General features: G+C 60.5%; 52 protein-coding genes and 1 pseudogene (1 of these 53 running past the window's edge). 21 read left to right on the top strand and 32 right to left on the bottom strand.

All coding sequences use genetic code 11. The features are described 5' to 3' along the window. The 8 genes from E1573_RS16155 to E1573_RS16120 all read right to left on the bottom strand — a co-directional run. Window positions 1-85 carry the beginning of an efflux RND transporter permease subunit gene (locus E1573_RS16155; protein WP_133215452.1) on the bottom strand. The gene continues 3023 nt to the left of window position 1, outside the view, so 85 of the gene's 3108 nt are visible here — the first part of the coding sequence; it begins with the start codon at window positions 83-85; its stop codon lies beyond the left edge, outside the window. A 97-nt stretch (window positions 86-182) separates the two neighbouring features. After that, on the bottom strand, window positions 183-3278 hold the full coding sequence (locus E1573_RS16150; RefSeq protein ID WP_133215450.1) for an MdtB/MuxB family multidrug efflux RND transporter permease subunit: 3096 nt from the start codon (window positions 3276-3278) through the stop codon (window positions 183-185). Then, window positions 3275-4558, bottom strand: coding sequence for an MdtA/MuxA family multidrug efflux RND transporter periplasmic adaptor subunit (locus E1573_RS16145; protein ID WP_133215448.1), 1284 nt, complete (start codon window positions 4556-4558; stop codon window positions 3275-3277). The genes E1573_RS16150 and E1573_RS16145 overlap by 4 nt, the downstream gene beginning before the upstream one ends. Before the next feature lie 242 nt (window positions 4559-4800). Continuing rightward, complete coding sequence (gene tpx / locus E1573_RS16140) at window positions 4801-5301, bottom strand: thiol peroxidase (RefSeq protein ID WP_133215446.1); 501 nt, start codon at window positions 5299-5301, stop codon at window positions 4801-4803. Between the two features lie 168 nt (window positions 5302-5469). Beyond that, complete coding sequence (locus E1573_RS16135) at window positions 5470-6747, bottom strand: serine/threonine transporter (RefSeq protein ID WP_133215444.1); 1278 nt, start codon at window positions 6745-6747, stop codon at window positions 5470-5472. A gap of 233 nt (window positions 6748-6980) precedes the next feature. Further along, entirely contained in the window at window positions 6981-8174 is a 1194-nt protein-coding gene (locus tag E1573_RS16130; protein WP_133215442.1) for an amino acid aminotransferase, read from the bottom strand. 95 nt (window positions 8175-8269) lie between these two features. After that, on the bottom strand, window positions 8270-8485 hold the full coding sequence (locus E1573_RS26745; RefSeq protein ID WP_165957341.1) for a response regulator transcription factor: 216 nt from the start codon (window positions 8483-8485) through the stop codon (window positions 8270-8272). A gap of 7 nt (window positions 8486-8492) precedes the next feature. Continuing rightward, on the bottom strand, window positions 8493-8729 hold the full coding sequence (locus E1573_RS16120; protein ID WP_165957340.1) for a response regulator transcription factor: 237 nt from the start codon (window positions 8727-8729) through the stop codon (window positions 8493-8495). A gap of 256 nt (window positions 8730-8985) precedes the next feature. Here E1573_RS16120 and E1573_RS16115 point away from each other — a divergent pair, with 256 nt between their 5' ends. Both E1573_RS16115 and E1573_RS16110 read left to right on the top strand, forming a co-directional pair. Further along, entirely contained in the window at window positions 8986-10047 is a 1062-nt protein-coding gene (locus tag E1573_RS16115) for a hypothetical protein (RefSeq protein WP_133215436.1), read from the top strand. A gap of 62 nt (window positions 10048-10109) precedes the next feature. Continuing rightward, on the top strand, window positions 10110-10595 hold the full coding sequence (locus E1573_RS16110) for a hypothetical protein (RefSeq protein ID WP_133215434.1): 486 nt from the start codon (window positions 10110-10112) through the stop codon (window positions 10593-10595). 104 nt (window positions 10596-10699) lie between these two features. On the opposite strand, the gene E1573_RS16105 is transcribed toward E1573_RS16110, so the two are convergent. Next, window positions 10700-11728, bottom strand: coding sequence for an Ldh family oxidoreductase (locus E1573_RS16105; RefSeq protein ID WP_133215432.1), 1029 nt, complete (start codon window positions 11726-11728; stop codon window positions 10700-10702). Between the two features lie 149 nt (window positions 11729-11877). Between E1573_RS16105 and E1573_RS16100 the strand changes: the two genes are divergently transcribed. From E1573_RS16100 to E1573_RS16075, 6 genes are all read left to right on the top strand, one after another. Further along, the gene (locus E1573_RS16100; RefSeq protein WP_133215430.1) at window positions 11878-12747 is read left to right on the top strand and encodes a MurR/RpiR family transcriptional regulator; all 870 of its coding nucleotides are present in this window, start codon (window positions 11878-11880) and stop codon (window positions 12745-12747) included. Window positions 12748-12778: 31 nt separating this feature from the next. Then, window positions 12779-13537, top strand: coding sequence for a transporter substrate-binding domain-containing protein (locus E1573_RS16095; RefSeq protein ID WP_133215428.1), 759 nt, complete (start codon window positions 12779-12781; stop codon window positions 13535-13537). Between the two features lie 97 nt (window positions 13538-13634). Then, entirely contained in the window at window positions 13635-14354 is a 720-nt protein-coding gene (locus E1573_RS16090) for an ABC transporter permease (RefSeq protein ID WP_133215426.1), read from the top strand. After that, window positions 14351-15061, top strand: coding sequence for an ABC transporter permease (locus E1573_RS16085; protein WP_133215424.1), 711 nt, complete (start codon window positions 14351-14353; stop codon window positions 15059-15061). The genes E1573_RS16090 and E1573_RS16085 overlap by 4 nt, the downstream gene beginning before the upstream one ends. Window positions 15062-15085: 24 nt before the next feature. Beyond that, window positions 15086-16327 carry an FAD-binding oxidoreductase gene (locus tag E1573_RS16080; RefSeq protein ID WP_133215422.1) on the top strand — a complete coding sequence of 414 codons (1242 nt, stop codon included), beginning with the start codon at window positions 15086-15088 and terminating at the stop codon, window positions 16325-16327. A gap of 18 nt (window positions 16328-16345) precedes the next feature. After that, window positions 16346-17134, top strand: a complete 789-nt coding sequence (locus E1573_RS16075; protein WP_133215420.1) for an amino acid ABC transporter ATP-binding protein — start codon at window positions 16346-16348, stop codon at window positions 17132-17134. Window positions 17135-17205: 71 nt separating this feature from the next. On the opposite strand, the gene E1573_RS16070 is transcribed toward E1573_RS16075, so the two are convergent. Next, the gene (locus tag E1573_RS16070) at window positions 17206-17496 is read right to left on the bottom strand and encodes a hypothetical protein (protein WP_133215418.1); all 291 of its coding nucleotides are present in this window, start codon (window positions 17494-17496) and stop codon (window positions 17206-17208) included. A 374-nt stretch (window positions 17497-17870) separates the two neighbouring features. Here E1573_RS16070 and E1573_RS16065 point away from each other — a divergent pair, with 374 nt between their 5' ends. Together E1573_RS16065 and E1573_RS16060 are read left to right on the top strand one after the other, a co-directional pair. Next, window positions 17871-18686 carry a gamma-glutamyl-gamma-aminobutyrate hydrolase family protein gene (locus tag E1573_RS16065; RefSeq protein WP_133215416.1) on the top strand — a complete coding sequence of 272 codons (816 nt, stop codon included), beginning with the start codon at window positions 17871-17873 and terminating at the stop codon, window positions 18684-18686. 166 nt (window positions 18687-18852) lie between these two features. Then, window positions 18853-19926: an NAD(P)-dependent alcohol dehydrogenase gene (locus E1573_RS16060; protein WP_133215414.1), complete on the top strand. Its 1074-nt coding sequence runs from the start codon at window positions 18853-18855 to the stop codon at window positions 19924-19926. A 76-nt stretch (window positions 19927-20002) separates the two neighbouring features. Here E1573_RS16060 and E1573_RS16055 read toward each other — a convergent pair whose 3' ends face one another. Beyond that, window positions 20003-20683: an MOSC domain-containing protein gene (locus E1573_RS16055; protein WP_371925171.1), complete on the bottom strand. Its 681-nt coding sequence runs from the start codon at window positions 20681-20683 to the stop codon at window positions 20003-20005. 5 nt (window positions 20684-20688) lie between these two features. Next, window positions 20689-21246 (bottom strand): MarR family winged helix-turn-helix transcriptional regulator, encoded by a 558-nt coding sequence (locus E1573_RS16050; RefSeq protein ID WP_133215409.1) that lies wholly within the window; start codon window positions 21244-21246, stop codon window positions 20689-20691. Window positions 21247-21371: 125 nt separating this feature from the next. Between E1573_RS16050 and E1573_RS16045 the strand changes: the two genes are divergently transcribed. The 3 genes from E1573_RS16045 (at window position 21372) to E1573_RS16035 (ending at window position 22923) form a co-directional block, all read left to right on the top strand. Beyond that, a complete protein-coding gene (locus tag E1573_RS16045) occupies window positions 21372-22106 on the top strand; it encodes a hypothetical protein (protein ID WP_133215407.1) in 735 nt (244 codons plus the stop codon). Between the two features lie 84 nt (window positions 22107-22190). Further along, on the top strand, window positions 22191-22577 hold the full coding sequence (locus E1573_RS16040; protein WP_133215405.1) for a hypothetical protein: 387 nt from the start codon (window positions 22191-22193) through the stop codon (window positions 22575-22577). Between the two features lie 49 nt (window positions 22578-22626). Continuing rightward, complete coding sequence (locus tag E1573_RS16035; protein WP_133215403.1) at window positions 22627-22923, top strand: hypothetical protein; 297 nt, start codon at window positions 22627-22629, stop codon at window positions 22921-22923. Window positions 22924-22932: 9 nt separating this feature from the next. Here the strand turns inward: E1573_RS16035 and chrA are convergent, their stop codons facing one another. The 5 genes from chrA to E1573_RS16010 form a co-directional block, all read right to left on the bottom strand. Further along, a complete protein-coding gene (gene chrA / locus E1573_RS16030) occupies window positions 22933-24120 on the bottom strand; it encodes a chromate efflux transporter (RefSeq protein WP_133215401.1) in 1188 nt (395 codons plus the stop codon). A 136-nt stretch (window positions 24121-24256) separates the two neighbouring features. Then, complete coding sequence (locus E1573_RS16025) at window positions 24257-24997, bottom strand: TorF family putative porin (protein ID WP_133215399.1); 741 nt, start codon at window positions 24995-24997, stop codon at window positions 24257-24259. Window positions 24998-25093: 96 nt separating this feature from the next. Continuing rightward, entirely contained in the window at window positions 25094-26836 is a 1743-nt protein-coding gene (locus E1573_RS16020; RefSeq protein ID WP_133215397.1) for an amidohydrolase, read from the bottom strand. A gap of 82 nt (window positions 26837-26918) precedes the next feature. Beyond that, window positions 26919-27917, bottom strand: a complete 999-nt coding sequence (locus E1573_RS16015; protein WP_256659550.1) for a helix-turn-helix transcriptional regulator — start codon at window positions 27915-27917, stop codon at window positions 26919-26921. 83 nt (window positions 27918-28000) lie between these two features. Beyond that, on the bottom strand, window positions 28001-29905 hold the full coding sequence (locus E1573_RS16010; RefSeq protein WP_133215395.1) for a M14 family metallopeptidase: 1905 nt from the start codon (window positions 29903-29905) through the stop codon (window positions 28001-28003). Between the two features lie 72 nt (window positions 29906-29977). Between E1573_RS16010 and E1573_RS16005 the strand changes: the two genes are divergently transcribed. Beyond that, complete coding sequence (locus E1573_RS16005; protein WP_133215393.1) at window positions 29978-30304, top strand: cupin domain-containing protein; 327 nt, start codon at window positions 29978-29980, stop codon at window positions 30302-30304. A 64-nt stretch (window positions 30305-30368) separates the two neighbouring features. Beyond that, window positions 30369-32597, top strand: coding sequence for a C1 family peptidase (locus E1573_RS16000; protein ID WP_133215391.1), 2229 nt, complete (start codon window positions 30369-30371; stop codon window positions 32595-32597). Window positions 32598-32698: 101 nt separating this feature from the next. Here E1573_RS16000 and ureG read toward each other — a convergent pair whose 3' ends face one another. The 11 genes and pseudogenes from ureG to E1573_RS15945 form a co-directional block, all read right to left on the bottom strand. Next, window positions 32699-33325: an urease accessory protein UreG gene (gene ureG / locus E1573_RS15995; RefSeq protein ID WP_133215389.1), complete on the bottom strand. Its 627-nt coding sequence runs from the start codon at window positions 33323-33325 to the stop codon at window positions 32699-32701. Between the two features lie 12 nt (window positions 33326-33337). Then, a complete protein-coding gene (locus E1573_RS15990; RefSeq protein WP_133215387.1) occupies window positions 33338-34012 on the bottom strand; it encodes an urease accessory protein UreF in 675 nt (224 codons plus the stop codon). Continuing rightward, window positions 34012-34557: a HupE/UreJ family protein gene (locus tag E1573_RS15985; protein WP_133215385.1), complete on the bottom strand. Its 546-nt coding sequence runs from the start codon at window positions 34555-34557 to the stop codon at window positions 34012-34014. The genes E1573_RS15990 and E1573_RS15985 overlap by 1 nt, the downstream gene beginning before the upstream one ends. Window positions 34558-34578: 21 nt before the next feature. After that, on the bottom strand, window positions 34579-35058 hold the full coding sequence (gene ureE, locus E1573_RS15980; RefSeq protein WP_133215383.1) for an urease accessory protein UreE: 480 nt from the start codon (window positions 35056-35058) through the stop codon (window positions 34579-34581). A gap of 10 nt (window positions 35059-35068) precedes the next feature. Further along, window positions 35069-36772, bottom strand: a complete 1704-nt coding sequence (gene ureC / locus E1573_RS15975) for an urease subunit alpha (RefSeq protein WP_133215381.1) — start codon at window positions 36770-36772, stop codon at window positions 35069-35071. Beyond that, window positions 36769-37086 carry an urease subunit beta gene (locus E1573_RS15970; RefSeq protein ID WP_133215379.1) on the bottom strand — a complete coding sequence of 106 codons (318 nt, stop codon included), beginning with the start codon at window positions 37084-37086 and terminating at the stop codon, window positions 36769-36771. Before E1573_RS15970 ends, ureC begins: the two co-directional genes overlap by 4 nt. Before the next feature lie 9 nt (window positions 37087-37095). Next, window positions 37096-37398, bottom strand: coding sequence for an urease subunit gamma (locus E1573_RS15965; RefSeq protein WP_133215377.1), 303 nt, complete (start codon window positions 37396-37398; stop codon window positions 37096-37098). 9 nt (window positions 37399-37407) lie between these two features. After that, the gene (locus E1573_RS15960) at window positions 37408-38241 is read right to left on the bottom strand and encodes an urease accessory protein UreD (protein ID WP_133215375.1); all 834 of its coding nucleotides are present in this window, start codon (window positions 38239-38241) and stop codon (window positions 37408-37410) included. Window positions 38242-38416: 175 nt separating this feature from the next. Then, a pseudogene (locus tag E1573_RS15955) lies at window positions 38417-38636 on the bottom strand (hypothetical protein); the annotation flags it as partial. 264 nt (window positions 38637-38900) lie between these two features. Next, window positions 38901-39485, bottom strand: coding sequence for a Fe-S biogenesis protein NfuA (gene nfuA, locus E1573_RS15950; protein WP_028941949.1), 585 nt, complete (start codon window positions 39483-39485; stop codon window positions 38901-38903). A gap of 124 nt (window positions 39486-39609) precedes the next feature. Next, on the bottom strand, window positions 39610-41910 hold the full coding sequence (locus E1573_RS15945; protein ID WP_133215373.1) for a fatty acid cis/trans isomerase: 2301 nt from the start codon (window positions 41908-41910) through the stop codon (window positions 39610-39612). Between the two features lie 155 nt (window positions 41911-42065). Between E1573_RS15945 and metH the strand changes: the two genes are divergently transcribed. Both metH and E1573_RS15935 read left to right on the top strand, forming a co-directional pair. Further along, complete coding sequence (gene metH / locus E1573_RS15940; RefSeq protein WP_133215371.1) at window positions 42066-45773, top strand: methionine synthase; 3708 nt, start codon at window positions 42066-42068, stop codon at window positions 45771-45773. Window positions 45774-45917: 144 nt separating this feature from the next. Continuing rightward, a complete protein-coding gene (locus E1573_RS15935; protein ID WP_133215369.1) occupies window positions 45918-46136 on the top strand; it encodes a DUF2970 domain-containing protein in 219 nt (72 codons plus the stop codon). Between the two features lie 259 nt (window positions 46137-46395). Here the strand turns inward: E1573_RS15935 and E1573_RS15930 are convergent, their stop codons facing one another. After that, entirely contained in the window at window positions 46396-47478 is a 1083-nt protein-coding gene (locus E1573_RS15930) for an ABC transporter substrate-binding protein (RefSeq protein WP_133215367.1), read from the bottom strand. 218 nt (window positions 47479-47696) lie between these two features. On the opposite strand from E1573_RS15930, the gene E1573_RS15925 reads away from it, so the two are divergent. After that, window positions 47697-49349, top strand: coding sequence for a nitrite/sulfite reductase (locus tag E1573_RS15925; protein ID WP_133215365.1), 1653 nt, complete (start codon window positions 47697-47699; stop codon window positions 49347-49349). After that, on the top strand, window positions 49333-49827 hold the full coding sequence (locus E1573_RS15920; RefSeq protein ID WP_133215363.1) for a DUF934 domain-containing protein: 495 nt from the start codon (window positions 49333-49335) through the stop codon (window positions 49825-49827). Before E1573_RS15925 ends, E1573_RS15920 begins: the two co-directional genes overlap by 17 nt. A 118-nt stretch (window positions 49828-49945) precedes the next feature. On the opposite strand, the gene E1573_RS15915 is transcribed toward E1573_RS15920, so the two are convergent. The 3 genes from E1573_RS15915 to sohB all read right to left on the bottom strand — a co-directional run bounded on the left by E1573_RS15915 (window position 49946) and on the right by sohB (window position 56228). Next, on the bottom strand, window positions 49946-52381 hold the full coding sequence (locus E1573_RS15915; RefSeq protein WP_133215361.1) for an NEL-type E3 ubiquitin ligase domain-containing protein: 2436 nt from the start codon (window positions 52379-52381) through the stop codon (window positions 49946-49948). Next, entirely contained in the window at window positions 52381-55140 is a 2760-nt protein-coding gene (locus E1573_RS15910; protein ID WP_133215359.1) for a dermonecrotic toxin domain-containing protein, read from the bottom strand. The genes E1573_RS15915 and E1573_RS15910 overlap by 1 nt, the downstream gene beginning before the upstream one ends. A 71-nt stretch (window positions 55141-55211) precedes the next feature. Continuing rightward, a complete protein-coding gene (sohB, locus tag E1573_RS15905; RefSeq protein ID WP_133215357.1) occupies window positions 55212-56228 on the bottom strand; it encodes a protease SohB in 1017 nt (338 codons plus the stop codon). A 197-nt stretch (window positions 56229-56425) separates the two neighbouring features. On the opposite strand from sohB, the gene E1573_RS15900 reads away from it, so the two are divergent. Continuing rightward, window positions 56426-57136: a histidine phosphatase family protein gene (locus E1573_RS15900; protein ID WP_133215355.1), complete on the top strand. Its 711-nt coding sequence runs from the start codon at window positions 56426-56428 to the stop codon at window positions 57134-57136. 57 nt (window positions 57137-57193) lie between these two features. After that, entirely contained in the window at window positions 57194-57511 is a 318-nt protein-coding gene (locus E1573_RS15895; protein WP_036995189.1) for an SCP2 sterol-binding domain-containing protein, read from the top strand. Window positions 57512-57671 lie beyond the last annotated feature (160 nt).

Raw genomic sequence — 57671 nt, 5'->3', positions numbered from 1 at the left:
AGCTGACGCCGCCCAGCAACATGATCGCCAGGCTCAGCAGCATGGTGGCTACTGGGCGGCGGATAAATGGGGCTGAAAGGTTCATGGGCGGGAGCTCCAAGCTGCAAGCGGCAAGCGGCAAGCCGATCTGCGCTTGAACACATACTTGCCGCTTAAAGCTTGAAGCTTGCTGCTAAGCCCGCTCATACCGAATCTCCGGCCAGGTCTGGCTGGCGAAAGCGCCGCGCGAGCCGATCGAAGTACAGATAGATCACTGGCGTGGTGAACAGCGTCAGCACCTGACTGACCAGCAGCCCGCCGACCATCACCAAACCAAGCGGCTGACGCAGCTCTGCCCCGGAACCGGTGGCCAGCATCAGCGGAATGGCGCCGAAAAGGGCCGCCAGGGTGGTCATCAGGATCGGCCGGAAACGCAGCAACGCGGCCTGATAGATCGCCGCTTCCGGGGTCATGCCCTGGTTACGCTCGGCCTCCAGGGCGAAGTCGATCATCATGATGGCGTTTTTCTTGACGATACCGATCAGCAGAATGATGCCGATAATGGCGATCATGCCCAGATCGTTACCCGACAGAATCAACGCCAACAAAGCGCCCACCGCCGCCGACGGCAGAGTCGAAAGGATGGTCACCGGGTGGATATAGCTCTCGTAGAGCACACCCAGCACGATGTACATGGTCACCACCGCCGCCAGAATCAGCAGCAAGGTGCTCGACAACGAGGCCTGGAACGCTTCGGCCGCGCCCTGGAAGCGGGTCTGTACGCCAACCGGCATGCCGATGTCCTGCTGAACCTGCTCGATGGCCTTGACCGCCTCACCGAGGGACGCGCCTTCGCCGAGGTTGAACGACATCATCACCGCCGGGAACTGGCCGATATGGGCAATCGCCAGTTGTGCCTGGCGCTGCTCGATGCGGGCCAGGCTCGACAGCCGCACCTGGCCGCCATCGGTGGCCTTGACATGGATCTGCTCAAGCACCTGTGGCCCCAGGTTCGATGCGGCCTCGGCCTGCAGCACCACCCGGTATTGGCTGGCTTGGGTGTAGATGGTCGAGATCTGCCGTTGGCCAAAGGCGTCGTAGAGAGCGTTGGTGATGTCGGCAACGTTGATACCCAGGCGGCTGGCGGCATCACGGTCGATCACCAGGAACACCTGCAGGCCCTTGTCTTGCAAGTCGCTGGCGACATCGGTCAGTTCCGGGCGCTGCTGCAGGGCGTCGACCAGCTTGCCGCTCCACTGCGCCAGCAACTCGGCGTCCGGTGACGACAAGCTGAACTGGTACTGGGTGCGGCTGACCCGGTCTTCGATGCTCAAATCCTGTACCGGCTGCATGAACAGGCGAATGCCCACCAGCTTGTCGACCTGCGGCTGCAGGCGGGCAATCACTTGCGCCGCCGTCAGGTCGCGCTCGCCGTGGGGCTTAAGATTGATCAACAGGCGGCCACTGTTGAGGGTGGCATTGTCGCCGTCTACGCCGATATAAGACGACAAGCTCTGCACTGCCGGGTCCTGCAGGATCACCGCGCTGAGCTGTTGCTGACGCTCGCTCATGGCGGCGAACGACACCGACTGTGGCGCTTCGGAGATGCCCTGGATCACCCCGGTGTCCTGCGCCGGAAAGAAGCCCTTGGGCACCACCAGGTACAGCAGCACTGTCAGGCCCAGGGTGGCCACTGCCACCAGCAAGGTCAGTGGCTGATGTTTGAGTACCCACTGCAAACCACGCCCGTACCAGGCGATCATGCCGTCGATCCAGGCACCGCTGGCGCGGTAGAAACGCCCTTGTTCGTGTTCTTTCGGTTCACGCTTGAGCAGACGCGCGCACATCATCGGCGTCAGGGTCAGCGACACCACCAGGGAAATCAGGATGGCCACGGCCAGCGTGATCGCGAATTCGCGGAACAATCGCCCAACGACATCGGCCATGAACAGCAGCGGAATCAACACAGCGATCAGCGAGAAGGTCAGCGAGATCAGGGTGAAACCGATCTGCCGCGCGCCCTTGAGCGCCGCTTGCATCGGGGTTTCGCCTTCTTCGATGTGTCGGGAAATGTTCTCCAGCATGACGATGGCGTCGTCCACCACAAAGCCGGTGGCGATGGTCAGGGCCATCAAGGTCAGGTTATTGATCGAGAACCCGGCCAGGTGCATCACCGCAAAGGTGCCGATCAACGACAGCGGCACAGCCACTGACGGAATGATCGTTGCGCTCAGGCGGCGCAGGAACACGAAGGTCACCATCACCACCAGGGCAATAGCCAGCAGCAGCTCGTGCTGCACATCCTTGACCGAGGCGCGGATGGTTTGCGTGCGGTCAGTGAGCACGCTGACATCAAGGCCGGCCGGCAGGTTGTCGGTAATCGACGGCAGCAGGGTCTTGATACGGTCAACCACTTCGATGACGTTGGCACCGGGCTGACGCTGAATATTCAGTAGCACCGCCTGGTTCTGGTTGGCCCAGGCCGCCAGACGCTCGTTCTCGGCACCATCGACAATCTCGGCCACGTCTTTGAGGCGCAGCGGCGCGCCGTTGTTGTAGGCGAGAATCAGGTTGGCGTATTCCTCCGGAGAGCGCAGCTGGTCGTTGGCATCGAGCATCGACACCCGGATCGGGCCATCGAAGTTGCCTTTGGGCTGGTTGACGTTGGAGGCACCGATCAGGGTACGGACATCGGCCAGGTTAAGCCCGGCGGCGGCCAGCGCATCAGGGTTGACCTTGATCCGCACTGCCTGGCGCTGGCCACCGGCAATGCTGACCATGCCCACGCCACTGATCTGGGCAATCTTTTGCGCCACGCGCGTATCGACCAGGTCGTTGAGCTTGGGCAATGGCATGGCCTTCGAGGAAATCGCCAGGGTCAGCACCGGGGTATCGGCCGGGTTGACCTTGTTGTACACCGGTGGTGCAGGCAAATCGCTGGGCAACAGGTTGCTGGCGGCGTTGATCGCGGCCTGTACCTGCTGCTCGGCAACGTCCATGTTCATGTCCAGGCTGAAACGCAAGGTCAGCACCGAAGCGCCGCCAGAGCTGGTCGAAGCCATTTGGGTCAAACCTGGCATCTGCCCGAACTGGCGCTCCAGCGGTGCGGTGACGGCGCTGGTCATCACCTGCGGGCTGGCGCCCGGATACAGGGTCATGACACGGATGGTCGGGTAATCTACCTGAGGCAACGCCGCCACAGGCAGCAAGGAATAAGCAATCAAACCGGCAAGCACAATGGCCAGCATGCTCAGGGTGGTCGCCACCGGGCGCAGGATGAACAGCCGCGAGAGGTTCATGCGCCGACCTTGTCCTTGCGGTCCGAAGTAGCAGCAGCGTCTTTGTTGTCCTGACCTTGCAGGTGCTGGCCAGGCGTAGCCGGAACTTGCGAGCTGTCGTTGACCACTTCCACGTCACTGCCGTCGCGCAGGCGGTCGGTGCCTTCGAGCACTACACGCTCGCCCTTGGCCAGGCCTGCGGTGACCACCGTGAGGTCGCCATCGCTGGCGCCCAGGGTCAGTTTGCGGATACGGACCTTGTTGTCGCCTTCCATCACATAGACAAACGAACCATCGGTGCCGAACTGGATGGCCGCCGACGGCGCCAGCACCACATTTTTCAAGGTATCGGCCAGCAACCGCACGTTGACGAACTGGTTGGGGAACAGCGCTTCGTCCTGGTTTTCGAAGTACGCCTTGAATTTCAGGGTGCCGGTGGTGGTGTCGATCTGGTTATCGAGGCTGCGCAACACACCAACAGCTTGTTGCTTGAGGTCACCGCGATCCCAGGCTTCGACCGGCAATTTGGCACCGCTGCGGTAGCGCGCCAGCACGGTATTGAGCTCGGACTCGGGCAAGGTAAAGGCCACCGTGATCGGCTGGGTCTGGGTAATCACTACCAGCGCAGTGGTGTCGTTGGCCGCCACCAGGTTGCCAACATCCAGCTGACGCAGGCCTAGACGACCGGTGATCGGCGCGCGGATACGGGTGAAGTCGAGGTTTAGCTTGGCATCGCCGACCGCAGCCTGGTTGGTCTTGATGGTGCCTTGGTACTGGCCGACCAGTGCCACCTGGGTGTCGAGGGTCTGCTTGGCGATACTGTCTTCGGCATACAGGCCTTTATAGCGCTCCAGGTCGATCTGGGCGTTCTTCAGTTGCGCCAGGTTCTGCGCCAGGGTGCCTTCGGCCTGCTGCAGAGCAATCTGGTAACTGCGCGGGTCGATCTCGGCGAGCAGATCACCGGCCTTGACCTTCTGCCCTTCCTGGAAGTTGACCTTGACCAGCTCACCCCCTACCCGGCTGCGGACATTTACGGTGTTGGTCGCCGTCACTGTGCCCAGTGCCTTGAGGTAGACCGGGAAGTCACCAACCGTAGCCGCCTCGACGCGTACCGGCACCGGCCCGGCGAAGGCCCCGAAGCCGGGCCGCCCGCCTTTTCCGCCCGGCGCACCGCCAGCCTTGTGCGCTGCCGGAGACGGCCACAGCCACCAGCACAAACCGGCGACCAGCAGCAGGACCAGCAGGCCGATAAGCCAGCGACGAGGGGAGCGGGGACGAGAAAGCATTGGTTGATCGACCATGAGACTGGAAAGAATTCTTTTGAGGAGGCTGAACGATAAGCACTGCAGCGGGATAAGCAAAGCGCCTTTACCGGCAATTTACCTTGAGCTTACGTTGCTAAGACAATGAACTATAAATAAAAACGGCCTGGACAAAGGCCAGGCCGCAACAATTGCTTACAGTGTGGGAGCGGGCTTGCCCCGCGATTGCGGCGGATCAGACAAACCGCTATCGCGGGGCAAGCCCGCTCCTACCGGGTGTCTTACTTCAGTACAGCCAGCGCTGCATCATAGTTTGGCTCGTCGGCGATTTCGCCAACCAGTTCGGCGTGCAGCACCTTGTCGTTTTCATCCAATACCACCACGGCACGGGCAGTCAGACCGGCCAGTGGGCCATCGGCAATGGCAACGCCGTAGTTTTCGATGAACTCGCGGCCACGCAGGGTCGACAGGTTCTGGACGTTGTCCAGGCCTTCAGCGCCGCAGAAACGTGCTTGCGCGAATGGCAGGTCGGCAGAGATGCACAGCACCACGGTGTTGCTCACTTCGCCGGCCTTCTTGTTGAAGGTACGCACCGAGGTAGCGCAGGTAGGGGTGTCGACGCTCGGGAAGATGTTCAGCACTTTGCGCTTGCCGGCGAGGCTCGCCAGGGTCACGTCAGCCAGGCCTGCACCAACCAGAGAGAACGCTGGCGCCTTAGCACCGACCTTCGGCAGTTCGCCGTTGACCTGAACCGGGTTGCCTTTGAGAGTCACTTGAGCCATGAGCTGAGTCCTTATGCGGGGGTGAGTGAGTTAAGGACCAGAGTTAAGCATGAAAGTGCCCGTCCACCTATGGGGGAAGCACAAATTGTTGTATTGCCAGACATTTTTTGTGGACAATCTCACCACCCGAAAGCAGACAATCCTGCTTTCGGGTGGTGTTTACAGCGATCAGCTCAGCAGCGAATAGACCAGGGCCGAGATAGCCACCAAGCCGACAGCCACCACAAACACGTTGGACATCTGCCCGCTGTATTTACGCATCGCTGGCACTTTGCGAATGGCATACATCGGCATCAGGAACAGGATGGCCGCAATCACCGGACCGCCGAGGGTTTCGATCATGCCCAGGATGCTTGGGTTGAGGGTGGCGACGATCCAGCAGATCACCAGCATGAACGCTGCGGTCATGCGGTCCAGGGCTTTGGCGCCCGGGCGTTTGCCGGTTTTCAGGATCAACCCCTTGAGGCCTTCGCTGGCGCCGATGTAGTGGCCCAGGAACGACTTGGCGATGGCGATGAACGCGATCACCGGAGCAGCAAAAGCGATGGTCGGGTTGCTGAAATGGTTCGCCAGGTACGACAGGATCGACAGGTTCTGCGCCTTGGCTTCGGCCAGCTGCGCCGGGGTCAGGGTCAGTACGCAACTGAACACGAAGAACATCACCATCGCCACCATCAGCAGGTGGGCGCGGCAGAGAATCTGCCCGCTGCGCTCGTCGGCATGCACGCCATAGCGGCGCTTCTGGTCAACGGCAAAGGCGGAAATGATCGGCGAGTGGTTGAACGAGAACACCATCACCGGAATCGCCAACCACAAGGTGTGAAGGAACGCCGAGGCTGGCGGCACTTCAGTGGCGGTGCTGAGGATGCCGCCGCTCCAGTGTGGAATCAGGAACACGGCCAGGAACGCCAGGGCGACGATGAACGGGTACACCAGCAGGCTCATGACCTTGACGGTGGCCTGCTCGCCGCAGCGAACGATGGCCAGCAGGCCGAGAATCAACACGAACGACAGCACGGCGCGCGGTGGCGGCTCGATGTGCAGTTGGTGCTCCATGAAGCTGCCGACCGTGTTGGTCAGAGCCACGCTATAGATCAGCAGAATCGGGAAAATGGCAAAGAAGTACAGCAAAGTGATCAATGAGCCGGCGCTCAGGCCGAAGTGCTCTTCAACCACATCGGTGATGTCGCCGCCGTCGCGCCCGGACAACACGAAACGGGTAAGCCCGCGGTGGGCGTAGTAGGTCATCGGGAAGGCCAGCAAGGCCAGGATCAGCAACGGCCAGAAGCCACCTAAACCGGCATTGATCGGCAGGAACAGGGTTCCGGCGCCGATGGCCGTGCCAAACAGGCCCAGCATCCAGGTAGTGTCCTGACGGGACCAGCTGCCGAGGGCGGCTGGGGTCGATTCAAAGCGTTGTTCAACGCTTGGGGCCTGCTCATTCATCCGGGTGCAACTCCACTCGCAAGACTGCAACAGGGCTGAGAGCAGCGAAACAGACGTATCGCCACCCCTCAACCGTACAAAGAGGGTCGCGATTGTGCGCCGATTGGTTGCACTTGCAAAGCCTTGACCGACGGAGGGGTTGCACCTTTATAAAAGCATCGCGGGGCAAGCCCGCTCCCACAAGGTTGCACCTGTAGGAGCGGGCTTGCCCCGCGAAAGCGCCTTACAGTCAATTACTGGACCGCAGCAATCGCCTCAGCCACTTGCTGCAGGTTGTCCGGACGCAGGCCAGACATGCACACCCGGCCGCTGTCGATCAGGTACACACCAAACTCGTCACGCAGGCGACGCACCTGCTCCACGCTCAGGCCGGTGTAGCTGAACATCCCACGCTGGCTCAGGAAGAACTGGAAGTCTTTGCCTGGCAACAACACGGCCAGGGCATCGACCAGGCCCTGACGCATCTCAAGGATACGCAAGCGCATCTGTTCAACTTCAGCCGCCCACTGGGCGTTCAGCGCCGCATCACCGAGCACTGCCGCGACCAGTTGCGCACCGAAATTGGGTGGGCTGGAGTAGTTACGGCGAACCGTGGCCTTGAGCTGACCCAGCACGCTTTGCGCGGTATCGGCATCGTCGCAGACCACCGACAGCCCGCCAACGCGCTCGCCATACAGCGAGAAGATCTTCGAGAACGAGTTGCTCACCAGGCACGGCACGCCGGCACGGGCCACTTCACGAATGGCGTAGGCGTCTTCAACCAGCCCCTCACCAAAGCCTTGGTAGGCGATGTCCAGGAACGGGATCAGGCTGCGCGCTTTGACCACTTCGATGACTTGTTGCCACTGCGCCTGGCTCAGGTCGACACCGGTGGGGTTATGGCAGCACGGGTGCAACAGCACGATGCTGTTCGCCGGCAAGCCCTGCAGCGCTGCCAGCATGCCGTCGAAGTCCACGCCGCGAGTATGCTGGTCGAAGTACGGGTAGGTATTGACCTTGAACCCTGCGCCTTCAAAGATCGCACGGTGGTTGTCCCAGGTCGGATTGCTGACCCACACCTGCGAGTCTGGGAAGTAGCGCTTGAGGAAGTCAGCGCCGACTTTCAGCGCACCCGAGCCGCCCACTGTCTGCACAGTAGCAACACGACCGCCCTGCACCGCCGGATGGTCAGCGCCGAACAGCAGCGCCTGGATCGCTTGACGGTAGCTGCTCAGGCCTTCCATTGGCAGGTACAGAGACGCCTCATGGGGTTGATCGGCCATGCGTTTTTCCGCTTCACCGACCGCCGCCAGTTGCGGTACCACACCCGCAGCATCGTAATACAGACCAATACTCAGGTTGACCTTGTTGGCACGTGGATCGGCCTTGAAGGTCTCCATCAGGGAGAGAATCGGGTCGCCGGCGTAGGCATCGACATGTTTGAACACAGCGTGCAGCTCCTTGGGTCTGGGCCTTGGGTCTGGGCCTTGGGTAAAAATTCTGTGTCGAGGATACCTGTAGCGGCGCCGAAGCAACATGACCATTAGTGCAACGGGTGTGTGCAGCCATGCATGCCTTGCGCAGGTTCGGGCCACGGCAACCAGCCTTGGACGAACGCCAGATACACCAACGCGCAGATATTGGCACTGGCGGTTTTGCTAAGCATGTTGCGCCGATGGGTGCGTGCGGTCTGGTCGCTGATACCCAGCACACGGGCCGCCTGCTTGTCGCTCAGACCGCGGGCCAGACAGCTCAGCACCTGCTGCTCACGCGCAGAAAACGGCGTTGCCGACCTTGCCTGCCCTGCAGGTCGGGGTGCTGCCCAGGCACAGATAGATCGCCACCAGGGCACTGGCACGCTCGACCTTGAGTTTGTAGAGCAGGTTTTCGCGGTGTTTTCGCGCGGTTGAAAAGGCAATGGCCAGTTGCTGAGCAATTTCCCGGTCAGTCATGCCCCGCACGATCAACGACAGCACCACGGTTTCCCGTTCACTCAATCGCATGTCCATTCCCTGAACTGTTCGCCGTTGCGCCAAGGCCCACCCGCACCTGAAAAGCAAGCCTAGGAGCTGACCTTTGCCTGTCAAGCCAGGGTCGGCGCCAAGCTGCGCATACCGCATTTGACGAATGTTTCTGCCCGCGTGACAGGCACACGATTGCGCTGCCGATGTTGTTCAACCCGGTTGTCGGCGGCAGGGAATGTCGCTGCGAGTCGCTGTTCGGCCTACTCGAACGCTCAATGGAAAAGGAATGCACATCATGAACTGGAACCGCTCGTTTACCGACCTGATCCGCAATGGCCGCGCCGCGTACTGGGGCAACTGGACCCTCGACCAGAAGCTCAAGGTCGGCAGTGTCGGCTTTGTTTCTCCCGACAACGGCGACTTCACCCTGGTGCAAGAGCAAGCGCCTGGGCTGATCGTCAGCACGCGCAATGCCCCCAACCAGTGGAAGCTGTCGTCCAGCAACGTCAAACGCAGCCAGAGCAACGTTGCCCTGGACGGCTCGGCCACCGACCCGGAAACCGGTACAAAAATCACCGCAGGCACCGAAGTAAAGTGGGATTTTGCCTCGACCGGCTCTATCGCTTCGGAGTTCGGTATCTCCTCGGAGACTTACCTGGCCGATTTGACGGTACTGACCCAACCACAAACCTTGCAGTGGCTCAAAGACCAGGCCGGCCGTGTCAGCATGGCCTCAAGCAAAGGCATCGCCCAGGGCTTTGGCGTGGTCACCAGTGTGATCTACGCCACCAGCGGCCTGAACGTCGGCTCGCAGGACAACAGTTCGTCATTCTCCGTCACCGGCTCGGTCAAAGGTGTGCAGGATCTGCTGGCCAGTGCCGAAGCCAAGGGCTCGTATGTGTCGACCAACCAAACCAAAAGCGTCGACCAGCACCTGTGGCCGGACAAGGCCGGCGCCCTGCCCGCTCAGCCGATCCCCATCGCCTACACCTTCGCCTCGTTTGACGGTGAGCTGCTGATTCCCAACTGGATCAACCGCCTGGGCGGGCTGGAAATTCTCTTCAACAACAAGCCCGGCTGCACCTACATCACCAGCGTCACCCTGGAGTACGACACCCCCTCAGGCAAACAGCATCAAGCTTTCAGCCTCAGCGGCGGGCTGTCGAAAACCGTCGGCAACATCCCGCTCAATGCCACCAACATCACCGCCCAAGTGACATTCAAAGGCGTGATGAACAACGACAACTACAGCTTCAGCTGGCCAAGCCCGCTGGGCCAGTGGCTGACCGGGCGGCGTGAAGTCCGCATGGACGGGGTATGGCCAGGCAAGACCTCGGCCCAAGACCTTGCACGTTGAAATTCGCCTGATCACTCAGCCAACACAGCGCAGCCGGCAACGGCTGCCGCGAGGACATCATTATGTGTAAGTGCACATCGGAGTTTCTGGTCAAACACGTACGGATTCTTGGCCCGCGCCAAGCCAACGACCTCTACAACCAGTTGATTCAGCGCGATCTTGAGATACCTGAGGACGCGCTGCTGATCCTCAACCAGACGATCGACAACAGCCGCGAAGCGGTCACCCACCGCGCAGGTATTACCCTGCAGGCACGGGTCGAGGAGTTCGAGCATAAGTACCCCAATACCGTGATGTTCATGGACCTGGCGACGCTGCAAAGCGTCTGCGATACGCTCGAGCAACTGCAAGTCGGCAAGTACGACTTCGATTGCCCGGTGCGTATTCCGTGGATCGTGACCTGGACCGGGGTCAACAAGTATGAAGTGGTGAAAAACGCTTGTGGTTTCGGTGCCTCCACCGACGACGCTGGGCACTGCAATCACTACCGCCAGCCGCTGACCGATGGCCAAAGTGAAACCAGTCAATGGAGGGCCACTGGCTTGTAGCAAACAAGCCCCTTCCGCCTGCTGGTTCCTGGTGGGAGCGGGCTTGCCCCGCGATTGCGGTCTTTCAGTCGCATCGCATCGCGGGGCAAGCCCGCTCCCACCGTTCAGCCCTGCGCCAGTTCCTGCAGTTGCTCAAGCTCCTGCGCCGTCAGGCTCACGCCCTGACGCGCCGACGCCTCACGTTCAAGGAAGCGTCGCTCACCCGGCATCCGGGTCACGCCGACTGCCTGCATCTGCTCCACCAATTGACGGCTACGCTCGGCAAACTGATTGCCTTGTGCCTTGCTTGGGTCAATGACGATGACCAGTTGCCCGGTCCACGGGGTTTTCGCGCCCGGATGCTGTGACCAGTCGAACTCCCAGGAGAAATGCCCGCCGGTCAGCGCTGCCGCCAGCAGCTCAACCATCATCGACAAGGCCGACCCTTTGTGCCCGCCAAACGGCAACAACGCACCGCCCTCGAGTATTTTCTGCGGGTCGCGGGTCGGTTTACCGTCGCCATCGACACCCATACCGTCAGGCAGTTGCTCACCTTTGCGCGCCGCAATCTGCACATCGCCATGGGCCATGGCGCTGGTGGCCATGTCGAACACCACCGGGTCAGTACCGGCGCACGGTGCGGCAAAGGCAATCGGGTTGGTGCCATACAGCGGTTTGCGCGCGCCATGCGGCACCACGCAGGTCATGCTGTTGACCACGCTGAGCGCCACCAGGCCTTCATCGGCAAAAGGCTCGACATCCGGCCACAGCGCGGCGAAATGGTGCGAGTTATGGATCGCCAGCACCGCGATCCCGGCACTGCGGGCCTTTTCCACCAATTGCGCACGTGCCGCGGCCAGCGCTGGCTGGGCAAAACCACCCTTGGCATCCACCCGCAGGTAACCGCTGGCAACATCCTCGACTTCCGGCACGGCTTTGCCGTTGACCCAGCCACTGGCCAGGGTCGAAACATAACCGTGAATACGGAATACACCATGACTGTGAGCGCCATCGCGCTGGGCACTGGCGCAGTTGAAAGCCAACGCACTGGCGACCGCTTCACTGGTGCCATGACGAACAAAAATGCGCTGCAGCAAGGCCTGCAGGTCGGCGAAGGCAATCTGCACGACAGCAGTGTCGGGACGTGCGGACATCTGAAGCTCCCTTATTGGATTTGGACTGGGCGACAGCGATGAGCAATAGCGAAACTGTCCTCTCATGACAGCAAACTGTCAAATCTTGACTTGATGACAGAAAACATTCATTTTCTGTTTCCAAGTGCAACCGCCTTCGAGAATTGCCTGTGAGTCAACCGATCAAACAACGCCTGGAAAACAGCCTGCACAATGCGGCGGCTTCTGGGCGCAAGATCGCTACCTATATGCTCGCCCATCTCACCGACCTGCCCTTCGAAACCTCGGCCAGCCTGGCGGCGAAGATCGGTGTCAGTGAGTCCAGTGTCGGGCGTTTCTGCCGGGCGTTGGGTTACGAGCATCTCAAGGCACTCAAACACGACCTCAAAGACGACCTGGGTGACGGCCCCTGGCTGGTTGGCGATCGGTTGCAAGAATTCCGCCAACAGCACGGCAAAGATGCTGCAGGCTTAGCGCGTAGCCTCGAACAGGAAGTCGGGGCGCTGGTACGGGTGTATGAGTACAGCCGCACGCCGGCCTGGGAAGCAGTCAGCCAGCGCCTGGCGCAACGGCGCAAGGTGTTTATCGCAGGTTTTCAGACCGAGCGCGGCATCGCCCAGTGCATGGCCCACTTGCTGCAATACCTGCGCGACGGCGTGCAGGTGGTCGATGGCAGTGCCGGGCATTTTGGTGACGTGTTACTCAGCAACCCCGCCGACTGTGCCTTGGTGGTGTTCGAAGCACGCCGCTATTCGCGCCATGCCCTGAACCTGTGCCGCAAGGCGCATGAAGCGGGCATCCCGGTCACGCTGGTGACCGACACCTTCTGTGACTGGGCCGACACCAACGCCAACGAGGTGTTTCGCATCCCCACTGAATTCAATCTGTTTTGGGAGTCCACCGCGACGATGCTGTCGTGGGCGCACCTGATGGTCAACGAGGTCTGCAAGAAGCTTGGACCGGATGTTGAAAAACGCTTGGAAGCAACTGCCGCTCTACACAATGAATTCGTTGGCTACACGTCAGCGAGCAAACAATAGCCAGAGTGCAAATAACAAATCGAGGTGCAACATGAAACCCGTTATCCGCTTTGCAGGCGCATGCGCCCTGCTGCTCGCTGGGGCAACCATGGCTCAGGCTGAAACCCTGAGAATTGCAACCGAAGGCGCTTACCCGCCGTTCAACTACGTCGATTCGGATAACCAGTTGCACGGCTTTGACGTGGACATCAGCAAAGCCCTGTGCGAACAGATGAAAGTCGAGTGCACTCTGGTGGCGCAAGACTGGGAAGGCATCATTCCGGCCTTGATGGCGAAAAAATACGACGCGATCGTCGCTTCGATGATCAACACCGAAGAGCGTCGCAAGAAAATCGCCTTCACCAATCACTACTACAAGACCCCGCTGTCGGTCGCCGTGGCCAAAGACAGCGAGATCACCGACGCCCAGACCAATTTCAAAGGCTACACCGTGGGTGCCCAGGCGTCTTCGACCCAGGGAATCTACGCCGAAGACGTGTACGGCAAGGCCGGGGCTGACGTACGCCTCTACCCTACGCTGGATGAAGCCAACGCTGACCTGGCCGCCGGGCGGCTGGACGGCGTGATCGCCGACAAATTCCCGCTGACCGAATGGCTGGGCAAGGCCGGCAAGGACTGCTGCAAGATCCTCGGCGACGTCAACGGCACCAAAGCCAATGCCTCGATTGCTGTACGCAAGGAAGATGAAGCCCTGCGCGAGCGTCTGAACAAAGCCCTGGACGAGATCGTCGCCAACGGTACCTACCAGAAAATCGCCAGTCGTTACTTCGACTTCGATATCTATCAGTGATTGATCGCGGGGCAAGCCCGCTCCTGCCGTAGGAGCGGGCTTGCCCCGCGATTCCCCCCATAAGCACTGCACACTCTTGCACCGAGAGGGCTCGCCCATGCTCGAACAACTGTCCCTGTTATCGTTTGCCAGCGGCGGCTGGGGCCAGGCCCTGTTGGCCGGCGCGCTGGTGACCATTTCGCTGGCCCTGGCCTGCCTGCCGATCGGCTTGCCGCTAGGCTTGGGCGTGGCCTTGATGGCGCGCTCGCCCAAGCGCTTCCCGCGTGCCGTGGCCACCGTGTTTTCCACCGTGTTCCGTGGCCTGCCAGAGCTGCTGACGCTACTGATCATCTACTACGGCTGCCAGATCGCCGCGCAGAAAATCCTTGCCGCCATGGGTTATGAGGGCGAGGTGATGATCAACACCTTCCTGGCCGCGATGATTGCCTTCAGCCTGGTGTTCGCCGCATTTTCCAGTGAAATCTGGCTCGGCGCATTCAAAACTGTCGCCAAAGGCCAATACGAAGCGTCGCAAGCACTGGGCCTGAGCAAAGCGACGACCTTTCGCAAGGTGATCTTCCCGCAACTAGTGCGCATCGCCATGCCGGGGCTGTCGAACAACTGGCTGTCGCTGCTCAAGGACACTTCGCTGGTCTCGACCATTTCCCTGGTCGACCTGATGCGCCAGACCAACCTGGCGGTCAGCGTCACCAAAGAGCCGATGTTTTTCTATGGCGTGGCCTGCCTGGGCTACCTGCTGTTCTCGGCGCTGTCGGGCCGGGTGTTCGTGTACATCGAGCAGTATTTCAGTCGCCACCTGCGGAGTGCCCGGACATGAGTTTCGAACAACTGCTGGCACTGGTCCTCGATCCCGCCCTGCTGGAACGCTACGGACCACGCTTTATCGACGGCCTGTTGGTCACCGGCAAGCTGGTGGCCATTTCCTTCACTCTCGGCGCCCTGCTCGGCATGCTGCTGGCCTTGGCGCGCCTGTCCAACAACCTGGTGCTGCAGCGTTTGAGCGCAGGTTACATCTACTTTTTCCGTGGCTCGCCGCTGCTGGCCCAACTGTTCTTGCTGTACTACGGCCTGGGTTCACTGAAGAGCTTCTGGCAAGACGTAGGCCTGTGGTGGTTCTTCCGTGATGCCTGGTACTGCACCTTGCTGGCCTTCGTCATGAATACCGCGGCTTACCAGGCGGAAATCTTCCGTGGCGCGTTGCTGGCAGTCGCTCCAGGGCAGTATGAAGCGGCCAAGGCCCTGAGCCTGAAGCGCTCGACCACCTTCTTCAAGGTGATCCTGCCGCAATCGATGATTGTCGCCATCGGTCCGCTGGGCAACGAACTGATCCTGATGATCAAAGCCAGCGCCATCGCCTCGCTGGTGACCATTTACGATCTGATGGGCGTGACCAAGCTGGCCTTCTCGCGCAGTTTCGACTTCCAGATCTACCTGTGGGCTGCAGTGCTCTACCTGCTGATCGTCGAAATTGTCCGCCGTAGCCTGAAACACATTGAAGCCCGTCTGGGCCGCCACCTGCACTGATAGCCTGTTGTGAGGAACGTTCCAATGCATTGTCAAACCATCGTTCTGGGCGCCGGTATCGTCGGCGTCAGCACGGCCCTTCACCTGCAGGCACGCGGTCGCAAGGTCATCCTGATCGACCGCAACGAGCCGGGTGCCGGCACCAGCCACGGCAACGCCGGGCTGATCGAGCGTTCCAGCGTCATTCCCTATGCCTTTCCGCGGGAACTGGCGAGCCTGCTGCGCTATGGCCTCAATCGCCAATCCGATGTGCGCTACAGCCTCACCCATGTACCAAGGATTGCCCCTTGGCTGTACAGCTACTGGCAGAACTCCTCGGCCGCAGGACTCAAGGTTGCCACCCAGGCGATGTTGCCGCTGGTGGAGCGTTGCGTGGAAGAACACGACGCGCTGATCGAGGCCGCCGGGCTGAACGAACTGGTCAAGGCCAGCGGCTGGATCGAGGTGTTCCGCAACGACGCGGCGTTCAGCAAAGCCAAGGCCGACGCTCAGGCGCTGACCGCCTATGGCCTGCGCTATGAGGTGCTGGATCAACAGCAACTGCATCAGCGCGAAGCGAGCCTGAGCGACAATGCCGTCGGCGGCATCCACTGGCTCGACCCGAAAACCGTCACCAACCCCGGCGGGCTGACCCGTGGCTACACGGCGTTGTTCGTCAAGCGTGGCGGGCAGCTCATTCACGGCGATGCACGCACCCTGCGCCAGATCGACAGCGAGTGGCAGGTGGACAGCCGCCAGGGCCCGATCACTGCACCCGAGGTGGTGATCGCCCTTGGCCCACAATCGGCCGACCTGTTCAAGCCGCTGGGCTATCGCATCCCACTGGAAATCAAACGCGGCTACCACATGCATTACCGCAGTCTGAACGGGGCCGAGCTGACCCATTCGATCTGTGATGCCCAAGGCGGTTATGTGCTGGCGCCAATGGCCCAGGGTATCCGCCTGACCACCGGCATCGAGTTCGCCGCCAGCGATGATGCGGCCAATGAAATTCAGCTCAAACGCTGCGAAGCCCTGGCCCGCAAAATCTTCCCGCTCGGGCAACGGATCGACGACCAGCCCTGGCTCGGCCGCCGCCCGTGCCTGCCGGACATGCGCCCGGTGATCGGCCCGGCGGCGCGACACAAAGGCTTGTGGTTCAACTTCGGCCACGCCCACCACGGCCTGACCCTGGGGCCGGTCAGCGGTCGCTTGCTGGCCGAGATGATCACCGGCGAAACCACCTTCACCGACCCTGCGCCCTACAGCGCGGCACGCTTCAACTGATCGCGGGAGAACAACAATATGACCGCTTCACTGAGCCTTGCAGCCAGCCAACCTGCCCCCGTCGCTGACGCGCGCAAAATCGTGGTCAGCATCGAGGGCCTGAACAAACACTATGGTGCCTACCATGTGTTGCGCGACATCAACCTGAGCGTACGCGAGGGCGAACGCATCGTGCTGTGCGGGCCTTCGGGTTCGGGAAAATCTACGCTGATCCGCTGCATCAACCGCCTGGAAATCGCTGAAAAAGGCCACATCCGCGTTAACGATACCGACCTGGCCCTGACCACCCGCCAGGCCGCCGAAGTACGCAGTGAAATCGGCATGGTGTTCCAGCACTTCAACCTGTTCCCGCACATGAGTGTGCTCGACAACTGCACCCTGGCACCGATGACGGTGCGTGGTCTCTCGCGCCAGGAAGCCGAGGAACGTGCACGCTTCTACCTGAACAAGGTGGGCATCGAGAGCCAGTCCAACAAATACCCCAGCCAGCTCTCCGGTGGCCAACAACAGCGCGTGGCGATTGCCCGTGCGCTGTGCATGAAGCCAAAGATCATGCTGTTCGATGAACCCACCTCGGCGCTTGACCCAGAGATGGTCGCTGAAGTGCTTGACGTGCTGGTGAAACTGGCCGATACCGGCATGACCATGCTCTGCGTCACTCACGAAATGGGCTTTGCCCGCCAAGTCGCGGAGCGAGTGCTGTTTCTCGATGGCGGGCAGATTATCGAAGACGCCAGCCCTGAAGCGTTCTTCAACAATCCGCAAACGGCGCGGGCTAAAGGTTTCCTCGCGCAGATCTTGCATTGATGCAATCGCGGGGCAAGCCCGCTCCCACAAAACCTGTGGGAGCGGGCTTGCCCCGCGACAGATTCATTCGACTACTGCGGATGCATCTTCGACTTGATCAAACCAATGATAAAGGTCAGCACCGCCCCACCGGCACCCCCTCCAATAATGCTGCTGATCAGCGCCGGCAGGTCCAGCCCACCGCCTGCGGCGGCAGCTCCCGGCTGACCGGTAATCGCTGCGATGATCTGCCCGAGCACCACCCCGCCGATACCACCGACCACCGAGTTGAGCCCGGGGCCCATGCCTTGTTTGCTCATGCCGACAGCATTGCCACCGATCACACCGGCGATGATTTGTACCACCAGACTGACGATATCCATGCTCTTGACCCTCTGTAGCGTTGAGAGAGGACGACGCGCATCCGGTCAACGACAGCAGGCTGTTGCCGTTGATCAAAGTATAGGTCGGCTGGCACTGGCCCGCTGTCAACTATAATTAACCGCCTCCCTCGCTGGCAGCCCCGTTCTGTAAGGGCTGCACACCCATAATTGCACGCAAGCAATGACAAGCTTCGCCCGCGCAATCTGAAGTCGTTTGACATATTAAACGGCTCTGGCAAGCTGTATCTCAGGTTTCGACCGGACATTCTGGCCCTCTGCGCCGTTCCGGCAGTGCTCGAAACCTCAGGTAGCGCAAAGGTTTCAGCAGCGCGCCTGCACAATAATGACAGGCTGCGCCTGTCCAAAGGTGACATATGCCCAACAGCAACATTGGCAATAAGAAACAGCCCCTTCGCAAACCTGTTGTCCTTATGACCATGGGCGCTCAAGAGCGCAAAGGCCACGACTATCAGGTCATGACCCACAAATACATCGTGCCGCTGGTTGAACACGCCGGTTGCGTACCTGTCCTGGTACCGACCTGCTGCGGTATCGAAGACCTCGAAACCTACCTGGACATGGCCGATGGCGTGTACCTGACCGGTGCAGGCAGCAACATCGACCCCGCGCTGTATGGCCAGGAAAACGAAACGCCCGGCAAAGGCCAGGACCGTGACCGCGACTTGTTCGACATGCCGTTGGTGAAAGCCGCCATCGCCCGTGGTCTGCCGATTTTCGGCATCTGCCGTGGCATGCAGGAAATCAACGTAGCCCTGGGTGGCGACATCTACCAGAAGGTCTACGCCGAAGCCGGCTTCAATGATCACCGGGAAAACCCGGAAGACCCGGTAGACGTACAGTACAGCGCTGTTCACGGCGTGCGTCTGGAGCAAGGCAGCTGGTTGCACAAGCTGCTGCAAAGCGACGAAATTCGCGTCAACTCGCTGCATGGCCAAGGCCTGAAAAACCTCGGCAAAGGCATCGAGCCGCTGGCTTACGCTGAAGACGGTCTGGTCGAGGCGATTCATGCGCCGAGCCTGTCACCGTTCCTGTTTGCCGTACAGTGGCACCCGGAGTGGCAAGCAGCCAAGAACCCGGACTCGGTGAAAATGTTCGAAGCCTTCGGTGATGCCTGCCGAAAGCAGGTGGCCAGAGCTCAAGGCGGTACTAAGCTGAGCTCGGCGGCCTAAGCAATTGCGGGGCAAGCCTGCTCCTACCTGCCGGTGGGAGCAGGCTTGCCCCGCGATGCTTTTATCCCTCCATTGATCCTGATCACTAGCCTTACCCCCGCCAAACGCGCACCCTGAGCGAAGACTGCACGACCCAGCCACACATACCTGTTCAGGAGAAATGGCCATGTCCCGCATGAAAGCGGCAATCTTCGTCGAAAAGAACCGCATTGTTCTGGATGATAAACCGATCCCCGAGGTCGGCCCCTCCGACGCTTTAGTGCGTGTTACCACCACAACAATCTGCGGGACCGACGTGCACATCCTGCGCGGCGAGTACCCGGTCGCCAAAGGCCTGACCGTCGGTCACGAACCGGTCGGCATCATTGAAAAACTCGGCAGCCAGGTACAGGGCTTCAGCGAAGGCCAGCGGGTCATTGCCGGAGCCATCACCCCCAGTGGTCACAGTTACGCCTGCCTGTGTGGTTGTGCCTCTCAGGATGGCCCCGGCACACCCCATGGCTTTCGCGCTGCGGGCGGCTGGAAATTCGGCAACACCATCGACGGCTGTCAGGCCGAATACGTGCTGGTACCGGATGCCATGGCCAACCTGTCACCGATCCCCGACGGCCTGAGTGATGAACAGGTGCTGATGTGCCCGGATATCATGTCCACCGGTTTTTCCGGTGCTGAACGGGGCGGTGTACGCATTGGTGATACCGTGGCGGTGTTCGCCCTGGGCCCGATTGGCCTGTGCGCGGTGGCCGGTGCCCGCTTGATGGGCGCCACCACCATCATTGGTGTCGACACCGTTGCCGCCCGCCTCAGCGTTGCGCGGCAATTAGGCGCCACCCATGTGGTCGACTTCAAGCAAGGCAACGTGGTCGAACAGATCATGGCCCTAACCCACGGACGTGGCGTGGATGTGGCCATCGAAGCCTTGGGTACGCAATCAACCTTCGAATCGGCGCTGCGTGTGTTGCGCCCCGGCGGCACCTTATCGAGCCTGGGCGTGTATTCCTCGGACCTGACCATCCCATTGGCGGCGTTTGGGGCAGGCTTGGCTGACTACAGTATCGTCAGCACCCTGTGCCCCGGCGGTAAAGAGCGGATGCGGCGGTTGATGGAAGTGGTCAGCAGTGGCGCCGTGGACCTCAAGCCCTTGGTCACCCATCGCTTCAAGCTTGATGACATTGAGGCTGCCTATGAGCTGTTTGCGCATCAACGAGATGGCGTGATGAAAATCGCGATTACGCCTTGATTTGATCGCGGGGCAAGCCCGCTCCCACAGGCGCCATACCACATCCTGTAGGAGCGGGCTTGCCCCGCGATCAAGGCTACCCCTGCGGCCCCTGCAACCGCGGCGCCCAATCCTCCACCTCTGACTTCTCAAGCCTGCGTTCCAGCGTCCGCCGCCACGACGGCACCAGCGGCAGCTCCAGGCACTGACGCACAATTTCGGAGTCGACACGCTTATCAAACAACACCGATGCCAGTCGCGCCACCGACCACTGTGGATACGGCCGCTCGATCAGTTCGAAGGTCGCGCCGGCCGCCAGCACCCCCTCCTCCAACACCCGGTAATACCAGCCGGTACGGCCGCTTTGCTGCACACGCAGCGCCATATCCTTGACCTGGAAACGATCATTGAGTTTCCAGCACGGCATGCGCCCCTGAGAGATTTCCAACACCGCAGTGCCGATTCGCAGGCGGTCCCCCAGGCATACCGTGTGTTCGGTCCAGCCGTTGGTGCTGAGGTTTTCACCAAACGCACCGGGCGCTTGCAACAACGGATGCTCACCCAGTTCCGCCGCCCATAGCGTGTAGTGCTCACGGGGGTAGTGATGGATCGCCTTGTCTTTACCGCCGTGTACCCGCAGGTCCCCCTGCTCGTCACCGGCCAGCCCCAGCTCGGTCACCGCCAACTCGCCGCTGCGTGGCTGCTTGGCGATCGCGCTATACGACCCAGGCCGGGTAAACGCCACGGCTTTGCCGGTCAATACAGTCTCAAGCTTCATGCACATTACTCCGTCGTTTCGGCGAGTTGGTGCTCGCGGCAAATCAGTTCGCGCTCTGGCGGCGCCAGCGGCTCCTGGGTCAGTTCGCAAAAGCCACCACTGCCAGTCTGGCGGTGAAAGCGGCAGGTCTTGCACAAGCCAAACCCTGGCACGTTCTCACTGCGCTGGATGTTACGCAGCAAGTCACTCAACAACCCTTCCAGTGCCTGGGCCTGGCCCCCCATACGCGTCGTCGCCGTCACAAGGAAATCCGGCGGCATGACGGCATCGAGCAATGCCCGGGCCGGTTCGGTCAGGCTCAGGTGCACGCTGCGTTTGTCGGCCACGTCCTGGGTCTTGACGATCAGGCCCTTGGCCTCAAGCGCCTTGAGCGATTGCGACACCGTGCCTTTGGTCAAGCCCAGGTACTCGGTAACCGCCAACGGCGTATTGGAGTAACGGTTGCAGCGCGCCAGGTACAGCAAGGCGCTGAGCTGAATCGGCTGCAGATCGGCCAACAGCGGGTGCTGGCGGAACCAGACGCGGGTCAGGCTCGACAGCCGCTCCAACAGGTCAAATAACACGGCGCGTGGTCTCGATTGATAACGTCGATAAATAGTATCGAATAAAAACTATATTGACAAAGGCCTAAATCGGCTTAGGCTATTTGGTATCGATTCGAAACCATATAACCCACAGGAGCCCTCCCATGAAACGTACGCTCGCCTTTACCCTCAGCCTGTTCGCCACGCAGGTTTGGGCCCATGAAACTCCCGGAATCAGCAGCGCCAAAGGCAATGCCGAAGCGGCCTTCGACCTGGTTCAGACCCGGGTCTTCAAGCAAGGCGATAACCTGGTATTCGAACAACTGGTCGACGGTAAAGCCGGTAGTCGCTTGCCCAGCGCCAAAGGTTCGTTCGCCGGTGCCGAGGTCTACAGCTACGTCTGGCCCACCAGCCTGGACAGTAGCAGCGTCGGCTTCGAGGCCAAGGCCGGGATTCTCGCCCTGGCGTTGACCTCCCACCCAGACTTCGATGACACCCCGCAACTCGACGAGAACCGCGACGGCAAAACCGACAACGACGGCGGCCTGTGGCACTCCCACTGGGTGGTATTGAGCAAGGACGAAAGCTGCGGGCCGAGCGGGCTCAAGGTGCGCGACATTCCCAAAGGCGCCAAGCCGAAACTGCCAGCCACCTGGCCTGGTGCGCCGATCTACATCGACTCCCCCGGTTACGCGTTGAGCGTGGACAAAAACGCTGCGCAAATCAGCGTGCCGTTGGCAGCCGTCGGCTTCCCGCAGAGCTTCAATTACGACGGTGTAACGGCTGCCCTGAAGGTCAACGCCGACCTGCACAACCCGCTGCTGTGCGTCAGCAGCGTATGGGACATCAGCTCTGGTGACCTGTCGCTGCCGGGCACCTGGAAGCTCAAGCAGGAATAACTTTCGCCAGCCTGCGCGCCGCCCGGCGACAAGCCACGGCGCGCCTCTGGGCAAAAGCCCCCAGGGCTCGCTATGCTGGACAGCATGAACGCCTCCTTGCCCACCCGCACCCCCTGCCCGCCCGGCGCCTGCGATTGCGGCCGTGAAACGCTGCAGGATATGCGCATCCTGTTGCTCACGCGTCAGGAGGAAAAGCGTTTGCTCGAACGCCTGGAAAACCTGCAAAGCCTGGCTGATCTTGAGCACATGCAGCGCAAGCTGTACGAGAACCTGGGGATTCGCTTGCAGATCAGCCCCAGCGACAACGAAGTGCGTACCATGCGCGGCTTCAACATCCAGATTGCTGAACTGCCAGGCCTGTGCCGCAAGACCCGGCAAAGTATCCCTGCCGCGATCCGCCGCGCCCTTGAGCGACAGCCGGAGATTGCCTACCGGCTGCTGGATGCCAACGATTTGTTGCGTGATGCTTGAACGACAGCACGGTAACTCCTTGAATAGCCCCTTCAGGATCATCTACCCCATGACCGCCCTAACCCCCCGAGAGGTTTACCAGCAACTGCGCGACGTCGCCCTTGGTTTGCGCTCGATGCGCCACCTGCCGCCGGCTTCGGCAAATGGCCTGGTCCCGATCGAGATTGAAGGCTGGCAACTGCTGCTGGACTTCGAAGGCAACCGCCTGCACCACTGTGAGCATTGCCTGCACCCAGATGGCCGTCAGGGCTCGCCCGACACCTGGCAGCGTTACGGCACCGATCCGGTCAGTTTGCTCAGCACCTGGGAGATGGCGCAGATCGAACGGTTGCTCAAGGCGCGATAAAGTTCGCGCTTAAAGCAACCCGCCTGCTGCGCCACAGCCGATGACCACCAGCCAGGTGGGCATGCGCCAGAACATCAATGCCACCAGCGCGACCAAGGCCAGGCCGAAGTCGGTGGGCTGCAAGATGGCGCTGGTCCATACCGGCCGATACAGCGCCGCCAGCAACAGGCCAACCACCGCCGCATTGATCCCTTGCATGGCCGCCTGCATGCGCACATTACCGCGCAGCTGCTCCCAAAATGGCAGCGCGGCAAATACCAGCAAGAACGACGGCAGGAAGATCGCGACCAGGCACAACAGGCTGCCCGCCCATCCCGACAGCGGACCTGACATCGATGCCCCAAGAAACGCGGCGAAGGTGAACAACGGCCCTGGTACAGCCTGGGTTGCGCCATAACCGGCAAGAAACGTCTCGTTGCTTACCCAGCCGCTGGGCACCACCTGCGCCTGGAGCAGCGGCAACATGACGTGGCCACCGCCAAACACCAGCGACCCTGTACGGTAGAAGGCATCGAACAGGTTCAGGGCCTGGCTCGACCACAACTCGGCCAGCAGCGGTAACCCCAGCAGCAGGGCAAAAAACAGCACCAGCCAACACACCCCGGCGCCATTACTGATACCGATGGGCAATGGCTCATGCGCCAGTGCTCCGGAGGGTTTGAACATCAACAGGCCGGCGACTGCGGCCAGGGCTATCACCCCCACCTGCGCCCAGGCTGAGGGCACCAGCAACACCAGGCATGTGGCAACCGCCATCACCGTAACCCGAGGTGCATCGGCACAGAGGTTGCGTGCCATGCCCCAGACCGCCTGGGCCACCACCGCGACTGCGGCGACTTTGAGCCCATGCAACACACCGCCAGGCAAGGCATCGGCGAAACGGGCGATCCCCAAGGCAAACAGCGTCAGCGCCAGGGCCGAGGGCAACGTGAAACCCAGCCAGGCCGCCAACGCCCCGCGATACCCCGCCTGTGACAACCCCAGGGCAATCCCGACCTGACTGCTGGCAGGACCCGGCAGGAACTGACAGAGCGTTACCAAGTCGGCATAGCTGCGCTCATTCAGCCAGCCGCGACGGCTGACAAACTCCTCGCGAAAATAGCCCAGGTGAGCGACGGGCCCACCAAAGGAAGTCAGGCCCAGGCGCAGAAAAATGAGGAACACCTGCCAAGGGCTGCAAGCGTGATTGTCGGGCATGCGCTGTTCTTCTGAAAACACACAGCCTCAAACAATACAGGATCCGGTGGGAGCGGGCTTGCCCCGCGATTGCGGTCGTTCAGTCACATCGCATCGCGGGGCAAGCCCGCTCCCACAGCAAGAGAAGCACGCCGAATCAGAACTTCGTGCTGGCGCTGGCCACCACGGTTGCCGTGCACAGGTCGTCAAAGCCGTACCAATTCAGGCATTCGCTTTTCGACAGGTCGGTGTCGATGTAACTCAGCTCCCAGGTCACGCCAACAAACTCACGGGTGAACTTCACTTCCCACTCATAGTAGGCATGACGGTCATCACCACTGGCAGACCAGAACGCCGGATCTTTTACATCATTGCGCCCGGCTCGCAGGGCCAGGCCAACGTCGCCCGGCAAGGTCAGGGCGTACCCCAGGTGGGTGTAGAGGGTATCCTGGTCATGACCGAAGACGTTCGGGGTGTCGTTGGAATAGAAGGCGCCCAGTTGCACGCCGTACACATCCAGTACGGCATACACTTCACTGAGATTGAACTGGCCTTCCTTGGGGTAGGAATACTTGATGTAACCCAAATCAAGCCCGATAGCATCGCTCGCCTGCCAGTACCAGCCAGCGTAGTAATCCACCTCTTGGCGGGTCTTGAAGTCGAAGCCGAAGTCAACGTTCGACGTCCAGGCCCCCAGGTACAAGCCACTGCTGTGCATCAGAGTGGCACCGGCCTGCAGTGCCGGGTCGCCGAGGGTTTGTGAGATGCCGCGGCTGCGGTAGTCGCTGACGGCGGCAAGGTCGACCTCCAGAGAGAAGTCATCGCTCACGGTCAGGGCCTGACTGGTCATGGGCGCCAGCAACAGGCTGGCGAAGGTATACATGGCGCGTGCGTTCATACACAACCCTTATTGTTATCGGTGTTCGGGCAGAAAAGTGCGGGCGAAACCGGGCCCCTCACGGTGCAAGGAGCCAGGCATCGTTTTGGTGTGAAGTCAGGAAGCCGGGGCGTAGACCTGTTTACCGGCGAAGAAGGTCTTCAAGACCTGGGTGTCGAACAGTTCTTCATTGCTGACCTTGAACACATCGCGATCCAACACGATCAGGTCAGCTTGCTTGCCAGGCGCCAGCGAACCGATGTGCTGGTCCAGGCGCAGGGTTTTCGCGGCATTGAGGGTATAGGCCCGGAACATCACCTGGCGGTCGACGCTTTCCTTGGCATTGAGCACGCCCAACGGCCCGGTGCGGGTGATGGCCTGAGCAATGGCATTCCACGGATTGGGGCTGGACACCGGCCAATCGCTGGCACCGGCAATGGTCGCACCCGCATGCTCCAGGGAATTGGCCGGGTACTGATGGCTGTAGGCGGAGGCGCTGATGTAGGGCTTGACCAGCTCCACCGTATAGTTCTCGGCGGTGGCCCACAACATTTGCATGGAGGCGATCACACCCAGTTGTTTGAAGCGCGGAAAGTCTGCGGGATCGACCACTTGCAGGTGGCTGATACTGTGCGCCCTGGGCGTGCTGGAAAGCTTGCGCGCATACGCCACACCGTTGAGCGACTCACGCACCGCGCGGTCTCCAACGGCATGCATGTGCACAATCCAGTCGCGCTGCTCTGCTGCGGCCACCAGCGCGCCGAAATGCTCAGGCTCGACCAGCAACTGTCCGTTCTTCTGGCTGTTTTTATAGGGCTCGAGCATGGCAGCCGTCTGCCCCGGGTATTCGAGCACACCATCAACAAAAATCTTGATGCCCGGGAAGCTCAGGTTGGGCACGCCCTCGAATGCCTTGGCCACCTTGGCCAACACTTCAAGGTCTGCCGGGCGGCTCTTGGAGTTGGCAAGCAGCAAGGCAGCGACATGGGCGTTGAGTTCGCCCTTCTCAGCCAATGCCCGGTACAGCGGCAGCACACCGTAGCTGTGCTCGGTGGGCTTGAAGTCGAACAACGAATCTTCACTGCCGGCGTTAGCCGCCGCGTCCATCCAGGCGGTGACACCGTATTGGTTATTGATGCGCACCGCTTCACGCGTCGCCTTGAGCATGAAGGCTTCGCTGGGCGCCGGTACCTGGCTGCGCACTGCGTCCCAACGGGATTCTGAGAAAAAGCCGTTCGGGGTGAAGTCCGCCTCGTGCCCGACATAACTGCGGTCTTGTTCGGACATGCCTTTGACCTGCGCTGCATCCAGTTTCAAGCGTTTGAGCATGGCGCTGTTGGCCCAACCGGTATGGCCGTCAATGCCACTGAGCACCAGCGGCTGCTCGGCCCAACGTCCTTGATTGAACACCTGGCCCAGCTCACGGCTTTTCTCCCAGTAAGCCGAGCTCACCCCGGAAATGAGGATGACATCTGCGGCGCGGCCACGATCTTCTTTGAGCTCGGCCAGAATCCATTGCTCCAGTTCCGGCAGTGGCTTGACTTCATCAGCAAGGTTGGCGCCCAGGCTGGCAACAGCTCCCAGCACCGGATGGCTGTGGGTGTCGATCATGCCGGGCATCAGCACCTTGCCGGCCAGGTCAATGCGTTGCGTGCTGGCGTCAGCCAGGGCATTGATTTGCGCGTCGCTGCCCACTTGCAGGATCTTGCCGTCCTTGACAGCCACCGCTTGCATCAAGGCCTGGCCGGGTTCGGCGGTGAACACCTTGCCGTTGTACAGGACGAGGTCTGCGCCAGCCATTGCCTGCAGGGAACCACAGGCCAGGGTCGCGGCCAACAGCGTGGGAATCAATCGTTGCATTGGAACACTCTCTTGTTGTTATCGGCTCTGGGCTCACCCTATCGCGCACAACACAAGAATGGACCTCTGCAAATGAGGAGGGTCAGGTGATTTTCTCGGCCTGCGGTGCCACCGAGCGCAAGGCCGAACCCAGCTCGACCTTGCTCTTGACCCCCAGCTGCACGTAGCAATTGCGCAGGTAGGTGCGCACGGTCGCCGGGCTCAACGACAGTATCCGGGCAATTTCCTTGTAGGAATGACCAGCCGCAAACAGCATGGCGGCAGTGCGCTCACGCGGCGCCAGCGCTACACCCGGTGCGTGGGTTTCGAGGGACAAAATCACGTGTTCGCCATTCGGGCTCAGGGTCAGCGCGCAGCGGCCCAGGCGCATCACGCAGGGCACCTTGTGCAACTGCGCAATGACCTCGACCGGCAGCGTAGAACCATCCCAGCCGGGCACTTCGCGCTCAATGGCTGCGCACAAACGTGCGCCGACGTACAACAAGCTGCCATCCAGGCGGGCCACCCCAAAGTCGCTGGCACCGTTGCCGGTGTCGAGGCGGATCATGTCCTGGACCTGAAATCGCCACAGTTGCAGCAAGTGTTCACAGTAGGCGCAGAACAGCCCCTCTTCGTCGGCATTGAAGGCGTTGTCCTCGACCCCGCGATACAAACAGACAAAGAAGTTCAAACCGCTCTCTGGCAGTTCGAAGGTGATACTCATCAAGTGATAGAGGTCGTACCGGCGGGCGAAGTCATTGACCGCTTCAACCGGGTCAGTGAATTCGCTGTCGCGGATCACCCGCCCCGGCCTGGCCAAGGTGTCGTGAGCAAAACTGTCCAGGTCGGCGACGTGGTGCCACTCGCTGGCGAAGGATGCCGGTAAGTCGATGCGCCCGGTCATCCAGCTCTGCAGTGGCACACTGGAGTCCCTGTCGGACATCTCTCCCCACCAGGCCGAGGTAAACGGCACCAGTTGCCGAAATGCGCGCAAGCCGTCGGCAATGAAGTGCGAGCCCCCCTCCTCGCGGGCGAGCCTGGCCAATGTCAGCACACACTGATTGAACGTCTTCAGGGTTGCCATGGACAACGGTGCGACCATCTTACTCTCGCTTATTATTTTGATCATGATCGCGGGGCAAGCCCGCCCCCACTGGTGGGAGCGGGCTTGCCCCGCGACAGGCACTAAAACACCGCCCCCACAGGATAAACAAACGCATTCACGTCATAAAACGGCGTGCGTTGATAAAACCATTGCAACCGCGCACTGGGGCTGGCGGCAAAGGCCTTGTCGTTTTTGAGTTTCTCCTCGAACTCGGCCTTGAGTTCCGGGCTTTGTGCGAGCATCTTGCGCGCCATGGGCTCCATCACGTATTCCTCTGGCTCCTCGGCAACCACCAGGGTCGAGTTGAAAAAGCCCCAGGCCCAGAACGAGTCAGGGCTTTGCGGGTACAGCAGATTAACTGCCAACACCCCCAGCGGCTGATCAAGATCGATCACCACCGAGCCTGCGGGGAAGGTCTGCGAGCGCTTGAACGGCTTGGCCACACCACTGACCGGCAGGCGCCCTTCGTAACCGGGAATCTGGTTGACCTGTGCACGGTCCGGTTCGAAGCCGCCGGCCACCTTGACCTCATCCATGCGGTACAGGGTAACGTCCATGGCCGTCGGTTTCTCCAGGGTCGTCATCTGGATGCCATGGGCCTTGAGCCGGGCAATGACCTCGCGCCACTGGCCAGGTACCACATACTGCTGAGGCCGTTTGGTGACCAGATCCGGCTCGGTATTACCCGTCACCGGTACGTTCAACTGCTTGGGTTTGTTGCTCCAGACGATGGTCTTGGCTCCGGTGATCGGCGACTGCTCGTAACGGTAGTCACCGACGGTGAACGGGATAGTCTCGGCCTTGCCCGGCTTCCAGGTGAGAATGACATCCTGCTGGTTCTCCAGACGCTCCCGGTCCTGGCGGATGGCCTCCCTGAGCGATGCCGACTGCTCGCCGATAACCTGAAACATGCTCTTGAGCATCACATAATTGCCCAACACCTGGGTTCGGTACGGGTGCAGGGCGTGCTGCTCGATGAGAATCGACGGAACGTTGCGAATATCGCCGTACTGGTTGGAGAAGCGCGCGTAGTCCGTACGGTATGGGTAGTAACCCTGGGTCGGGTCTTGGTTGTCGTTGAGGCTGATGCACTCATGCACCACATGGCCGTCGCCTTGCAGTGCCTGGTACACCGGTGCCTTCATCACGTTATCCATCCACGCACTGCTGGCGGGTGACCAGCCGTTACCGTTGTGGCAGTAGGAGCTGTCGTAGGGGTACATGGCCCCGTCGGTGGAGTGGGTGTCGGCGAAAAAGCTCAGGTCATAGGTGTTGAACACCCAGGCAACGTTGCGGATTTCAGCGCTGTCGAGTTTGGTGAAGTCACGGTTGAGGTTGTAGTTCAAGCCGTTGACCCGCCATCCGGTCTGCTGCGGGCCATTCTGGTTAATCCGCCCATAGGCGCTGCGGCGTAGGTCACCATCGATGTTGACGGTGGGAATGAACAGGATGTTGACCTTCTCCAGCAGTTTCGCCAGAGGCTTTTCACCAGTGGTCATGTCGCGCAGCAACATGAACATGGCGTCTTTGCCGTTGGCTTCGCCGGGATGGATCTGCGCCTCGACAAAAATCGTCGGCTTGCCTGACTCGTTCAATCCGGCCGGCGACTTGTCGACTTCCAGCGACGCGATGGCCATGACCATCGCATGGCCTTCGGCGCTTTTCTCCGGCAGGTCATGCAACACGATACTGCCACCAGAGGCGGCCACCAGCTTGTTCAGGTAGTCGCGTGTTTGCGTGTAGTCGCTGGTCTGGTTGAAGTCGCTGGCTTCAGCTAGCGTAATCAACGGATTGTCGGCATTGGCCAGGTAGCGGGTGCTGGTCAGTGTTTGCTCGAACATCGGCGGAAGAATGCGCTGTTTGGCCGCCTCCGGGTAAACGCTGTCATCGATGTACGACGGCGCACTGGGCAATGCTGCCAGTACCGGCAGGCCAGACCCCAGCAACAGAGCGACACACAGCGGCTGCACAAGCGAGTGTTTCATGATGACTCCCTATCATGAGTGGCAGACGCCACCTTAAACCACAATGGGGTAGCAGACGAGGGTCAGGCCACGATGCTCAACAACCTGTTCAGCCCACTGCCCAGCGATCAAGCGCAAGAACACTTCGACGAGCTGTTGACGCGCCCCGGTTTGTGTATAGAACGTATTGTCTCCCATGGCCAGGCGAGCCCGCCGGGTTTCTGGTACGACCAACCGCAATGCGAGTGGGTCCTGTTGCTCAAGGGTTCGGCCGGGTTGCGCCTGGAACACGAAGACTATTCTCGAGTGTTGAAACCTGGCGACTTTGTCGAGATTCCCGCCCATTGTCGACACCGGGTCGAGTGGACCGACGCCACCCGCGCTACCGTTTGGCTAGCCGTACATTTTGGTGCGATCTGAACGCTGTCGCCCACGCGACGGCTTACCTGTGAGGTGAGGTCACCCTTCACGCAAGGAGAAGCGCATGAGCAAATCAAAAGCCAGTACCGTCAAAAGCCCGGCTGCCAAACCCGCAGTCAATCGCACGCCAATTGCCGGTCGCCTGTTTGACGCGCGCCCCGACCGCCTGGACTTTCGCGACCTGCCCTACACCCCACCGCTGCGTTCCTTGCCACCCTGTGCCCCGGCACAAGCGGATTTGGCCACTTACCTGAAAAGCTACGTCGCCCAAGGGCTGGTACTGGATCAAGGCAGCGAAGGCGCGTGTACCGGATTCGGCCTGGCGTGTGTGGTCAACTACCTGTTGTGGCTACAACACCTGGCGCTTGGCAGCACGGGCAGCTTTGCCGCCGTGAGCCCGCGCATGCTCTACGAACTGGCCCGGCGCTACGATGAGTGGCCCGGTGACGACTATCAGGGCTCCAGTTGCCGTGGCGCGCTCAAAGGCTGGCACAAACATGGGGTGTGCAGCGAACAGCACTGGCCGTTTTCCAGAGAAGGATTTGTCCGCCCCTTGCCCCAGTGGAACACTGATGCGGCGACCCGGCCATTGGGTGTGTATTACCGCATCAACCGCAACGCCGTAGTCGACCTGCAGGCGGCGGTTCTGAACATTGGCGCCGTGTATGTGTCGGCCAGGGTGCACGATGGCTGGGAAAGCCTTATGCACAAGCGGGCTACGGCACTGCCCGACAGCCTTGACAGTCTGCCGGTCATTCCCACCGCAAAAGTACCCGGCTCACTTGGCGGCCACGCGTTTGCCATTGTCGGCTACGACCAGCGGGGATTCGTGGTGCAAAATTCCTGGGGCACCCGTTGGGGCCGTTCCGGTTTTGCCGTACTGCCCTATGAAGACTGGGTCATCCATGGCACCGATGCCTGGGCGTGCGCGCTCGGTGTGCCGCAGCAGCTATCGGACCCGCGCAGCCTCAAGCCCGGCCAAATCGATTTGCGTGACCAAATGTCTTCACCCTTCCGCGTCGGCTCCGGGCGCTCGCTGACCGCGCTCGATCGCTCAGCGCGGCAACCGGCTAACCCAGTAGACGACCCTTGGCCCTTCGATCACCCTTTCAACGAACCGAGATATCAGCCGATAAGCACCCCGCGCGCCTATGAACTAACCCTGGTCACCGGGAATGATGGTGAAATTGTGCCCACTGACTTCACCCGCAGCCCTTTGGATCGCGCAGGTTTAGTGAAAGAGACCGTGCATGAGCGTCCACTGGCCTGGTTGCAGACACAGGCGCAGAAAAAGACCTTACGCCTGGTGATCTACGCACACGGTGGACTCAACGGTGAAGACGAATCCATTAAACGCATCCGCGTGCTAGCGCCCTACTTCCTGGCCAACGGCATTTATCCGTTGTTCATGACCTGGAAAACCGGCCCGGGTGAAACCCTGGCGAACATGGCGCAAGACTGGTTCAAGAAGCTGTTTGGCGGTCAGGATGAGCTTGTCCAAGGTGTGGATGATTTCTTCAGTGATGCCAAGGATAAAACCGTTGAGGCGCTTGCCAAGGTGTTGGGCACCGGTATCTGGACTCAGATGCGCAACAATGCCCGCGACAGCAGCCGCCCCGGGCACGGGTTGGATCTGCTAAGCCGGGCCCTGCAATCTTTGGCCGTCGACTTGCAAGGCCAAGGGGCGAAGTTGGAGCTGCATCTGGTGGGCCATTCGGCTGGCTCGATTTTGTTGGGCCACCTGCTGGACCTGTTGGGCAAGCTCCCCGCGCTACCCGTCAAAGTAAAAAGTTGCGAATTGTTTGCCGCCGCCTGTTCCACTGAGTTCGCCTTGAAGCACTACCTCAATGCACATGTCACCGGGGTGCTGAGCCTTGAGCAGTTGTGGCTCGATGTCCTGCGCGATGACGATGAGAGGGCCGATGGCTTGCCGACGCCCGACGTTCCCGCCTATGGCAAGTCCTTGCTCTACCTGGTGTCGCGGGCCCTGGAAGATGTACCCAATCAGCCTCTGCTGGGCATGGAGCGCACCCTTGACCCGCAATTTGCCAATGATCCAAAACAGTGGAACGCCAGCACGTTGCCGAGCGTGCAAAAGTGGCTGGCGAACTGGCCGACGAAACCTGATCGCTTGCGGGTCTGGCATTCGTCCTCGGTGCTCACCACCCGTGAAGGCCGGCAGATTCAGGCGACACACGGCTCGTTCGATAACAACATTGAAGTTTTGACCTTTGTGCTCATGCGCATCCTGAACAAGAAACTGATCGCGCAAATTGAGTGGCTGGACTACTAGTAGGAATGGGCTTGTCCGGCGATTGCGGTGCATCAGGCACATAGCATCGCGGGGCAAGCCCGCTCCTACAGCAAGCCCGCTCCGACCGAGCAAGGGTGTTGCTAGCCTTGCACCGCTTTGAGCATGCCACGCTCGACAATGAAGTCGATCACCCGCTGCAACCCGTGCCCGGTCTTGAGGTTGGTAAAGGTCCAGGGCCGCTCGGGGCGCATGCGCTGGGTGTCTTTTTCCATCACCTCCAGCGAGGCACCCACATAAGGTGCCAAGTCAATCTTGTTGATCACCAGAAAGTCCGACTTGGTGATCCCCGGCCCGCCCTTGCGCGGGATTTTCTCGCCCTCGGCCACGTCGATGACATACACCGTCAGATCAGCCAACTCCGGGCTGAACGTGGCGCTGAGGTTATCGCCACCACTTTCGACGAAAATCACTTCAAGGTTGCCAAACTTGCGCGCCAGGTCTTCCACGGCAGCCAGGTTCATCGAGGCGTCCTCACGAATTGCCGTGTGCGGACAACCTCCGGTTTCCACCCCTACGATGCGCTCGGGCGCCAGGGCACCCGCTTCGGTGAGGATGCGCTGGTCTTCCTTGGTGTAAATGTCATTGGTGACCACGGCAATTTCATAGTGGTCGCGCATGGCTTTGCACAGGGCTTCGAGCAGGGCCGTCTTGCCGGAACCGACCGGGCCGCCGACGCCGACACGCAAGGGTTGTTGGTAGCTTTGCATAACGCTATTTCCTCAGGATCGGAACAATCGGGTGTATTGGGTTTCATGACGCGACGAGGCAATCGCCAGCAGCGGCAAGCCACCGCCCAGCTGGTCGTCGGGTAATTCCAGGGCCATCTGCAACACCTCGGGCAGTGCCTCGCACAGGTCACGCAGCAGGCTTTGCGCGGCTTGCTGACCAAACGGCACCAGTTTCACCCCCGCCATCACTGCACCTTCGAGCCAAGCGAATCCATAGCCCAAGGCCAGATCACGCAGCGGGATCTGCCACTGCGCACCGAGCCAGGCCATACCACCCAGTTGGCTCAGTGCCACGCTGGCTCGCCATGGCGGCGCCTGGCATAGCTGCCAGCCGTCGAGCAAGCGTGCCAACGCCATGCCTCGCTGGCGCTCTTCCAGGCGCAGTTCGGCGGTTTCACGGTTCGCCAGCAGGAACTGGCTCCAACGCGCGAACGCTTCGGCATCGTCGGCCTGACAGGCGCGATAGAGGCGCGCCAACAGCGGCCAGTCGAGGCAGCCCAGGGTGTCGTGCAGCTGCTGCAGTTGCCAGGCGCGAAATCCTTCGGCGCCTTGCACCCAACCCGCCTCCACCGCCCACTCCAGACCTTGGGAGTAAGTGAAACCACCAACCGGTAGGTTCGGGCTGGCCAATTGCAGCAGGCGCAGCAGCTTCAGCTCGTTGCTCATCAGCCGGCCAACACCAGCGCAGCACCGGCCAGCAGGCCACCGCCGCAGGCTTTTTGCAGGCCTTGATGCCGACGCAGCAAACAGCCCGCGCCAAAGCCGACCAGCAGCAACAGGCCGCTGACGGTGACAAAACCGGCACTGAACAGCCAGAACGCCCCCGGGCTGGCTTCAACGCCATGAGCCCAGCCATGGAACAAGGCGAACAGCGGCATGGCCAGGGCCAACAGCAGCTGACGGCTGGGCAGCAACAAAGCAGCGGCCGCCACCAGCAACGAGCCGATGATCATCGGCTCCATACCAATCACCCCGCCGAACAGGTGGCCGAGGAAAGCACCAGCAAACATTGCACACAGGGTCAGCAGCGGCAGCGCCAGGGTACGCCCGGTGAGTGCGGCCAGCACACCGGTACCCAGCAACATCAGCAGGTGATCGAGGCCAGTCAATGGGTGCAGCAGGCCGTCTTGCAGCGGGTTGCTGTCATGGCCTGGATGGGCAAAAGCAGGGACGGCAACCAACAGCAGCGCCAGGGCGAGGGCTTTTTTCATGGGTAATCTCCTTATTGAAAATCAGTGTTGCGCCACGCGCACAAAGCGGTGATCGCTATGTGAGTGACTGTGCGGTGCGCTTTGATAAGCACCTGCTTCCGGCTCGAATGGGGCTTGCTCGACAATGACCTGCAAACCCAGGCCTCGGACCATTTCGTCGAGTACATGGTCATGCTGGTAACGGACGAAATCGCGCTCGACCTGCAGCGGCACGTGACGATTGCCCAGGTGATAGCTGGCCCGTGTCAGCAGCAACGGGTCGTCACAGCGCACGGTAGAAACCTGTTCAGCCGCTGCCAGCACGCGAATGACTTCATTGCCCTGCTCATCAGCCAAAAGATCGCCGCCACGAATCAACTGGCCACGCGCCAGCATCAGACCGGCCTCACGGCCATCGTCGAGGGTGACGCGCACCCGGCTCTTGATCCGGGTATCCAGGGCCAGGGTGACCGTTGCGTTGGGCTGGGCGGCTTCGCTCAGGCGCCGGGTCAAAACAATCATGTTCGCTCCTTCAGAACAGAAAATAACGTTGTGCCATCGGTAGCACCGTGGCCGGCTCGCACACCAGCAACTCACCGTCGGCACGCACTTCATAGGTCTGTGAATCCACTTCAATCACCGGCAACAGGCCGTTGTGCAGCATGTCGCCCTTACGCACCGTGCGGCAGCCCGTGGCCACGCCGATCAGGCTGCGCAGGCTCAGTTGCTGGTGTACCCCGCGCTGATACGCCGACTGCGACAAAAACGTCATGCGCGTGGCGTTACGCGCTGCGCCCAAGGCGCCGAACATGGGTCGGTAGTGCACCGGCTGCGGCGTCGGAATAGAGCCATTGATATCGCCCATCGGCGCCATGGCGATCATCCCGCCCTTGATCACCAGCGCCGGCTTGACCCCGAAAAACGCCGGTGCCCACAGCACCAGATCAGCCAGTTTGCCGGCCTCGATCGAGCCCACTTCATGGGCAATACCGTGGGTCAGTGCCGGGTTGATGGTGTACTTGGCGATGTAGCGTTTGACCCGAAAGTTGTCGCTGTAGCGGCTGTCGGGTGGTAACGGGCCGCGACGGCGCTTCATCTGGTCGGCGACCTGCCAGGTGCGCAGCACCACTTCACCGACCCGGCCCATGGCCTGGGAATCGGACGAGGTCATGGAGAAGGCCCCGAGGTCATGCAGGATGTCTTCGGCGGCAATGGTCTCGCGGCGAATGCGCGATTCGGCAAACGCCACATCCTCGGCAATGCTCGGTTCCAGGTGATGGCAGACCATGAGCATGTCCAAGTGCTCATCCACCGTGTTGATTGTGTAGGGCAAGGTCGGGTTGGTCGACGATGGCAGCACGTTGGCAAAGGCGGCGGCGCGGATGATGTCTGGCGCATGACCGCCCCCGGCACCTTCGGTATGGAAGGTGTGAATGGTGCGATCACCGATGGCGGCCAGGGTGTCTTCGATGCAACCGGACTCGTTGAGGGTGTCGGTGTGAATCGCCACCTGTACGTCGAGTTCTTCAGCCACGCTCAAGCAGCAATCAATGGCCGCCGGAGTCGAGCCCCAGTCCTCATGCAGCTTGAGGCCAACGGCGCCGGCATGGATCTGCTCGCGCAGCGCTTCGGGCGCCGACGCGTTGCCCTTGCCCAACAGGCCGATATTGATCGGCAGTTCATCAGCCGCCTGCAGCATGCGCGACAGGTACCAGGGCCCGGAGGTGCAGGTGGTGGCATTGGTGCCGGTAGCCGGCCCGGTGCCGCCGCCGATAAAGGTGGTGATCCCCGAGGTCAGTGCCTCCTCCACCTGCTGCGGGCAAATGAAGTGAATGTGCGAGTCGATACCGCCTGCGGTGACAATCTTGCCCTCAGCGGCGATCACTTCGGTACCGGCGCCAATCGGTAACGTGACACCCGGCTGCACATCCGGGTTGCCGGCCTTGCCGACGCCGACGATGCGCCCGTTCTTGATGCCGATGTCGGCTTTGACGATACCCCAGTGGTCGATAATCAGGGCGTTGGTGAGCACCAGATCCATCGCTTGAGCGGCAAGCATCTGACCCTGGCCCATGCCGTCGCGAATGACCTTACCACCACCGAACTTGACCTCTTCACCGTAAATCGTGAAGTCCTGCTCTACTTCGACCCACAGCTCGGTGTCGGCCAGGCGCACGCGGTCGCCCACGGTAGGGCCGAACATGTCGGCATAGGCCCGACGGGAAATTCGGCTCATCCTTGGCGCTCCAGCTTGCCCATCACCCGCCCCTGAAAGCCGTACACTTCACGTTTGCCGGCATAGGGCACCAAAGTCACCGTGCGCGCCTGACCAGGTTCAAAGCGCACCGCCGTACCCGCAGCGATGTCCAGGCGAAAGCCACGGGTCGCTTCACGCTCGAACACCAGGGTGTTGTTGACCTCATAGAAGTGGTAATGCGAACCGACCTGCACCGGGCGATCACCGTGATTGGCGACGGTCACGCTAAGGGTCGCGCAGCCCTGGTTGAGTTCGATGTCGCCGTCGGCGACCTGTACTTCTCCGGGAATCATCCTGCACTCCTAAACGATGGGCTCATGCACGGTCACCAGCTTGGTGCCGTCGGGAAACGTCGCCTCTACCTGCACGTCGGGAATCATCTCGCTGACCCCTTCCATGACCTGCTCGCGGCTGAGCACTTCGCGGCCCAGGCTCATCAACTCGGCTACTGTGCGCCCGTCGCGCGCGCCTTCCATGACCGTGGCGCTGATCAACGCCACCGCTTCCGGGTAATTGAGCTTCAGGCCACGTGCCAGGCGGCGCTCGGCAAGCAGCGCAGCGGTGAACAGCAGCAATTTGTCTTTCTCTCTCGGGGTCAGCTCCATGGCGTTCTCTCAAGTGGCCCAAATACGCGGCGGACACGGCGCCAGGCCGACCACGGCCGGACGCAGCGCATGCCAGATGCGTTGCAAGTTGAACTGCAGGCGTTGGTTGTCGTGGTCCAGCAGGCGCACCACCAGCAGCTCATCCAGTAAGGTCGCGGCGGCCGGCACGCTGAGGTCGTCGATCAAGGCGCGGGTCTGCTCCAGCAGTGCCTCGGTCGCCGGATAGGCACAAAAGGTCGCCTGTAATGGGTAACCACCAAGCTTTTCCAGTTGCCCACCGCTGATGCGCAGACGCTCACACAGGCCAGGTGATGTCGGCACATCGATCTGTAAGCGGCTGTCGACGGCACCGTGGCTGAACACTTCGTTCATCACCGGTCGCCCCAGGCACAGGGTTTCCCAGGCCAGCAGGCGGGCCCCCGGCTCAAGGCTGAAGCGGTTTTCCAGACGCACACGGGCGCCGGGGAAACAGATGCTGCCCTGCGGCAACCACTCCAACACGCTGTCGGCTGCCAGGTGAAAGTGCTGGTGCAAGGTCGAGGTGGCACCGCCACTGCGGTAGAACTTGGTTGCCCCGGGCATGGTCAGCAGCGCATGGCTGCCGCTTTCCAGGTGCACGTCGAGCACCAATTTGTCGCCACCGACCACACCACCGGGCGGGTGCAGCACATAAACGTGGCACGGTGCCCCTTCCGGATAGAACGGGCGTTGCACCAAAAGAGGACCAAAATGCCGCCGCGCACCAATACAGGTCTTCGTGCCACGCGGAACAAAGCGCAGCATCAACTCCGCACTCCAGCCAGTATCGCGGGCGTCGAGGTCGAGTGGTTGGGCAAGCGTCATGCATCTGATCCCTGTAAATACGGAGTCCGACGTAGTTGATCGATTGTTCTTACCCAAGCTGTCGCATCAGCGACTTGCAGGTTTGACCAATCGATCAGCAATCGTTACAGGGGGCAAAGCACATAGCGGGCCAGAATGGATAACGCATGGGCCCGCCACACGACGTCATTCACTCAAGTGCTTTAGCTGTATCAATGGCGCTACCGCCACCCAGCGCGATTACTGTCTGGCAATCTGCCGCTTCGACCCAGAAGCGCCTGGACTTGGTCGAGCAAGCCCAGGGTCCGCGGTTCGGGGAAAGTCACCCGCGCAACTTGCTGTCCCTCGGTGAGGGCGCTGATGCGGCTGAGGCTGCCGCTGCCGAAGCACGTTGTTTTGGCTGGGGACATACTCATGGCCACGACAGATTCGCTCAAATCGATTGATTCAAGGCTTGCATTGGCCAAACCGATAACACTTCTCCAGTGGGAGCGGGCTTGCCCCGCGATAGCGGTTTGCCTGGTACACCGCTATCGCGGGACAAGCCCGCTCCTACCGCGATTGCTGCGTGCTGTGCGGGGCTGAGCGGCCCAGGGGCGCCTTGGCGCTGAAATGCATCGCGGGGCAAGCCCGCTCCTACCTGGTCGGTGGGAGCGGGCTTGCCCCGCGATTAAAACGCCTTAGTAGTAGGCGTTTTCTTTCTGACTGTGGTCGGTCACATCACGCACGCCCTTGAGCTCAGGAATGCGCTCGAGCAAGGTGCGCTCGATGCCTTCTTTCAAGGTGACGTCGGCCTGACCACAACCCTGGCAACCACCGCCGAACTGCAACACGGCGATGCCGTCTTCAACCACTTCGATCAGGCTCACCTGACCGCCGTGGCTGGCCAACCCCGGGTTGATCTCGGTTTGCAGGTAGTAGTTGATACGCTCGTTGATCGGGCTGTCTTCGTTGACCATCGGCACTTTGGCGTTTGGCGCCTTGATGGTCAGCTGGCCGCCCATACGGTCGGTCGCGTAGTCAACCACCGCATCCTCCAGGAACGGCACACTGACCGCATCCAGGTAGGCGGTGAAGCTGGCCAGACCCACGGCCGTGTCTTCCGGCTTTTCTTCGCCCGGCTTGCAGTAGGCAATGCAGGTTTCGGCGTAAGTGGTGCCCGGCTGGGTGATAAAGATACGAATGCCAATACCCGGGGTGTTCTGCTTGGACAGCAGATCGGCCAGGTAATCATGCGCGGCGTCGGTAATAGTTATGGCGCTCATGGAAGTTCCTCACAGACTTGCCGGCAGTTTACGCCAACCTGGCCGCCGAACAAAGTCCTAGTATTTCTGTCGGGAAAGACGGGCGACGCCGGGAGCGCGCAAACGACGCTCCCGGCGGCCGGTTTCAGAGGTTTTCGTAACGGTTCATGTCCAGTACACCCGCTTCCACCGCATCGGTTTCCTTGATGTAAGTGTTCAGGTCGTGGAAATACTGCCAAAACTGCGGATGGCTACGGCGCACACCCCAGCGCATGACCACACGCTCGAACTTGTCGGTATCGTCGCGGGCAGCTTCGAGGTCTTCGACGAACTCCGGCACGTCGGCGGCAGGTACGTTGAACATGAAGTTGGGGTAACTGCTCAACACTCCCGGCACCAGCGTCAGGGTGTCCAGACCTGGCTGGTAGCGATAAGCCTCACCGAGCATGAAGGCTACGTTGCTGTGTGCACGGTTGCGCAACAAGCTGTAGACCTGCCGTTGGCCACCCTGCCCTTCAATGCGCAGCATGGTCGCTTCAGGCAACTGGCCGATAACCTTCAAGCCTGCGGCTGGTCGCGAAACCAGGCGGCTCAGGGTTTGCTCGACACCGCGGAACTCGTCGTTCATTTGCGGCCGCGAGCAATAGGCGCCCTGGCAACGGTTGATCGGGTCAGGCGCAGCGTTGAGGCTACCGGTGCGCTGGATCAGCTTGAGGCCGAAATCGCGTTTAGGGTCATTTGCGTCAAGCTTGAGCGCGCTCGGGGAATCGGTGTCGATGTCCTCATAGTCGAGCCACATCTTCAGCTTGCCGCTGTTCTGGTACCAGTCACTCAGGATTGCACTGCGCGCATCGGCCGGCATCAGACGCAGGAAGTTGACCTCAGCGCCGTTGCGGATCAGATCGAAGTACAAGCGCGTCTGCGCCTGGTGCGAGACATTGCCATACACATCGAAGTTGACCGCCAGCTGATAGTAGGTGCGCTCCAGCAACGGGTAGTCGAACAACCACACCGTCTTGGGTACATCTCCAATCAGGCCCTTGGAAACCGAGGCGCTGTCGAAATGGCGGAAGATGGTCAGCAGTGCGTTGTCGTTACCGGCCCACAGCGTTGACCAGCTCGGTGCCGGCATGTCGGCATAGGCTTCGCGGCGCAGTACTTCATACTCGTTGCGCTTGTCGCGGTAGGCATGCCACAAGGTCAGGATGCTGCCAACATCGTCGATCTGTCCCGGCATGGCCAGCAACGGCGTGGCCTGGCCGCGGTACTCGGCGTCGGTCAGGTAGCGATCATGGGCCGGTTCCTGGAACAGCGCCCAGAAATGGTCACGGATCACATCGGTGGCGATCTGGCCACGGCACACCGGGCCGCGGATGAAGGTACGGACGAAGTACTCGGCGTTATCCAGCATGAACTGGTAACGGGCCACCGCCGGAATCGCTTCGAAGGTTTCGAACGGGTTGGCGCGGTGCCGCGGGCCATAGCCAGGCAGCGCCTTGGCATGCCAGTCACCGCTGTAGAACAGTTGCTTGACGCGCTTGAGCTTCTGCGGCCCCATCGGGTAGGTGATGTGGGTTTTATGCACGATCACGCCTTGCACCGGCATCAGCCGGTAATAGAAGTCGGTACCTGGCGGGTCGTTGGGGCGGCGAGTCGCAATGATATCGATGGGCTGGCCACTGGGCGTGCGCGAGCGCACCCACTGGAAGAAGTGCCCAGGCTCGCCGCCGACAAAGTAGATGTGCGCGAGGAACAAATGCTCGTATAGCCAGCGTCCGACCAACGCCTCAGTGGAGCCTGGGCGATTGAGCAGTGCTTCCCATTCGGCAATCTGTGCCGCCTCGTTGGCGCTTGGCTGCACAGGATCGTGCTCCACCGGTGCGCCTGCCGCCAACCAGCGTTGCAGCGTCTGGTACTGGGCATCGGTGAGGCCGGTCACCGCCAGCGGCATGCCCTCTTTCGGGTGTGCCCCGGCGTAGGCATCGAACTCACCGGGCAACGGGCACATGTTGTTGCGGTTCAGGCCCAGAACGATTTCTTCAGGCAGCTTGGCATTCGGCGTCAGCGGCGTCTTGTGCCCCAGTTCGAGCATCCGCGCCATCAGCGCGGCCTGGCTGCCCTGGTTGTCGAGCACCGAATTGAAACCTTTGCGCTGCCACGCTTGAGTGCTCTGAGCGTCGTAGAACAACCGGGTCGGGGCCACAGCCTGACTGCGGTCACCTTGATACACCGGCACTTTGGATGCCCCGCGCGAGGCGCCTTCGGCACTGCCCAGGTTCAGCTGGCAGGCGGCGTCGTTACAGGCATGGCAGGCGACGCATTTCTCCGTGAAAATCGGTTGGATGTCCCGGGTATACGAAATAGCCGGGCTGGTTTGAGGGGCTTGCCCCAACGCCACGCTGCTGATCAACAGAGCGAAAGCGCCGGCAAGTAAGCGATGCACCATGTGCCGAATGTCCTGGGTATGAAAGCTTCACGATTCTACCGGTGCTGGCGGCGCGTCAACATGAATGAAATTCATGTAAATGCTCGACACGTCTAAAAACCGCGCAGCTTTGTTATTATTCCGCAACTTTTGTTTTTGCCCGACCAGGTAGTCCTATGTCTGACCGCAGCGCTCGTTTCCAAGCACTTCAGCAAGCACTCAAAGAGCGCATTCTGATCCTCGATGGCGGCATGGGTACTATGATCCAAAGCTACCGCCTTGAGGAACACGACTATCGTGGCACGCGCTTCGCCGATTGGCCAAGCGATGTGAAAGGCAACAACGACCTGTTGCTGCTTTCGCGCCCGGATGTCATCGCCGCCATCGAGAAAGCGTACCTGGATGCGGGTGCCGATATTCTCGAGACCAACACCTTCAACGCCACGCAGATATCCCAGGCCGACTATGGCATGGAGTCGCTGGTGTACGAGCTCAACGTCGAAGGCGCGCGGATTGCCCGTCAGGTTGCCGATGCGAAAACCCTCGAAACTCCGGACAAACCTCGCTTTGTCGCTGGCGTTCTCGGCCCGACCAGCCGCACCTGTTCCATCTCGCCCGACGTCAACGACCCTGGCTACCGCAACGTCACCTTTGATCTGCTGGTAGAAAACTACATCGAGGCCACCCGCGGCCTGATCGAGGGCGGTGCCGACCTGATCCTGATCGAGACGATCTTCGATACCCTCAACGCCAAGGCGGCGATCTTTGCCGTGCAGCAGGTGTTCGAAGAAGACGGCCTGGAACTGCCGATCATGATCTCCGGGACTATCACCGATGCCTCGGGCCGTACCCTGTCGGGCCAGACCACCGAAGCGTTCTGGAACTCGGTGCGTCACGCCAACCCGATTTCCGTGGGGCTGAACTGCGCCCTCGGCGCCAAAGACCTGCGCCCGTACCTGGAAGAACTGTCGACCAAGGCCGGCACCCACGTCTCCGCCCACCCCAACGCCGGCCTGCCGAACGCCTTCGGCGAGTACGATGAAACCCCGGCGGAAATGGCTGTGGTGGTCGAAGAGTTTGCCGCCAGTGGCTTCCTCAACATCATCGGCGGTTGCTGCGGTACCACTCCAGGGCATATCCAGGCCATCGCCGAAGCTGTGGCCAAGTACAAACCGCGGGCGATTCCAGACATCCCTAAAGCCTGTCGGCTGTCGGGCCTTGAGCCGTTCACCATCGATCGCAACTCGCTGTTCGTCAACGTCGGTGAACGTACCAACATCACCGGTTCCGCCAAGTTCGCCCGGCTGATCCGTGAAGAGAACTACACCGAAGCGCTGGAAGTCGCCCTGCAGCAAGTCGAGGCCGGCGCCCAGGTGATCGACATCAACATGGACGAAGGGATGCTCGACTCCCAGGCGGCCATGGTCAAGTTCCTCAACCTGATCGCCGGCGAGCCCGATATTTCCCGCGTGCCGATCATGATCGACTCCTCCAAGTGGGAAGTGATCGAAGCGGGCCTCAAGTGCATTCAGGGCAAGGGCATCGTCAACTCGATCTCGATGAAAGAAGGCGTCGAAGCCTTCAAGCATCACGCCAAACTGTGCAAACGCTACGGTGCCGCCGTGGTGGTGATGGCCTTCGACGAAGTCGGCCAGGCCGACACCGCTGCGCGTAAAAAGGAAATCTGCCAGCGCAGCTACGACATTCTGGTCAATGAAGTCGGCTTCCCGGCGGAAGACATCATCTTCGACCCGAACATCTTCGCCGTAGCCACCGGCATTGAAGAGCACAACAACTACGCTGTCGATTTCATCGAAGCCTGCGCCTACATTCGCGACCACCTGCCCTACGCCCTGTCGAGCGGCGGTGTTTCCAACGTGTCGTTCTCGTTCCGCGGCAACAACCCGGTGCGCGAAGCGATTCACTCGGTGTTCCTCTACCACGCGATCCAGAACGGCCTGACCATGGGTATCGTCAACGCCGGCCAGTTGGAGATCTACGACGAGATCCCGCTCGCGCTGCGCGAGAAGGTCGAAGAAGTGGTGCTCAACCGCACTCCGGAAGGCACCGATGCCCTGCTGGCAATTGCCGACGACTACAAAGGCGGTGGTGCTAGCAAGGAAGTCGAGAACGAAGAGTGGCGTTCGCTGCCGGTCGACAAGCGCCTGGAACACGCGCTGGTCAAGGGCATCACCGCCTTCATCGTTGAAGACACCGAAGAGTGCCGCCAGCAATGCGCGCGCCCGATCGAGGTCATCGAAGGCCCGCTGATGAGTGGCATGAACGTGGTCGGCGACCTGTTCGGCGCCGGTAAGATGTTCCTGCCGCAGGTGGTGAAATCGGCGCGGGTGATGAAGCAGGCCGTTGCCCACCTGATCCCATTCATCGAAGCCGAAAAAGGCGACAAGCCGCAAGCCAAGGGCAAGATCCTCATGGCAACGGTCAAAGGTGACGTTCACGACATCGGCAAGAACATCGTCGGCGTGGTGCTCGGTTGCAACGGCTATGACATTGTCGACCTCGGCGTGATGGTCCCGGCCGAGAAGATCCTGCAGACCGCCCGCGAGCAGAACTGCGACATCATCGGTTTGTCCGGCCTGATCACTCCGTCGCTGGACGAGATGGTTCATGTCGCTCGCGAGATGCAGCGTCAGGACTTCCACCTGCCGCTGATGATCGGTGGCGCCACCACCTCCAAAGCGCACACGGCGGTGAAGATCGAACCCAAGTACAGCAACGACGCGGTGGTCTACGTCACCGACGCCTCGCGTGCTGTCGGCGTCGCCACTCAGCTGCTGTCCAATGAGCTCAAGCCGGGCTTCGTCGAGAAGACCCGCCAGGACTACATTGAAGTCCGTGAGCGTACTGCCAACCGCAGCGCCCGCACCGAGCGCCTGAGCTACGAACAGTCGATTGCTGCCAAGCCGCAGTACGACTGGGCCAACTACCAACCGGCGGTGCCCACCTTCACCGGTGTCAAGGTGCTGGAGAACATCGACCTCAAGGTGCTGGCCGAGTACATCGACTGGACACCGTTCTTCATTTCCTGGGACCTGGCCGGCAAGTTCCCGCGCATCTTGAATGACGAAGTCGTCGGCGAAGCTGCCACGGCGCTGTACAAGGATGCCCAGGACATGCTCGCCAAGCTGATCGATGAAAAGCTGATCAGTGCCCGTGCCGTGTTCGGCTTCTGGCCGGCCAACCAGGTCAACCACGACGACATCGAAGTCTACGGCGCCGATGGCCAGCCGTTGGCGCAACTGCACCACCTGCGCCAGCAAACCATCAAGCCGGACAGCAAGCCGAACTTCTCCCTTGCCGACTTCGTCGCGCCGAAGGAAACCGGCATCACCGATTACGTCGGCGGTTTCATCACCACCGCCGGTATCGGCGCCGAAGAAGTCGCCAAGGCTTATCAGGACAAGGGCGACGACTACAACTCGATCATGGTCAAAGCCCTGGCCGACCGCCTGGCCGAAGCCTGCGCGGAATGGCTGCATGAGCAGGTGCGTAAAGAGCATTGGGGTTACGCCAAGGACGAGCACCTGGACAACGAAGCGCTGATCAAGGAGCAATACTCGGGTATCCGCCCTGCCCCGGGCTACCCGGCGTGCCCGGACCACACCGAGAAAGAAACCCTGTTCCGCCTGCTCGATGGCACCGCCATTGGCGAAACCGGCCCGAGCGGCGTGTTCCTCACCGAACACTTCGCCATGTTCCCGGCGGCGGCGGTCAGCGGCTGGTACTTTGCGCACCCGCAGGCGCAGTACTTTGCGGTTGGCAAAGTGGACAAGGACCAGGTGCAAAGCTACACCGCCCGTAAAGGCCAAGAACTCAGCGTCACCGAGCGCTGGCTGGCGCCTAACCTTGGCTATGACAGCTAACTGAAGGGTACTGCTGTAGGAGCGGGCTTGTCCCGCGATTGCGATGTGTCTGATACACCGCAATCGCGGGACAAGCCCGCTCCTACAGCAAGCCTGTTCCCACCTGTCTACACTGAGGGGGATGCCTACACCAAGGAGCCCCTCATGGACGACCCCGCCCACGGCAAACCCCCAACCTTCTGGCAGATGCTGCAGAGCATTCTCGCCGCTGCGTTCGGCGTACAGACTGGCAAGAATCGCGCACGCGACTTCACCTACGGCAAGGCCAGCCACTTCATCGCACTGGGCACCGTATTTACCTTGGTGTTCATTCTGGTGTTGGTCGGGCTGGTACAACTGGCCATGCATTTAACCAGTCGCTGAAACGTAATCCGCCCGCAGATGTCCATTCTGCGGGCGGCACATGATTACCCATCGCGTGATATCACTGGTGGCTGACCCAATACACGGCGGTCACAACAACCAGAACGATCAGACAGAGTATCGCCCAAGCATCGACACTGCTGTCAGGCTTACCCGCTTTGGTCGAATTTCCCATTGCATTGCCTCTTGTGGTGTTTATGGGAATGCATGTCACCCGTAGCAGTTAAGTTCAGCAATGCCCTTTGCTCAAGCAGGGTTTTTAATATTTGACCGGTGCGCTCAGGAATGGATAGCGATAGTCACGGTGCTGGCCTTGAGCGCTGAAGCGGCTGAAATCCAGGCCATAGTCGGGCTGATCGAGAAACTTCAGCCAGCGTTGCGCGCGCATCGGGTCGATCAGTTGCAACACCGGTGCCTGATGGTTGCGCAGGCCGTCACGGTCGATTGGCAGATTCATCGCATCATCGTGCAGCAACACCATCGCCCAGCCACCGAGTGAAAAGTGCCCGCCCATCAGTACGCTAAGCTGCCCGTCGATACGCGCCTGCAGCGCTTGTGCCGAGCTGTTGACGGCACTGAACAGCACATCTTTACCCGGTGTGCGACCGGCTTCGACAAACGCCTGCATGGCGCCAAAGGCCATCTCGTCGTTGGCCGACCAAACCAGATCAATGTTCGGGTAGCGCTTCAACAACAGTTGCGCCTGCTCATAAGCCCGCTGCTGCCCCCAGCCGCCATACACCACCTGACGCAAGCGAACCTGCGGATGCTCGGCCAATGCCCGGCGCATGCCTTGCTCACGCAGTTGCGCGGCCGGCGTGGTTTTGACACCGGAGAACGCCAGCAACTCGATCGGCCGGTTGCCTGCCGTCTGCGTGCGCAACGCAATCAGCTCCTTGAGCATCTGATACCCAGCCTGCTCATCGTTGCCCACCAGGGTACCGAGCAGCGGCGGGTACTTGTCCGGGTGATCGGCGATCAACGCTGCCTGGTCGTGCGTCAGGCCGTTATTGACCAGAAACAGCTTGACCCCACTGCCCCGTGACAGGCGGATAATTTCCGGCGCGACATATTGCTCGTTCACCAGCACCAGGTAGTCGGGCCGCTCGTTGCCTTCAAGCACCTCACGGGCCTGGGTCAGTGCCAGCTCCGAGCGCCGCTCGCTGTATTTGATACGCAGCTGCATGCCCAGGTCCTTGGCGGCGGCCTGCATGAAGTTCGAATAGCTGACCCAAAAGGTCTCGTTGGAATAGCCCGGATTGAGAAACACCACCGACGCAGCTTGCGCGCTGGCAGCCAGCGGCAGACTCAGGCAAAGGCTTTGGCACAAGGCCTTGAGCATGCGGATTCGCTCCTCCTGTTCAAACCGTCAATTATAAACACCGCATGGGGGCAAACGGCTAAATGGCAGTCAGTCTCACTTAGTCCAAATGGTTCTTTTCATATGCAAAAACATCACTTTTGCGCATAACCGCAAACTGCTATCTTTCCCCCGCTCCGCTTTGGGAGTGCGCGGCCGTGCGCGCGATTAGCTGCAAGCAGCTTGAGAACAGGACCCCTATGTACGTATACGACGAGTACGATCAGCGGATCATCGAGGACCGCGTCAAGCAGTTCCGTGATCAGACCCGCCGCTACCTGGCCGGTGAGCTGAGCGAAGAAGAGTTCCGCCCCCTACGCCTGCAAAATGGCCTCTATATTCAACGTTTTGCCCCGATGTTGCGGGTCGCGGTGCCGTATGGCCAGCTGACGTCCCGTCAAACCCGGATGCTGGCGAAGATCGCGCGCGACTACGACAAGGGCTATGCCCACATCAGCACCCGGCAGAACGTGCAGTACAACTGGCCGGCCCTGGAAGACATTCCCGAGATCCTCGCGGAACTGGCTACCGTGCAAATGCACGCGATCCAGACCAGCGGCAACTGCCTGCGCAACGTCACCACCGACCAGTTCGCCGGTGTCGCGGCTGATGAAGTGATCGACCCGCGCCCATGGTGTGAAATCGTTCGCCAGTGGACCACCTTCCACCCGGAATTCGCCTACCTGCCGCGCAAGTTCAAAATTGCAATCAACGGTGCGAACAGCGACCGTGCCGCCATCGAAGTGCACGACATCGGCCTGGAGCCGGTGTACAACGCCGCTGGCGAGCTGGGCTTCCGCGTATTGGTCGGCGGCGGCCTGGGCCGTACCCCGGTGGTCGGCGCCTTCATCAACGAATTCCTGCCGTGGCAAGACCTGCTCAGCTACCTCGACGCGATCCTGCGGGTGTACAACCGCTATGGCCGTCGCGACAACAAGTACAAGGCGCGGATCAAGATCCTGGTCAAGGCGCTCACCCCTGAAGTGTTCGCTGAAAGGGTCGAGGCCGAAATGGTCCACCTGCGCGGTGGCAGCACCACGCTGACCGAAGCCGAAGTACAGCGCGTGGCCAAGCACTTCGTCGACCCGGACTACAAGCAGCTCGACAACCTCGACTTCAGCGAACTTGAGCAACAGCACCCAGGTTTTGCTCGCTGGCGCACCCGCAACGTCCTGGCGCACAAGAAGCCAGGCTATGTTGCCGTGACCCTGTCGCTCAAGCCAACCGGTGTGGCCCCAGGCGACCTGACCGACAAACAGCTCGATGCCGTTGCCGACCTGGCCGAACGCTACAGCTTCGGCCAGCTGCGCACCTCCCACGAGCAGAACATCATCCTCGCCGACGTCGAGCAGAGCCAACTGCACGCCCTGTGGCTGGAGCTGCGTGAAGGTGGCTTTGCCACACCGAACATCGGCCTGCTGACCGACATCATCTGCTGCCCTGGCGGCGACTTCTGCTCGTTGGCCAACGCCAAGTCGATCCCGATTGCCGAATCCATCCAGCGCCGTTTCGACGACCTGGACTACCTGTTCGACATCGGCGAACTGGACCTGAACATCTCCGGCTGCATGAACGCCTGTGGTCACCACCACGTTGGCCACATCGGCATTCTCGGGGTGGACAAGAAAGGTGAAGAGTTCTACCAGGTCTCCCTCGGTGGCAGCGCCAGCCGCGACGCCAGCCTGGGCAAGATCCTTGGCCCTTCCTTTGCCCAGGACGACATGCCGGATGTGATCGAGAAGCTGATCGACGTCTACGTTGAAAAACGTACCGAAGACGAGCGCTTCATCGACACCTACCAGCGTATTGGCATCGACCCTTTCAAGGAACGCGTCTATGCAGCGAATCATTAAGAACAACGAAATCGTCGACGAAACCTGGCACTTGCTGCCCAAGGACGTGTCCTTCGACGAGCTGACCAACTGCGACGACTACATCGTGCCGTTGCAGCTGTGGCGTGATCATGGCCACGCCCTCAAGGCCCGCGACGGCGGCCTGGGTGTGTGGCTCGATGCCGACGAAGAAGCCGAAGAAATCGGTGAAGATGTCGCCAGCTTCCAGGTCATCGCCCTGAACTTCCCGGCCTTCACCGACGGGCGCAACTATTCCAATGCGCGTCTGCTGCGTGATCGCTACAAGTTCACCGGCGAATTGCGTGCCATCGGCGACGTGCTGCGCGATCAGCTGTTCTACATGAAACGCTGTGGCTTCGATGCCTTCGCCCTGCGCGCCGACAAAGACCCGGTCGAAGCACTGGAAAGCCTCAAGGACTTTTCCGTGACCTACCAGGCCGCAACCGACGAACCACAACCGTTGTTCCGTCGTCGCTGAAGGCACAAAAAACCGATACCAGCTCGCTGGTATCGGTTTTTTTATAGCTGCAAGCTGCAAGCTGCAAGCTGCAAGCTGCAAGCTGCAAGCTGCAAGCTGCAAGCTGCAAGCTAGAGGCTCAGGCTTCAGTTTCTTGCGTCAACTTGGCCATCAAATCATCCTCAGCCTTGCTACGTGCGCTTGCCAACGCATTGGCTGCGGCCACGTAATCCTGACTTGAAGGTTCCAGTTTGCGCAGCGTACCGTCTGTGTCCAGCGGCTCTGCGTTCAACGCTGTACGCAGGATTTCCAGTACGTTGTCAGTAAGCGAGCCTGGCACTTCGTCCGACAGGCCGTTGCAATAGTCCAGGTACTCCACACCGTCTACAAAGGGTTGGGCGACTTCATCGAACTGCGCGGTATAGCGCTGCTTCAGGTAACGCTGCCAATTGCTCTCGCTCACCATCCATGCCTGACGGTTTTCCACGGTATCACTTGTTCTGACCGCTTGTTCAACACGCCCTATGGTCTGCTCAGACAGATTGGCAGTCGTGCGGTAAAGCATGCCGGCGGATGGCTCCGGATAGTCCAGCTTGGCCGACAGATCCTGACGCAGGGCCAGCCTGATTTCGATATCATCAACCCCCTCTCTGCGCAGCAAGTCGTCACTGATGTCATCCAACGGATCAAGTGCTGTCGGGGTCTGTTCTTCAGTCAGCGCCAGGCGCCGCAGCTTACGCGCCAACGACAGGGCATCAGCCCTACGCTCCACTTCATGGCGACGGAACAACTGCTTGTACAGCGCCAGGAGTTCAGCGCCACGGTCTTCTGTGGTCGCCAGCGCGCTGCGCTCGAACACCAGCACGGCGATTTCCATCGCGCTGAAGGCATCGGCACCGGCATCGCCACAGGTAATCGGGAAGGCATTGGCGATTTCCAGCAAGTCTTCTCTGAGTTGAGTGGACTCCGAGCCCAGCTTGAGCATCGACCAAACGCGTTTGCGCAGGTCTTGCCCATTGCGCTTGAACTCGGCTGAATTGGCCAATCGCTCAAGCACATCACGCAGTGCAGTATGGCGGTCATGCTGGAACCATTGCTGCCAAAGCTCGCGGTTGGCTTCGGTCGCACCACGTAACCAGGCTTGCTCTGGCTGTAGCTCCATGACCGTATCAGAAATGAAATCCGACCCGACGGCACTCAGGCGCGCAATGCTCGAGGCCTCCAGCGGGTTGTAGAACAGGTTCAGCCTGTGCGCTCGCTCGGCATCGTTGCGCAGGTTCTGGCCAAAAACCGTCTCGGCCAACGCCGGCAATTGGGTGATCTGGTTGCGACTCAAGTCGACTCTTCGCAGTGCATTAGGCTCAAGATTCATCAGCGTAAGCAAACCCGCCGGGAACTCATTAAGCTCACAACTGTTCAAGTCCAGCTCTTCAAGCTGTGCCAGGTTTTCCAGGTTGGGCGCGCGCCCCAATCGATTAGCCGTCAACCACAACCGCTGCAAGCGATCGAAACGGGAGAACACAGCAGCGCCCGCTTCGTCCAGTACCAGACCCGTCGAGCTCAAATCCAGCTCCTGTAGCGGCAACTGGGCCAGGGATTGCAGCGCCTCCGTGGTCAGGGCGACCTGGTTATAGCGCAAGTTCAATCGCCTCAAGGCGGGCAATGATCCAAGCGCCTCCAGCGCTGGACTCGGGATGCTTCGCAGGCCACTGCTTTGTAGCTCCAACGACTGTAAGTTCACCAACGGTTTCAGTGCGTCGAACATCGTGTCGCTACTATCAAGTCTGAGTTCGCGCAGGTTCAGCTCCTTCAGCTGGGTCAATGTTGCAACCTCCGGCGGTATGACATTGAAGTAGTTAGCCTCCAGCGACAACTGCTGAACATTGGGAAAGCAACGCAGGAAACCGTCGGGTAACGCCTGCAGATTCATTCGGGTCAAGTACAAGCGCTGGATATGGTCAAAGCGCGCCGTCAACCGAGGCAGTTCCCCGACGTCCGGACCAAACAACGTCAATTCCGTGTGCTGGCGCCCACCTTGCCGACGCCAGGCACTGATCAATGCCCTGCGGGTTTGCTCACGGTAGGTGCGTTGATAAACATTCGCGCTGTCCTGGGCCCACTGTTCAAGGGTTTCCTCAAGCTTACGCAGCTCGCTCTGCAACTTGAACACTGCGTCGCCCAGGTGCTGATTTTCCAACAACAAGCGCGCTTTGAGTGTCTCAAGCTCAGCATGCGAAAGCGTTGGAAACAGTGCGTTGAGCTTGGAGTCGATCCCCATGCTGCCCACCGCCCCACCCAGGGGATATCCCGCTCGCCCATCGGCCAGTCGCATGGGTGCGCGGAACCAGGGCTTGATGGGCTGTTGACCCAGCGCCCGGGCCGCTGCGGTACGATCCGCCACGGCGATGGCACACAGTTGCTCTTGTAGCGATTGCGCGGAATGGATCTGCAAGTTCAGCGCCTGCCGTTCACTATCGGGCAGCGCCTTGAGCAGAGAAGCATAGAGCGACTGGCCCTTCGACAACTCAAGCCCTTGGGCATCATAAGCGGTGTAACCCTCAGCAGTACGGACCACTACCTTAAGCTCCCCCCCGCCGCGCCAGCGCTGGCCAACAGGCGTCCGGCCTCAGTGTCTTCGCGCAGCTCGACACGCACCGTGTCGGTCCAGCCTGGCAGTTTTGCCAGCAAGCCCACCGCCAGACGATCGCTGTCGAGGCTTGCCAGGCGAGTTTCGTGCATCCCCTGAATGGCGCGACACAGTACCAACTGACGCTGGTAGACCCGCGCTTCCTCGGCCAGACGCATCGGCACGCGCCCTTCACTACCTTGCATTTGCCGGTACTCATCGGCATCTGCAGCCTGGATGATTTCTTGTGCGACCTCATCGGTCAGTGCAGGGAAGTCGCGCATCAACAGGGCTTGCTCGGCGCTGCGTGTCGCTCGGCCATGCTCATACATGATAGTGAAGATTTCGCTACGACGGTGCTCCGCGCGTTCGGCAATAAGCTTGCGCAATACCGACAGACGTTGCTCGGGTTCGACACTTGAACCGAACAAATCCATGGCCTCGCTTTCGCTCAGGTCTGCCAACACCCGATCAGCCAATTGGTTGGCATACAACTCCCTGAGCGAGATACGAATGACACGCCCGCTAGGCCAGCGCGCAGCACCGTAGCGAACAGGCTCACGGTTAAGGTTCGCCTCGTCGTAGACCTCGAACACCCGTTGAGGCCAGCGCGCCAGGTCCTGGCTCAAGGTGGGCCCCATCTCCAGCCCTTCTGTACCAGCGGCGCTACTGCCCAGGCTGTCGATCAGGCGGTTGACGCGTTGATCGACCTGATAGCGCGCCAAGGTTTCCTTGAGCAGCGCCGGCATCGGCGAGCGGTCAACGTGCATACGGCGCAGTACGTCATCGTCCACACCACTCACCTTTACGGCCAGCTCAACCCTCTCATCATCCAGGCCATGCGCAGCGTGACCAAGGCGTTTCAACAACTGTTCATGACTCCATTGCAGGGGTTGCTCACCCTCTGCCTGCCACAGTCCCTCACCATTGTGCTTCAGCGTCGGCTGATAGGCCTGCGGATCGTCCGGGTGGCAGATCGACCAGTTCTTCTTGGTATCCTGGGCGACCTCGAACACATGCTCGCCGATGCGCACAAAAGACGTTGAATCACGCGTGTACACGCCTTGCTCATCCGGGGTGATACCTGTCAGTTCGACATCGCGGGCATAAGGCTGAAGGTCGGGTTTCCACAAACGTTGCTGACCATTGGGCAGTGTGACGCGCAGCAACCCGTCAACGGTTTCACTCGTACTTACCGAACTGCCGACATGCCCGGCAGCCCCCAGGCCGACGGCCACCACAACATTCAATGCCACAGATTCAAAGTGTGCCAATGCCTCGTCAAGGTCACCCGCTTCCCAGGCATTGGCACCGTCAATAATTTCACCAACCATTTGCACTGCGGCCACCACCGCCATCACCGCACCCAGTGCGGGCACAAAGAACGCGGCAGCATTGAGTACGTTCAAGCCGATGTTTTCCCAGTACGCCAGGCGCAGTTTGCTGGCCGCTTCATCCACCTCAGCGCTGGGTACTAACAGGTGACGGGCATTGACCTTGATGCGCAGCAGGTGCTGATCTTGCCGGTAGTCGAACAGGTCACCGCCGATTGCCTCGTCACGCAGGTGCAGGTTTGACTCCGGGTTGAACTGACCAGAGCCATCGTTGCGATAGGCTGCCTCTTTGACTCGCTTGAAAAAGTGAGGATGTTCTTTCTGCGCAACATACCCACGAAACAGCTTCAGATAGGCAGGTTTGAGCAGGTTGATGCGCAAGTCGCTCTTGAACGCGGCAACCGAAGCGTACTCTTTGAGCGGGTACAGGGGCGCCCCGGGCAGGTAAACGACAATAGGCTCTACATGGTCGCTGGCAATGCGGTCGGCACTCAATACCACTACCCGGTCCAGCGCTGCACCGAACATTGTCAGGGTCTGGCAGATCACCGGCTTGTCGTGGAACAGTGGGGCGCGTTGGCCGTCAATCAGGCCATTGATCATCTGCCGCGCCGCCTCGGAGATCTCATCTTTCATGAACGCTATCTGCGCGGTTTGTCGTAAGTGATCCTTCTCTGCAGTGATCGACAGGCTGCGCACATGGCTTTGTGTTGCCGGGTCTTCATACACCTCACGAATGTGTGCCTGGTATTTCTCACCCAAGTCCAGCTCGTGGCACAGGGTGGCGAAACGCTCCGGGGCAATCTCCAGCTTTTCACTGTAACGGTATGCAAAGCGCGGGTAGGCACCCTCCTCTGCGTTCGGCTTGAGTTCCAGGGTAAAGGCGCCCTTTGGCGCCAGCGCACTGCCCTTCTCAAAGCGTTTGTCGGCGGCATAGTTCTGCATGGCTGCCTGCAACAGCGTTTGCTGGATCGGCTGGAGCCGCAGCATGGATCCCAGGAACACCGGCTCGTGGTGCAGCTCCACCAGTTGCACGGTGTTGACGTTGAGCTCCACATCCAGGCGGCTCTTCAGCTCAGCCTTGAGTAACGGTTCGGCAAAAGTCGTGGGTGCCTTGAGGCTTTTCAGTGCCTTGGCCAGCGCGTGGGTGGAGGCGCGGCTTTGTTTCTGCGCGTCGAGCAGCACCTGGCGCTCGTCCTCGCTGGCCTGCTGGAACCAGCCCGCAAGCCCGTTGGCAGTCAGTTGCGCAGGGCGCTGCACGTCGCGCCAACGCTTGAGGTCGGACGCGGTTGCATGCTTGAACACATGGGGAAGGCGTTTGGCCAGGTAGCGGCCATGCAAGCCAGGCGGGGTTTGCGTATCGGAGGTGGACATTGACGTTTCCCTGTGGGCGATTGAACCCACAGAAAAACGCAATGATGCGATGCCTTGGCGTTACTTATTGCTCAGCGCCACTGTCCCAGTTTGCTCCAGAGCCCGAGCAGCGTGTTCTCGATCGTGCCACTGGCGGCCAGCCCGACGCGTTCCTGCAAGCTTTTGCGCTCGGCAAAATGCAGGTGGTAGAGGTTCGACTCGCGCACACGCTCACCCAGGTATTCGTCGCTGGTCTTGAGCTCGTCAACCAATTGCTTGTTGAGCGCGGCAACACCCAGCCACACTTCACCGGTGGCGACATCGTCGATGTGCAGTTGTGGGCGATAGCGCGAGACGAAATCCTTGAACAACTGGTGGGTGACGTCCAGGTCTTCCTGGAACTTCTCCCGGCCCTTTTCAGTGTTCTCGCCAAACACGGTGACGGTGCGTTTGTACTCACCGGCGGTGAACACTTCGAAATCGACATCGTGCTTTTTCAGCAGGCGATTGACGTTCGGCAGCTGCGCCACCACCCCGATCGATCCGAGGATGGCGAACGGGGCGCTGACAATCTTGTCGCCGATGCAGGCCATCATATAGCCGCCGCTGGCAGCAACCTTGTCGATACACACCGTCAGCGGAATGCCCGCCTGGCGGATACGCGCCAGTTGCGAGGCGGCCAGGCCGTAGCTGTGAACCATGCCACCGCCGCTCTCAAGGCGCAGCACCACTTCGTCACGCGGGGTGGCGAGGGTCAGCAGTGCAGTGATTTCATGACGCAGGCTTTCGGTGGCCGAGGCCTTGATATCGCCATTGAAGTCGAGCACGAATACCCGCGGTTTGTCGTCCGGGGTCTTCTTTTCCTGTTTTTGCGCCTTCGCCTGCTGCTTGCGCAGGGCCTTGAGCTGCGCTTTGTCGAGCAAGTTGCTTTCCAGGCGCTCGCGCAGGTCTTTGTAGAACTCATTGAGTTTATTGACCTGCAACTGCCCGCCGGCCTTGCGCCGACCTTTACCACGTAACCCGGCAATAGCCGAGAGCACCACCAGAATTGCGATCACCAGGGTCGCGGTCTTGGCGAGAAAGCTTGCGTACTCTGCAAGAAACTCCACAGTAACTCCTTAACATGCCGGCGCCCGAACGGCGCGAACCGATAGTCAAGCATACCGAGGCAGCCTTGCCCCTGCCAGCGTAGGAAATGTTCGGCAACGCAGTTCAAACGCTCTTTTCAAACGCTTGTATGTTTTTTCGTTGACAGCCCGACAGCGGCGTCCTAACCTCGGCCTCATTCTCAGTGCAGGCGTACAACGTGGGCAGCATCTACCTGATTCGACATGGCCAGGCCTCATTCGGTGCAGACGACTACGATGTCCTCTCGCCAGTGGGCATCCGGCAAAGCGAAGTCCTCGGTGAACACCTGGCCCAGTTGGGCATACGGCTGGACCGCTGCCTGGCCGGCGATCTGCGCCGCCAGCAAGACACCGCGCGCCTGGCCCTGGCGGCCATGCAGCGCGCAGGCATCGAGGTACCGTCGGTTGAAACCGATGCCGCCTTCAACGAGTTCGACGCTGACGCCATGATCCGCAACCTGCTGCCCGGATTGTTGCCCGAAGAGCCTGAGGCCCGGCACATCCTGCGCAACGGTACCGAACATCGCAGTGAGTTCCAGCGCTTGTTTGCCCTGCTGGTCCAGCGCTGGCACAGCGGCGAATACGACAGCAACGGGTGCGAGTCCTGGCAGGGCTTCGTCCAGCGCGTTGAAAACGGTCTGCAGCGTGCGCTGCAACAGGCCAGCCACGGCGACAACATTGCAATCTTTACCTCGGGCGGTACGATCACCGCCCTGCTCCACCTGGTGACCTGTATCTCTGCCAGCCAGGCGTTTACGCTGAACTGGCAGATCATCAACACCTCGCTCAGCCAACTTAAGTTTCGTGGTCGCGAGGTGGCCCTGGCTTCCTTCAACAGCCAAGCCCATGTGCAGCTGCTGAAGGCGCCGGAGCTCATCACTTACCGTTGAGCCCCGGCTCCTGGCAGCTTTCATCGGCTGCCGTTATCACTTAATAAGGAACACACCATGAGCGATGTAGCAAAAGCCGTCGAAGCGATGAAAGCCAAGTTCAACCCAGCTGCTGCTGCCGGTCTTGACCTGGTGTTCGGTTTCAACATCACTGACGAAGACAAGCACTACGCCCTGATCGTCAAGGATGGCACCTGCGAAATCCAGGAAGGCGAAAACGCCGACGCCAACTGCACCCTGGTACTGGACAGCGAAACCCTCAAAGGCATCGTCAGCGGCGAAACCGACGGCATGCAAGCCTTCATGGGCGGCAAGCTGCGCGTTGAAGGCGACATGATGCTGTCGATGAAGCTGAGCGAGCTGTTCCCGGCCTGAGCCTTGCGCTGATGCCAATCAAAACCGAAGCCTTGAACCGCTTCGGTTTTTTTTTGGACGCTTGGTGGAGCTTACTGTAGGAGCGGGCTTGCGGTGGGAGCGGGCTTGCCCCGCGATGCTATATAGCTCACATACCGCAATCGCGGGGCAAGCCCGCTCC

Origin of the sequence: Pseudomonas sp. H9, assembly GCF_004353925.1 — a bacterium.
Lineage (GTDB): Bacteria > Pseudomonadota > Gammaproteobacteria > Pseudomonadales > Pseudomonadaceae > Aquipseudomonas.
Note: the sequence above shows the minus strand (reverse complement) of the source record. Positions and strands in the feature narration are given on the sequence as shown.

What these genes read in the sequence shown, in the direction of transcription:
- E1573_RS16105 (WP_133215432.1), bottom strand. Translation starts at nt 11,728, where the DNA reads ATGTCCGCACGTCCCGACACTGCTGTCGTGCAGATTGCCTTCGCCGAC.
- E1573_RS15970 (WP_133215379.1), bottom strand. Translation starts at nt 37,086, where the DNA reads ATGATTCCCGGAGAAGTACAGGTCGCCGACGGCGACATCGAACTCAAC.
- E1573_RS15935 (WP_133215369.1), top strand. Translation starts at nt 45,918, where the DNA reads ATGGACGACCCCGCCCACGGCAAACCCCCAACCTTCTGGCAGATGCTG.
- E1573_RS15965 (WP_133215377.1), bottom strand. Translation starts at nt 37,398, where the DNA reads ATGGAGCTGACCCCGAGAGAGAAAGACAAATTGCTGCTGTTCACCGCT.
- E1573_RS15985 (WP_133215385.1), bottom strand. Translation starts at nt 34,557, where the DNA reads ATGAAAAAAGCCCTCGCCCTGGCGCTGCTGTTGGTTGCCGTCCCTGCT.
- tpx (WP_133215446.1), bottom strand. Translation starts at nt 5,301, where the DNA reads ATGGCTCAAGTGACTCTCAAAGGCAACCCGGTTCAGGTCAACGGCGAA.
- E1573_RS16145 (WP_133215448.1), bottom strand. Translation starts at nt 4,558, where the DNA reads ATGGTCGATCAACCAATGCTTTCTCGTCCCCGCTCCCCTCGTCGCTGG.
- E1573_RS15910 (WP_133215359.1), bottom strand. Translation starts at nt 55,140, where the DNA reads ATGTCCACCTCCGATACGCAAACCCCGCCTGGCTTGCATGGCCGCTAC.
- E1573_RS16110 (WP_133215434.1), top strand. Translation starts at nt 10,110, where the DNA reads ATGTGTAAGTGCACATCGGAGTTTCTGGTCAAACACGTACGGATTCTT.
- E1573_RS16075 (WP_133215420.1), top strand. Translation starts at nt 16,346, where the DNA reads ATGACCGCTTCACTGAGCCTTGCAGCCAGCCAACCTGCCCCCGTCGCT.
- E1573_RS16085 (WP_133215424.1), top strand. Translation starts at nt 14,351, where the DNA reads ATGAGTTTCGAACAACTGCTGGCACTGGTCCTCGATCCCGCCCTGCTG.
- E1573_RS15895 (WP_036995189.1), top strand. Translation starts at nt 57,194, where the DNA reads ATGAGCGATGTAGCAAAAGCCGTCGAAGCGATGAAAGCCAAGTTCAAC.
- E1573_RS16000 (WP_133215391.1), top strand. Translation starts at nt 30,369, where the DNA reads ATGAGCAAATCAAAAGCCAGTACCGTCAAAAGCCCGGCTGCCAAACCC.
- E1573_RS16020 (WP_133215397.1), bottom strand. Translation starts at nt 26,836, where the DNA reads ATGCAACGATTGATTCCCACGCTGTTGGCCGCGACCCTGGCCTGTGGT.
- E1573_RS16115 (WP_133215436.1), top strand. Translation starts at nt 8,986, where the DNA reads ATGAACTGGAACCGCTCGTTTACCGACCTGATCCGCAATGGCCGCGCC.
- E1573_RS16120 (WP_165957340.1), bottom strand. Translation starts at nt 8,729, where the DNA reads ATGCGATTGAGTGAACGGGAAACCGTGGTGCTGTCGTTGATCGTGCGG.
- E1573_RS16060 (WP_133215414.1), top strand. Translation starts at nt 18,853, where the DNA reads ATGTCCCGCATGAAAGCGGCAATCTTCGTCGAAAAGAACCGCATTGTT.
- ureC (WP_133215381.1), bottom strand. Translation starts at nt 36,772, where the DNA reads ATGAGCCGAATTTCCCGTCGGGCCTATGCCGACATGTTCGGCCCTACC.
- E1573_RS16040 (WP_133215405.1), top strand. Translation starts at nt 22,191, where the DNA reads ATGAACGCCTCCTTGCCCACCCGCACCCCCTGCCCGCCCGGCGCCTGC.
- E1573_RS16015 (WP_256659550.1), bottom strand. Translation starts at nt 27,917, where the DNA reads ATGGTCGCACCGTTGTCCATGGCAACCCTGAAGACGTTCAATCAGTGT.
- E1573_RS15930 (WP_133215367.1), bottom strand. Translation starts at nt 47,478, where the DNA reads ATGCTCAAGGCCTTGTGCCAAAGCCTTTGCCTGAGTCTGCCGCTGGCT.
- E1573_RS15960 (WP_133215375.1), bottom strand. Translation starts at nt 38,241, where the DNA reads ATGACGCTTGCCCAACCACTCGACCTCGACGCCCGCGATACTGGCTGG.
- E1573_RS16090 (WP_133215426.1), top strand. Translation starts at nt 13,635, where the DNA reads ATGCTCGAACAACTGTCCCTGTTATCGTTTGCCAGCGGCGGCTGGGGC.
- E1573_RS16005 (WP_133215393.1), top strand. Translation starts at nt 29,978, where the DNA reads ATGCTCAACAACCTGTTCAGCCCACTGCCCAGCGATCAAGCGCAAGAA.
- E1573_RS16055 (WP_371925171.1), bottom strand. Translation starts at nt 20,683, where the DNA reads ATGAAGCTTGAGACTGTATTGACCGGCAAAGCCGTGGCGTTTACCCGG.
- E1573_RS16035 (WP_133215403.1), top strand. Translation starts at nt 22,627, where the DNA reads ATGACCGCCCTAACCCCCCGAGAGGTTTACCAGCAACTGCGCGACGTC.
- E1573_RS16080 (WP_133215422.1), top strand. Translation starts at nt 15,086, where the DNA reads ATGCATTGTCAAACCATCGTTCTGGGCGCCGGTATCGTCGGCGTCAGC.
- E1573_RS16135 (WP_133215444.1), bottom strand. Translation starts at nt 6,747, where the DNA reads ATGAATGAGCAGGCCCCAAGCGTTGAACAACGCTTTGAATCGACCCCA.
- E1573_RS16070 (WP_133215418.1), bottom strand. Translation starts at nt 17,496, where the DNA reads ATGGATATCGTCAGTCTGGTGGTACAAATCATCGCCGGTGTGATCGGT.
- E1573_RS15945 (WP_133215373.1), bottom strand. Translation starts at nt 41,910, where the DNA reads ATGGTGCATCGCTTACTTGCCGGCGCTTTCGCTCTGTTGATCAGCAGC.
- E1573_RS16010 (WP_133215395.1), bottom strand. Translation starts at nt 29,905, where the DNA reads ATGAAACACTCGCTTGTGCAGCCGCTGTGTGTCGCTCTGTTGCTGGGG.
- E1573_RS16065 (WP_133215416.1), top strand. Translation starts at nt 17,871, where the DNA reads ATGCCCAACAGCAACATTGGCAATAAGAAACAGCCCCTTCGCAAACCT.
- E1573_RS15925 (WP_133215365.1), top strand. Translation starts at nt 47,697, where the DNA reads ATGTACGTATACGACGAGTACGATCAGCGGATCATCGAGGACCGCGTC.
- ureE (WP_133215383.1), bottom strand. Translation starts at nt 35,058, where the DNA reads ATGATTGTTTTGACCCGGCGCCTGAGCGAAGCCGCCCAGCCCAACGCA.
- E1573_RS16150 (WP_133215450.1), bottom strand. Translation starts at nt 3,278, where the DNA reads ATGAACCTCTCGCGGCTGTTCATCCTGCGCCCGGTGGCGACCACCCTG.
- E1573_RS15990 (WP_133215387.1), bottom strand. Translation starts at nt 34,012, where the DNA reads ATGAGCAACGAGCTGAAGCTGCTGCGCCTGCTGCAATTGGCCAGCCCG.
- E1573_RS16095 (WP_133215428.1), top strand. Translation starts at nt 12,779, where the DNA reads ATGAAACCCGTTATCCGCTTTGCAGGCGCATGCGCCCTGCTGCTCGCT.
- chrA (WP_133215401.1), bottom strand. Translation starts at nt 24,120, where the DNA reads ATGCCCGACAATCACGCTTGCAGCCCTTGGCAGGTGTTCCTCATTTTT.
- E1573_RS16045 (WP_133215407.1), top strand. Translation starts at nt 21,372, where the DNA reads ATGAAACGTACGCTCGCCTTTACCCTCAGCCTGTTCGCCACGCAGGTT.
- ureG (WP_133215389.1), bottom strand. Translation starts at nt 33,325, where the DNA reads ATGCAAAGCTACCAACAACCCTTGCGTGTCGGCGTCGGCGGCCCGGTC.
- E1573_RS15920 (WP_133215363.1), top strand. Translation starts at nt 49,333, where the DNA reads ATGCAGCGAATCATTAAGAACAACGAAATCGTCGACGAAACCTGGCAC.
- metH (WP_133215371.1), top strand. Translation starts at nt 42,066, where the DNA reads ATGTCTGACCGCAGCGCTCGTTTCCAAGCACTTCAGCAAGCACTCAAA.
- nfuA (WP_028941949.1), bottom strand. Translation starts at nt 39,485, where the DNA reads ATGAGCGCCATAACTATTACCGACGCCGCGCATGATTACCTGGCCGAT.
- E1573_RS16025 (WP_133215399.1), bottom strand. Translation starts at nt 24,997, where the DNA reads ATGAACGCACGCGCCATGTATACCTTCGCCAGCCTGTTGCTGGCGCCC.